The following is a 57,671-nucleotide window of genomic DNA, read 5'->3' as shown; positions in this document are numbered from 1 at the left end:
TGCGGTGGCCGAAGCTGTTCGTAATATTCGTGCCACGGGTGCTGAGATACGGACGCAGTCGCCTTTGCTGAATCATATTAATGCCACAGCAGATGTGTGGGCTACCATGTGGGATCGGCAGGTGAATATGGGCATGGTGCCTTATTACATGTTTATTGAGCGGGAAACGGGCCCTTATGGTTATTTTCAGGTGCCCCTAGCCAAGGCCTACCAGATTTATACCGATGCCATTCGCGTTACCTCGAGTCTGGCCAAAACGGTGACAGCGCCATCCATGTCGGCAGCCATGGGTAAGGCCCAGGTAATGGGTATAATGACGAATCCTGTTAATGGGGAGAAGTATTTTCAGATTCAGTATATCCGCCATCGTGACTATCGGCATACCTACAAACCTTTCTTAATGCATTACGATGAAAAGGCTACCTGGATTGATCAGCTTAAGCACCTTGAGCCATGCCCTGAACGAGATGGCGTGATTTACTAGGATCAGGCGATATGTTTTGAAGTAAGAAGCGTTAATATACTTCCTCTTGATATTGTTTGGCGGCTTTTAGGGTTTCGAAGTAAGCAATTGCAGCATTGTTATCAAGGTGCATAACCTGTGCAATGGCTTTAATCAAGGACTGGCGTACCGAAACGGCCATGTGATCTTTACTGCCACATACATAGACAATGGCACCATCCTGTATCCATTGTATGATCTCCAAAGCAGATTGCTCTATGAGGTGGCTCACATAAAATTTCTCTTTTTGATCGCGCGAGAAAGCGGTGTTAATTTTTTCAATATAACCAACCTGTTTAAAGGCAATTAATTCTTCTTCATACAGATAATCTGTATTGCGGTTTCTTTCTCCGAAAATTAGCCAGTTCTTACCGGGTGCTTTGCGGGCAGCTCGTTCCTGTAAAAAGGCACGATAGGGCGCGATGCCTGTGCCGGCAGCAATCATAATAATCGGCACATGATCGTCTTCGGGTAGTCTGAATTTAGCGATGGTTTCCAGTGTTACAGGCACGCGATCACTCACATCCAGGCGTTCCCACAGAAATGAGGAGCATACCCCATGGCGGGTTCGTCCGTCCTTTGTATTTTCAATGATCTTAACAGTAATATCGGCACGGTCGCCCACTGCATTTCGGCTTGACGCGATGGAGTAGAGACGCTGACTCAGCTTGCGAAGTACGCTCAGCAATTGCTCTACCGTAATTTTTCCCGGATAGTCCTTCACGAGGTCGATGATATCGCTCTCGCTGGTATAATTTTCCAGTGCTTTTTTATTACTGAGCAGGTGGTTGAGTTTTGGGTTATTAACAAGGGAGGCATAGTTACGGACGACGAGTGGTGTTATTAGCGTTAACTCATAGTCGTGAATAAGTAAATCTTTTAGCAAGCGTGTACTGTCCTTTTCCTTCACCGGGTAGGCCTTATCAAAATTTAATGTATCCAGTAATTCATCCACCATGCTGCGTGCATTGGTACCATATACACCCAGGGCATCACCCGGAAGGTATTCAATGCCTGAATTTTTCAGCGAGAGACTAACATGCAGTACTTTCTTAGAGCTGTGGGCAGTGGTTAGCATGTGCTTGTCTATCAGCTCTGCTTTATAAGCCGAGCTGATGTTATCATTTAGCTTAAGGTCAAATATAAAGCCTTTCTTGCGAGGTTTGTTGAGCCGGGGTAATTGTCCCTCCAGCGATTCAAATGCCTGTAGTATCCAGTTTTTGGCTGTTTCCTCAAAGTCAATGTCGCACTTCTTCAAAGGCATTAGTTGTCGCCCACCCAATGCAGCTAATCGCTTATCCAGGTCTTCCCCCGTTTGACAGAAATAGCGGTAGCTACTATCGCCCAGTCCCAGAACAGCATATTGGGTAGCAAGCTTTCCGGGGCTATCGCTGTGCAGATAGGAATAGAAATCCTCGGCCTGCACAGGAGGTTCTCCTTCGCCATGGGTGCTGACAATAAGCAAGAGATATTGAACCTGTTTGATGTCATCAAAATTCATATGTTGCATATCGCTTAAAACCGACGCATAGCCAAGACTTTGGGCATATTCGTGAGCCAGCGTGGCTACCGCTTTGGAGTTACCTGTTCGGCTACCGAATAAAACGTATAAGCAATTATCTAATGTTTCCATCATAATGAGGTTTAATTATGGAATGCATAATTCTGAAAATTGTTCAGCGGATCATAGACTTTAAATGTTTTCCGGGGCTTGTTTCTCTTTCTCTTTGATGATGTGTATGTCGCGTTGTGGGAAAGGTATCTGAATGCCTTCTTTGTTAAGTGCTTCGTAGATCATCTTTGTTACCTCACTTTTTATTTTTAGCCCTTCCTGAACTTTAGATATCCAGAACAAAACCCTGAAATCCAATGAGCTGTCTCCAAGTGATACAAATAGTACGCTGGGCTCCGGATCTTTTAGTATGTCTGTGTGCATACCCAGCTGTTCTTTTAAAATATCTTTTACTTTGGATACATCTGAACCGTAAGCAACACCCACAAACACCTCATGTCGTCTGATGGGATCCGAATGGGTCCAGTTAATCACCTCGTTGGATATCAGGTTGCCATTGGGCACAATTACTTCGGCACCATCGAAGGTGCGCACAACGCTTGATCGTATGCCAATGGATTTAACCTTGCCTAGCAACTGGCCGACTTCCACCACATCATCGATTTTGATGGGGCGTTCAAACAAGAGGATGAGACCCGATACAAGGTTGTTGAATATGTTTTGAAGGCCAAAACCAATACCCACGCCAAAGGCTCCCAGCAACACTGTTAGGCTGCTGGTGGGGATGCCCGCCATATTTACTGCCAGTACTATGCCAACCGTAATAAAGGCGTATTTTGCAAGGAGTGCAAAGGTGTGGGGCAGACCCTGTGACAGATTCGTTTTGCTTAAAACATCCTCTTCCAGTAGCACCTTTATAATGTTAGATAGTAGCACGGAGAGATAAAGGATAATAACGAGCAGGAAGGTGCCGCCAATGGAAAAGGAAACGTTTGAACTGAGTTTGAAATCACGCGTTATCAATTCCCGAAAAAAGGCAATCACTTCCTCATCGGCGTTAACACTCATAAACAGAATATAGAGTCCCGCCAGCTTACTTAAGAATGAAATGGCTGTCATTAGGTGTTTTTGCAGCGGACGTCCATAATGTTCAAATACCTTGTAGTTTCTTAGTCGTGGTTTGTTAAACAGGTGTTCCAGCAGGCCGTTGGCAATTAATACGGATACATAAAGGAGGGAAATACTGAGTGTATTGATCAGTATTACATTAACCATAAACTCATTGAGTGCCAAAAATCCGTACAGTCCCAATATGAGTGTAAAGGCAACTAACATAGCTGAAACAAGCAGAAGACGCTTAATCAATTTAGCCATTGTCAGGCTTTTAAAAGTATGGTTCTTTATTTGGGAATGTAGTTTAAGAAGCAGGATAGCAGCCGTTAATGATGCTACCGACAGGAAGAGGCGATAAAGAATATGACCGGGGGGTAACTGGTTGACGACAACCTGTACGGCAATTAGCACATAGATTACTATTAGGGGTCTAAACAGGCGCTTATCGATGAGTTGGTGGAGTAGGAAGGCTACAGGAAAGCAAAGGGTAAGGCGCATGATATCTTTAAAAAATAAGGGCTGATTGGGGAATACCAGTCCGGATAGCCAGATAATAATGAGCGCAAGTGCACTCTTGTTGGATTGTAACAGTTTGTTTAATTGTATTGCATAGACTGCTGTGTTGCCTTGATTCTCTTGTTTGCTCATGGCTTTTTTTAGCCTGTTAAATCCCAGAATACCAAGTATAATTAATAGGATAAAAAGAAAGATGTTAGATTGGTTATCCTTTAGATATTCGGCCAGCAAGCGGGCTTCGATTTTAATATTTTCGGCTAGCAAAGGAAGGGTTGTTGTGTAGGCATCGGGCTTAAGAAATTGTGCAGGGTGCAGTGGGCTGCGCTTGAAAATATTATCTTCTTCGGCTTGTATGCGCTGATCGATACGGTCGATAAGCGTTGAGATATTCGTTTGTTGAGTGATGGCTTTGTCCTGAATCTCAAGCAGGCGGTTTCCTTGTTTTTTAACGCGTCTCAATAGTGTGTCGTTTTTCGCAAGTACCCGATCAATATTAGCATTAACAAAAGTCTCGTTGTTCTCCGCGCTGATTACCTGAGAGATGTAATCCCACCTTTTCTTGTCGTGAAATATGCTTTGGCTGATGGTTTCAATTTTACTGAGCTCATCGGTGATGTTTTGTTCAACCAGGATGAGTTGTTCGCGTCGTTGTCTCCAAAATGTGCGTTTGTTCAATAGGTGACGTTTGTTGAATGACATTAGGTCAATGTCTTGTTCCGCCGCATATAAGCTGTCTATGCCTAGCATTTTAGCTTTGCTGCGTGTTAGAAGTTTCATCAGGTCATGCTCCGATAGAATAGATTTTTCAAGCTGATTTAGTTTATTGATGGAGATGGCACTCTCGCTGGGTATATCAATCAAGTCGATGGATTCTACCTTTAGTGTATCAGTGGTTTGTGTATTGATGGCCAGCGAGGGTAATAGTGTCAGGCAGTATTGCAACCAAACCAGAGTAATAAAACGAAGAACTCTCATTAGATTTATTTTTCAGGGTAATTACTGTTAAAAATACACAGAAGTATTGTAAATGACATGATTGGCGAAGTAAAAATTATTTTGAGTGCAATGCACAAGTAGTATTTTCTGAAGGCTTCAATTTAATTAAGCATTTACTGAATCGTTCCCTAAAACTTATTGAATGCTCTACTAGAGCGCGGTGACCTAGTAAGCGTCATTTTTAGATTTATACGTAGCTTATAGTATAGATAAGAGCTTTGGTAACCTTTCGCGGCCTGATTGGATGGGTTCGGCAGGCTTTTGTTCAAGTTCGTAAGAATGGCTGTTTGTGCGACATGCCAGGTAGCCTATTTTTGGATTGCATATATCCAACAAAGTAATGCTATGAGATGAGTTTGTGCTGCACTATGGAATATTTGGTACTTCGTTGTGGGAATACATAGATATATGGCAGGAGAAGAAATTATTTAATAAATATATATATGAGAAGTACAATTATTGTAATTTGTTTTTTATTGTCAATGGGCGCTTTGAATGCGCAGGATAAGCACACCGGTGTGCGTGTGGGTTATCAATCATCGGTAATGATGAAAGATTCACACAAATACGGATCCCATGGCGATGGCTTTTATGCCGCCTTTTATCGTGATACGAAGGTGTTGCCCTTCTTTTTTTTCAATGCCGGAATGGAATATTCACGCGTAACAACTGAGATCGAAAAGCAAGATTACAAACTGGATTATCTGGGTATACCATTGGCATTAAAGCTCAAGCTGGGGCCCATATTTGCACAGGGAGGTGCTGCCATTAACTTTAAGCTTAACGAAATTGGAAACCCCTTCGACGATAAAGCTGAATGGTTTGATACTAATGCTTTTGTAGGTGCCGGATTAAGTTTTTTCATGCTTAATGTTGAGGCAAAATACCTGTGGGGATTAACTGAAGTGCACAATGGTATTAAAAATAATGGATTGCAGTTGGGGATAGGTTTACGCTTCTAGTGTAAGTTTTGAAAGATAATTGTTAATCAAAGATCTAAGGAACGGTGCTTTATCACAGAGAGCCGTTCCTGAAACTTACTGAACGCTCTGCTAGTTATTGATATTGGCGGCCACGTTTGAAGTTTTTCAGGCGATGGCCGCTTTTATTTTAACTCAGACCTTTGTATCTTACTCTTCACTTGTTAATGTCAACAGGGTACGGCTCCTCATCATACCCTAAGTAACATACATAATTAAACAAATGAAGTTAAGCATATATCAAATAGACGCCTTCAGCGATAAAGTTTTTGCAGGCAATCCAGCCTGTGTCATTCCCCTTGAAGATTGGCTGCCCGATGAGTTGTTACTGAAGATCGCCGCTGAGAATGCGGTGGCTGAAACCGCTTATTTTGTGCAAAGTGAGACAGGTATTCACCTGCGCTGGTTTACCCCTGATATGGAGATGGACCTGTGTGGTCATGCAACACTCGCAGCGGCCTATGTGTTGAAGGTACACTTGAATTACGATTGTGACACCCTTATATTTAACACGCTAAGCGGCCGTGTTACTGTTCAATGCCAGCAGGATCGGCTCACTCTTGACTTTCCTTCTCGTCCGGCTGTTCCTGTTTCGCTGCCGAAGGTTATTCAACAAGCCTTTAGTATTGAGCCGGGTTCGGTGCTTAAGGCCCGCGATTATTTACTTATCTATCCAAAGGCCGATGATGTAATGAAGCTGCAGGTCAATCGTGCCCTTTTCGATACCCTTGATTTGGGTACGGGTGGAGTTATTGTTACCGCGCCCGGTGATTATTGTGACTTTGTTTCGCGCTTCTTTACGCCGCAAGCTACCATTCTGGAGGATCCCGTTACAGGGTCGGCTCACTGCACACTTGTGCCTTATTGGCGACAGCGTTTGAATAAAAGCAGTCTGTTGGCCATGCAACTCTCAAGTCGTGGAGGTACTTTGTATTGTAAGGACCAGGGCAGCCGGGTAATGATTGGGGGGAATGCACGCACCTATATGGTGGGGCATATTTGGATTGATTAGCATGGGCGTCTATGTTATGCTTATATAGCGTCTATATTTCTTGGATTATCCTGTTTTTGTGTGCTAAATTAGATTGTTAAATTCCTTTTTGTTAACTTGGTTTATGGTTGATGATAAAGTTGTTTTCATCACTTAACCTGGTTAAAATGAGATATTACCAGCTACTTCTAATTCTTACTGTGCTGAGATGCGTACCCCTTACAGCGCAGCATTCGCCCATGCGGTTTCAGAGCCTTACCATTGACGATGGTCTTTCATTAAGCTCGGTTTACTGCATTGCCCGGGATAGTAAGGGCTTCATGTGGTTGGGTACTGAGGATGGCTTAAATCGCTTTGATGGTTATCACTTCACCATTTACCGTACCGAGGTTAAAAATCCCAATAGCATTTGTTATAAGTGGATCGAACACATTGCAGAAGACCAGCAGGGGAATCTGTGGTTTGGTTCGCGCAGTGGTCTGTCTTGTTTCGATCCGGCCAGCGAGGTATTTATGAATTTTCGAACGGGGCAGGAGCATTCTCTTTGTAACGATACTGTCACCTGTCTGCAAGGTTTTGATGATGTCCTGTATGTCGGCACCAAAGGAGGCTTGAATAGAATTGAACTGGCCGATTGGCACACACATCACTATCCGGAGATGGGGGTAGTGCATCGTCTTTGTAAAGCTAATGAGGTATTGTATGTGGCAGCTTCTTCGGGGCTCTTTGAATTTGGTACAGCAGGTAATCCATTAAGGCTCTCCGAAATCAGCCTCGTAGATGTTTGTGTTCGTAGTGATACCCTATACTGTGCAAGTGCCCAATCAGTGTTTCTGTATGATCGGCACAACGGAAGTAAGCAGCAGCTTATTTTGCCTGATAATTTAAGGAATATTGAGGGTGTTGAGTTGGATAACAGGGGGCACTTATGGATCAATACCCAGGCCGGTTTGTGGTTGTACAAAATTTCGACGGGGCAAGCCCAAAAAATTGTATCTACCAATAATGTGAGCAATAGTCTGGCAGTTAATACCCGCAAAGCCTTGTGGATTGCAGAGGATAACAGCGTGTGGTATGCTACTCACGGGGACGGTCTGTTTGTTATCAATGAGCAGCTGCGGGTTAGTAAAAGTATACATAATCCTACCGATAAGGAGAGTGTTAATCAAAATGCCTTTAACTGTATTTTTGCCGATCCGCACAGTGGTAATATCTGGTTGGGAACCTTTGGTGCCGGTATAAATGTTTACCAGCCATCGGCCAATAAGTTTGACATGATTAAGCACAATCCATTAGATGATAATAGTTTGCCCAGTAACTTTATATGGTCGGTGTGGGAGGCTACCGATAGCTGCCTTTGGATTGGTACTAACGACGGAGGGCTCTGTTGTTACTGTCCTCACGAAGATCGTTTTGTTACCTATATACATGATGGCAGTGCGCAAAGTATCAGTCATAATTCGGTGCGCGAGGTGTATCAGGATAAGGAGGGGACAATATGGGTGGGAACCGATGGAGGAGGGCTTAATCGTTTTAATGCTGCCAATCATAGCTTTAGCATATATCGCAACCGGCCGGGCGATGACAGCTCCCTCTCCGATAACTCGGTTAGGGTTGTGTTTGAGGATAGTAAAAGAAGGTTGTGGGTAGGCACCCGCAAGGGACTCAATCTTTTCAATAGAGACACTGGTACTTTCAGACGATATATGCATCAGGAAGGTAATGTGCAGTCGCTGTCCAACGATTTTATCTATGCCAGCATTATTGAAGATGACAATGGGCATCTGTGGATCGGTACCTATGGAGGTGGTTTAAATCGTTTTGACCCGGATAAGGGTATCTTTCAGCATTACACAAGTAATATGCCCGATGGAAAACGCCTTAGTAACGACATTGTGTTTAGTCTGTATAAGGATGCACTGGGGCTGATATGGATTGGTACTAACGAGGGGCTGAATGTGTTAAATCCAAAGAATGGGCAAATACGGATGTATGGTATGGCCGATGGTTTGCCCAATGAAGTTATCTACAGTATTTTGCCCGATGAGCAAGGGCGTTTGTGGTTAAGTACCAATTATGGGATTAGTTGTGTGCAGCCAGATCGCATGGCCTTTCGTAATTATGATGTGAGCGATGGACTACAGAGTAATGAGTTTAACGGAGGTGCTTTTCATAAGGGTACATCGGGTCGTTTGTATTTTGGTGGTGTATATGGTCTTAATATATTATATCCCGGCACTGTGCAACCTAATACGCAGGCAAGTGCACCTGTATTTACACGCCTGGAGGTGCTGGGGCAGGCGGTACAGACACGACCGACCGGCCTGCCTGGAAATGCAGTAATGATGGTTGATAGTCAGTATATAATGCCGCAGTATATTGCTTATGCCCGGCATATTGTACTGGACTACTCACAGCGTTTTTTTGCCATTGAGTATTCAGGTCTCAATCATCTGTTTGCCGGAAAAACAGAATATGCCTTTCAACTGCTACCGCAGGATAAAGAGTGGCACAAGGCCGGAGCCCGTAATTACGTGTCTTTTGCCGATGTTAAACCGGGTAGTTATACTTTTCGCGTAATCAGTACAAATAGCGATGGGTATTGGTGCAAAACGCCCACTGAGCTGGGCATCACCATTCAACCGCCTTTCTGGAAAACTACATGGTTTATGATGCTTGAGTTAGTGGTACTAATTTTGGTGGCTGTGTTTACCTACCGAGTGTTAATAAAGATAAAAACCAACAAAGTACTGCTTCATCAAAATGAAGCTATTACGAAGGCCAATGAACAGTTAAAAGCCTCCGAAGAGAATTTGCGACAAATGAACGTGACGAAAGATAAATTTTTCTCCATCATCTCACACGACCTTAAAAATCCTTTTACCAGTCTCATGTCAATCAGTAGTTTGTTGGATGAAAGCTATGATGTAGCTGATGAAGAGGATAAGCGACTGGGTGTTAAGCGCATTAATAATACCGCGAAACAAATTTATCAACTTTTGGAAAATTTGCTTACCTGGTCCCGATCGCAAAGGGGTAAAATCAGTTTTCAGGATAAGTCCTTTGATCTGACAGCATTGATTATAGAGAACGCAAACCTATATCGTGATGCTGCGGAACGGAAAGGAGTGCAAATAATTAACGAAGTAAAACAAAGAGTGATGGCTCGTGGTGATCGCAATACTGTTAACACCGTTATTCGTAACCTGAGTGGTAATGCGGTGAAGTTTACACCGAAAGGGGGCACTGTAAAATATTTTGTTGAAGACGAAGATAATCATTGGAAAGTGAGTGTGTGTGATAGTGGTGTAGGCATTAGTGCCGATGATCAGCAGCATCTTTTTAGCATCGATAAAAAAATTAAGACAGAAGGTACCGAAGGAGAGAAAGGGACCGGCTTAGGACTCATCATTTGTAAGGAGTTTATCGAAAAAAATGGGGGACGGATTGGTGTAGAGAGTGAGGCGGGTAGGGGTTCAATATTTTGGTTTACGTTGCGCAAATGTACATGAAGTACTTGTAAAAAGAAGGTTTAGGCTTTTTGAGCAAGTTGTTGCAAAAAAGAAATAAACCTTTTGGGGAGTGTATGGTTTATGGTAAAAAGACTATTTTTGCAGCGCAAAACCAAAAACAAGATAGATGGCATTAGCAATTACAGCGTATGGCACCAAAGTGTTGAGAACGGTGTGTGATGAAATTAGCAAGGACTACGAAGGGCTACAGGATTTGATAGACAATATGTGGGAAACCATGTACGAAGCCGGTGGTGTTGGTCTTGCGGCACCGCAGGTGAACAAAGCCATCCGTTTGTTTACGGTGGATACCATTCAGGTGTATGAAGGCATGAAGGAGGAAGACCGTGCTGATCTGTTTGAGGACGAAGCACCAATTAAGGAAGTATTTATTAATGCGGAAATCGTTGGTGAATCGGAAGAGGTGTGGAGTGATGCTGAAGGTTGTTTGAGCCTGCCGGATATTGGCGGTGAGGTGGAGCGTCCCTGGGCGATAGAAATCGAATACTGTGATCGTAATTTTAAAAAGCACAGAAAAACTTTCACCGGCTATAATGCCCGCGTTATTCAGCATGAGTATGACCACACGGAAGGTATTTTATATGTCGATCATTTATCGGGCATTGCCAAGCGATTGATAAAAGGTAAACTCAATAAGATTGCAGAAGGAAAAGTAGCGCCGCGTTATCGTATGCGCTTTGCAAAATAACACATCGAAAGTAATATTAAGATGCAACCCTGATTTATCAAAATCAGGGTTTTTTGTGATCCAACACTTTCTTTCGTCCGGACTATTGCTATTTGGTGCTGTAAATCGGCTGCTTCATGCATTTAGCATCATTTTCGCCTTGCAGATATAATACTTTTGCAGATGGAAAAATGGTTTTTCAAAAACGAAAAAATACAAATAGGATTTTATCATGATTAAACAATTATTTAACAGCTTCATTGTTTTACTAGCAGTTAGCTTTGGACTGGTGAGCTGTGGCTCCGAGGAGGTGCAGGAGAAAGTAAGCAAGCGCTATGTTAAAGTAAAGCGTCTTGATACGACGCAAGCGGCCGAAGAACTGATTTTTAACGGTCAGTTGAAGGAGAAAAAAGAGGTAGATGTAGCTTTTAAAGTAGGAGGACAAGTGCTTGAGGTACTTGTTGATGAAGGTGATCGCGTGCATAAGGGACAGGTAATTGCCCGCATCGATCCGCGTGATTATAAAATCCGTTTGCAAGCGGCTAAGGCACAATATGAGCAATTGAAAAGCGAATTTACACGCTATCAGGAGCTTTATAAAAAGAATAAATTACCCATTAACACACTGGAGAAGCTGGAGGCAGGTTACTTAGCTGCTAAAAGTGCGTATGAAAATGCGCAGAATGCTTTGAACGATACGCAGTTGAAAGCGCCATTTGAAGGTTATGTATATCGTAAAAATACCAATAAATATGAAAATGTAGCACCCGGTCAGCCCATCTATGTTTTATTGGATGTGAGTCATCTGGAAGTGCTGTTTAGTCTGCCTGAGAGTAAGGTGAACAAAGCCAAAAACTTTAGCAGTGTTAAGGTGGATGTTCCTAACGCAAACAGGTTTGGCTTAGAGGCTGTGATGTTATCGGTTAACGAAAAGGCCAATGGAAATGATATGTTTGATGTGCGTTTGAAGGTGAATGCCGGTGAGGAGGCCTTGAAGCCGGGTATGTCGGCCAAGGTGCGTATTTCACTTGCAGCCGCACAAGAGCAGCTTATCACCGTTCCTGTGGAGGCCGTATTTAATAAGGATCAGGCCACTTATGTATGGGTTTACGATCAGAATAAGTCGGTAGTGTCAAGCCGCAAGGTTAGCATTAATAAAATCGATAACGCAGGTAAGCTTATAATTACTTCCGGGTTGACCGGTAACGAACTGGTGGTAACGGCAGGCGTTCACAGCTTGATCGAAAATCAGGCTGTACGAGTTCTTACAGATACTAATATTTAATAAGTCCACATTAGCATGTTAGAAAAGATTTTATCTCAAAAGGCCTTTTTGAGCTTTGTTTTTGTGGCCTTAATTCTCGGGGGACTAGTGTCCTTCGATAAGATGGGTAAGCTCGAAGACCCAGAAATACCCGTTAAAACAGCGGTTATTATAACCCAATATCCGGGTGCAACTGCCGAGGAGGTAGAGCAGGAAGTAAGCGATGTAATTGAGCAAGCTGCGCAGCGCCTTGAAAATGTTGATTACATAGAATCGACCTCTACAGCCGGTATGTCAGAGGTACAGGTGAATATAAAGAGCAGCGTTAAAACCGATCAGATGCCCCAGCTATGGGATCATCTGCGACGCAAGATACACGATGTACGTGGTAAACTACCTGCGGGAGCCGGTGCGCCCATCGTCAATGATGATTTTGGTGATGTATCGGGTATATTCTTTGCCATTTCCAACGATGGTTATCCCTATGATGAATTCCAGAATTATGTGGATTACGTGAAGGAGGAAATGATGTTGGTAGAAGGTGTAAAGCGTATCGAAGTATTTGGTAAGCGCACCGAAGTCGTTAATATCACCTTTGATAACGAGTATTTTGCATCGATGGGCATTAACCCCATGATGATCTTTCAGTCGTTTCAGGATCAGGGAATGATTGTTAATCCCGGTAGTTTTGTGTCGGGTAGCGAACGAATTCGCATCAGCATTGGTAACAAGTTTCAGAGTCTTGATGAGATTCGTAATTTTGAGGTGAAGTTACCCAATGGAGGACGCTATCGTTTGGGACAGATTGCTACGGTAGAGCGAGAGTTTTATACACCATCGGTTCAAAAATTAAAACATAATGGCAGGGAGGCCATCAGTTTGGCTATCTCCATGAACAAAGGCGGTAACATTATTCTACTGGGAGAGGCCGTTGAAAAACGTCTGGCCGAGCTGGAAGAAAGCCTGCCTGTTGGTATTGAGGTAAATAAGATTTTTTACCAGCATACTAATGTAAGCAAGTCGATTGATGACTTTATGGTGAATCTTGTCGAGTCAGTCGTGATTGTGATTGTGGTTCTGCTGCTGGCCATGGGTATGCGTGCCGGATTATTGATTGCCAGTGGTTTGGTGTTTACCATTTTAGCTACATTTATTGTCATGGCAGGCTTTGATATTGAGCTGCACCGTGTGTCGCTGGCCGCTATTATTATTGCCATGGGTATGTTGGTGGATAACGCCATTGTGGTTGCCGATGGTATCCTTATTGATTTGGAGCGCGGTCTCGATCGAAGCAAAGCATTTATTAACACGGCTAAAAAATCTGCCATGCCGTTGTTAGGCGCCACCCTGGTAGCTATTCTGGCTTTCATGCCACTGGCCTTTAACAGTACAGGTGCGGGAGAGTTTCTGCGTCCTCTGTTTTATGTGTTGGCCATTTCCTTATTTGTAAGTTGGGTGCTGGCCATGATACAGACACCTTTCCATGCGCAATATTTTTATAGTAAAGGGAAAAAGAAAAAGAAAGGCAATAAGCAGAATGATGAGACAGAAAACGACCCTTACGGGGGTAAATTTTATCAGTTATCGCGTCGCTTTATTCGTTTTGCCCTATGGCATAAGTCTATGTTTGTGATTGGTACCGTGGTGGTATTGGTGTTGTCTTTCTGGTCTTTCCGTTTCGTAAAGCAAAACTTCTTTCCAGGAGCCGATTACGATCAGTTTATTCTTGATTATCGTTTACCTGAAGGTCAGGATATAAGCCAGGTAGAGAGAGATTTGGATGCCATTCAGCAGGATATTGCACATTGGGATAACATCAGCTCGGTAGTAACTAGTTTAGGAAGCACACCGGTGCGTTATACGCTCATGCGCCCTATGAATGGTTTGAGCCTTAATTATGGTGAGCTCATTATCACCATTAAGGACAAGGAGATTATCAACGAAACCATTGCTGAACTGCAAGGCTACGTGGATAAAAACTACCCTAATGCCTTTGCAAGGGTGAGAACCTATGCGGCCGTGGGAGGTGATTTCAAGATAGAAGCAAAGTTTACCGGTAAGGATGAGAAGGTACTGCGCGATTTGGCACGTCAGGCTAATGAAATAATGTACGCCGAGCCTAAGGCTACATTTATCACGCATAACTGGAAGAACCGTGTGAAAGTGTTGGCGCCCGTTTATTCACAGGACCGAGCTCGTCAGCTAATGGTGAATCGCTCCGACGTAGCCAATGCTTTAGCCATTGCGTCCACGGGTATGCCGGTTGGTGTTTTCCAGGATGATGATTACCGTTTGCCCGTTATATTAAAACTTAATAAAACCATTGAAGACGATGTGAATCAACTGGCATCCGTACCCGTGTGGGCGGGCTTACCGCAGAGTGTGGCGCTGAGTCAGGTAGTCGATTCCATTGATGTACGTTGGGAAAGTAATATGATCTGTCGCTATAACGGGCAGCGTTCCATCATTGCACAGTGCGATCCGGTATTTGGGGTAGCACCGCCTGAGCTATTTAAAGAAATACGCGGCAAGATAGAGGCTATTCCACTGCCCGACGGCTATAAGCTGGAGTGGTTGGGTGAATACAAGAGCAGTAACGAGGCCAATGCCGGACTGGGTGAGAAGTTACCGCTGGCTGCCCTGCTGATGATTATCATTGTTATTGGCTTGTTTAATAACTTCCGTCAGCCGGTTATCATCTTCTCAATTATGCCATTGGCCTTTATTGGGGTTATCTTTGGCTTCGTTGTCACAGGCATCTATTTTACCTTCTTCTCTATCATCGGTACCCTGGGACTAATGGGTATGATGATTAAGAACGCGGTGGTGCTGCTCGATGAAATCAACCTGCAGATTAGTGAAGGAAAAGATAAGCTGAATGCCATTATCGATGCTACCTTATCAAGGGTGCGTCCGGTGATGATGGCTTCACTCACTACAATACTGGGTATGTTGCCTTTAGCATTCGATCCAATGTTTAATACCATGGCCATTGCCATAATGTTTGGCTTGCTCATAGGTTCTATTATTACATTAATTGTAATACCGGTATTGTATGCTGTAATGTATCGTGTAAACACGAAACAATTGCATTAGACAAACGATTAATTTTTTTCATGTATAGGTTAGTAGAAGGAGCCGGAGTTTTTAAACGGTTAAAACAGAAGGCTCCTTTTCTACAAAGCGTAAGTGAAAAGTTTCAAGATTGTAAATCGTCTTATTTAAGAGAAATGAAGTACTCGATTATATTAATTAGCTTTCTGATAGGGTTGAGCGCTACAGCCCAACAGAAGGTATCGCTGGCTGAAAGCCGGCAAATGGCTTTGGACTTTAATAAGTCGCTTAAGTCAGCAAAGCTGAAGCACTATGAGGCAGAGGCACAGCAGAAGGAAGCGCGCACGGCCTATCTGCCAAAAATTGGTGCCAGTGCATCGGGCATGTTTCTGCCCAGCATGGACGATATTGTGATCCCACAAATGGGTCTGCCGGTGGTGGATGCTGGCGGTAACCAAACCGGTGATATGATTGGTTTTCCGGGCATGACCATTGGTACAGAGAAATTAAAATTTTACAATGGCCAGGTGTCGGCACAGGTGCCCATCTACTTGGGTGGTAAAATACGCTATGCCAATAAGATGGCCGATAAAGGCGTTGAAATCGCTGGTCAGGCCTATCAGTTGAAAACTGATGAGGTGATTTTCAATACCGATAATGCCTACTGGCGACTGGTTGCTTTCAAGGAGCAACTCAAGGTGGCCTATAAGTATTATGAGATGCTGGACTCCCTGGAGCAGCAAATGAAGGACATGTATGAGCTGGGGCTAACACCTAAGAGTGAGCAGCTGATTGTAACCGTGCAGAAAAATGAAGCTCAGCTAAACCTAATGAAGGCAGAAAATGCCCTAAAGATTATGAAAATGAACCTGTGTCAGATTACAGGGCTGGATATTAATACGGACATTGAAGTGAGCGATTCATTATCTATGAATCCCGAGCTGATTGCCATGAGTAACGGTGCCGGCCTGGCTATGGCCAATCGTAACGACCTCAAGATCTTAGATGGTCAGGTGGCCATTAGCGAATTTCAGAAAAAATCAGCCATGAGTGCTTATAAGCCTCAGATTGGTGGCCAGATGAGTTATGGCTATATGGAAGCGCCCGATGTGTTCGACGGACAAACAAGTACTCAGATTGCCGCTTCTGTTTCTATACCCATTATTCACTGGCGCGAAAAGAAACATAAAAAAGATGCTGCGAAGTTGCGTATACAGCAGGCCCGTCTTGAATTAGACGAAACAAAAGAGTTTGTACAGTTAGAAGTACAGCAGTACATCATTCAGGTGCGTGAAGCCTATGAATCAATTATTTTAGCCAAGAAAAATAAGGAAGAGGCCATTGAGTCGCTCGAAGAGGTGACTGCCAGTTTCGAGGCAGGCCTTAATACTACAACCGATTTGTTAAATGCTCAGGCCTCCTGGCTAAGTGCCAATGCCGAACTGCTAAATGCCCTTGCCGGCTACGAAGTGGCTAAAACGGCCTATATGAAAGGTACCGGGCAACTGGGATCCGAACTTACCTTAACCAATGAATAGTGTTTCCTTTTGGTAGTGATTTGTTTTATTTTATAAAATGAGTCACTACCTTTAACTAATCAATGGGGTTAACTAAACATATTATGAAAAATTTTGAAACCTGTTATAACGATAAGTTTCTAAAAGGTCAACCCATCCTGTTTGTGAACTACAAAGCCCGCCTGCTATTTGAAATAATGTTGGGAACGGGTTTTTATTTTCTCGTCTCTGTTGCCTTATTTAATAATGAACCATTTAGCTGGAAAGGATTTCTCTTTTCCATATGGCTCTTCACTTTTATTAGCGAAGGCATTTTTGCCTTTAATAAGCTCATCGACCGTTGGCGGCCATGGCACACCCATACGCGTGGTCGTATTATTATGCTTATTTCGTTCTCGGGTGCCTGGTTTGTAATAGTAACCACTTTGGCTCAGCTCTTAAAGCCTTGGCTGGAAGGAGATAAGGTGCGCGATGAACTGGTGTATAGTGTTAGTATTGTAATTGCTATATTACTGGTAATGATATACATTGTATTGCTTTTTGCTTATAATTACCATCATAGCCTAAGTATGGTAATGCTGGAGAATGAAAAGCTTCAAAAAGATAAACTGAAACAGGACTATCGTGCCTTACAGGATCAGGTCAATCCACATTTCTTGTTCAATAACTTAAGCACTCTGATTGCCATCATCAGGCATGACCGTGATGCTGCAATCCGTTTTGCTATTAATTTCTCAGATGTATATCGTTATGTGTTGCAGAGTAATAAGCATATTTCCATCAAACTGGTAGATGAGTTAAATTTCCTCAAAGCTTATGGTGCACTGCATCAGGAGCGTTTGAGGGAAGGGCTCGCCGTGGAGCATGACTTTGACGAAAAGTACTATGATTGGCACCTGCCACCTTTAAGCATGCAGGTCTTACTGGAAAATGCTGTTAAGCATAATGTCGCCACCAAAGCATCGCCTCTCAAAATGAAAATGTACACCGAAAACGATAAGGTGATTGTGACAAATAATATCAATCCTAAATCAACAACTTATTCAACAAACACAGGATTGAGTAACTTGCGCGAGCGCTATAAACTTCTAACCGACCGTAAGGTGGTTATTTCTAAAGATGAATACGAATTTAGGGTGGAATTACCATTGATAAATAAGAAAGTGAAATGATGGATGTGAATATCATAATTGTTGAGGACGAGATTCATAGCGGTGAGATGCTCCGTGATATGATTGCTGAGTTACGTCCGGCATGGAAGGTGCAGGCAATGTTACAAGGGGTTGACGAAACAGTTGATTACCTGAAAAATAATGAACATCCTCAAATTATTTTTCTCGATATTGAACTGGCTGATGGTAATTGCTTTTCCATTTTTGATAGCGTAAAAGTAGAACGTAGCGGTATTATTTTTACAACGGCTTATAATGAATTTGCACTCAAGGCTTTTCATCTCAATAGCATTGATTATCTGCTGAAGCCCATTAAAGAAACAGACCTGGAGCGAGCCATTGCTAAGTATGAAAATACCATTGAGGTTTTGAGTGAGGCACGTGATCAAAAGGAGACAGGAGGTGTCGTTGATAAGATTGATTATCAGGAGTTGGCACGTTCCATTGCCAGAACGCAAGGGGGGTATCGTAAGCGTTTTCTTATCTCTAAGCGCGAGGCCTTTTTTAAGTTAGGCGTTGATGATATCGCCTATTTCTACTTCGATGCACGTGTAACTTTTGCCGTTACTTTTCAGGGCCAGCAACATGTACTTAGTCAGTCGCTCGATAAGTTGGAGGAAGAGCTCGATCCGGAAATGTTTTTCAGAACTAACCGGCAGTCCATTGTTAATGTCGAGGCTGTGGATAAATTTGAAACCTATTTCAGCGGTAAGCTGGTGGTAAAGCTGGTCAATAATCTGAATGATAAAATCATGATAAGTCGCGCCAAGGCAGGGGCTTTTAAAGAGTGGATGAACCATTAATAAGACTAGTAGGAAGTACCTTTTTAATGAAAGTATCATTAATAACCGATTAAATATATATTCAACCTCGCTGAGGTTGATTGGTTATTTACATTTCACTTATCTACAAATATTTATCTCCGCTGGAGATAATAAAACAACTTCGGAGAAGTTGAATATTTATAGAAATAATAAACCTACCCTATTAATAACAATCCCAGCGGGATTGCATATTATATAGACGCTTCATTGTTTTTTACATTTTTAATCGGCCTGTAATGTAAAAGTATATACGGAACGGTTCTATATAAGCACCTTACGATAGAGAACCGTTCCAATCAATAATTGCGATGTCTACTGTATAGCAATTGAAATTCGTCGCTTTATGGTAGAATCTGTTGGTAAGTCATTAACAGGCTGGATACGTTGTACGCTTGGGCCTTGTTCAGATTAGGGTTCAATCACTCACGATCATCCTTTGCTTTTGATTTTCCTCTGCTGGGAAGGTGTATTTTTACATCGGCTTTTTTTATTAGAAAATAGGTGATACCCAGGCCAACAATCATGGCGGCAAGACTTAATAGCTCCTCATAGCGATACTTGGCAAAATCCCATACGATTACTTTACGGGCAATGGCAATAATGGCCACAAGAATGATGAACTCAACGTGTACAATATCTTCTTTGAGGTAGGCTTTGATGGTTTCCAGCAGCTCAAGGCCAATTAACAGCACCAGCAGCAAGCTAAAGAGATCCATGAGTCCGCCGGCATCAATTATGAACATGGGCGGGGTCAATATCTTCTGTTTGATCTGGTATACAATGTCGATAAAGGCCAGAATTAGTGTAGCTGATACAACAATCAGAATACCATAAATAAGTGAAGTCTCAATAAGTTTAATGGTTTTTCTCATAGGGTTTGTGTTTAGAGTCAGGAGTGGCGCGACATCATTTATAATAATGGGGCCGCGCCTGTGATGTTAATCAATACCGTCCTGATCGGGGTTTAAGTTTTTATAATAATTGATGCGGGGGGTCCAGGGTTTACTCTCAAGGGGTAATACCTTGTTATTTTGTGCCCAGGTCATCCATTTTACTTGTAATTCTTGTACTTTCTCCGGATAGTCAGCGGCCACATCGTGCTGCTCAAACGGGTCGTGCTCCAGCTGATAGAGCTGCCATTGTTCCTCACGGGCAAGCTTAACCATACGCCATTTACCCGAAAGAATAGCGCAGTTACCACGATGCTCAAAGAACTGATCCTGCGCTTTCCGTTGGCCACCTTCCAGCAGGCCGGCCAGTGAGCGTCCATGAGGGGGTGATAGGGGCTGACCATTGAACGTATTAGGGTAGGAAATATTGGCCATGTCGATGCAGGTAGGGAGCAGATCGGTAATATGCGCCACATCGTTGAGTATGCTGCCGTTTAAGGCCTTGTACTTTTTAGGGTAGTGTATTATTAAGGGAGAGCTAACACCCCCCAGGTGGGTAAAGCCTTTGTAGCTGCGGTAGGGTGTGTTACTGAGATCAGCAGCCAGCTGCGAAACAAAACCGCCTTCGTTAGTAGCACCGTTATCACTCAAGAACAGGATAATAGTATTGTCATACATTCCTTTTTCTTTCAGTGTATTTATCACCTGGCCAATGCCCTCATCCATTATTTCAATCATGGCTGAGAAAGTGGCCATTTCAGTCACCCATCTTTCCTTTGTAGCGTCATCCAACTCATCCCATGCCGGTCTTTTACCCCCGTATTCAGTGTGGTGCAGGGGTAGGTCATAGCCCTCAGGTACCAAGCCTTCGCGTATCAGTCCAATGTAGCGTGCTTCTTTAAGCTTATCGTAGCCTACACGGTATTTCTCGCGGTGTGCCTCCACCATGGCAGCGGGTGCCTGCAATGGGCGGTGTGGGGCATAGTGCGCTAGGTACATAAACATGGACTTATCGCTTGGATGCTCCTCAATAAATTGAACGGCATTCTTAGTGATGGCCGTTGTGTAATAATAATCTTCGGGTACTGTTGTGATGCGCTTATCCTGCAGCATTAGTCCTTTGGGTGTGTAGTAGCTACCACCTCCGGCCAGGCTGCCGTAATAACGCTCAAAACCACGTTCTGTTGGCCACGATCCATTGGGCTCGGATTCAGGATCTTCCCAGCTGCCATCGAGGCTCACATGCCATTTACCCGACATATAGGTGTGGTAGTCATTTTCCCTGAATAGCTCAGCAATGGTGGGTACTGTGCTGCTTAGCTGTCCGCGGTATCCCGGGCGATGCTCGTCCACAGCCGTCATCCATCCCATCTCAACGCTGTGCTGATGTCTTCCGGTAAGCAGGGCAGCACGGCTGGGACAACAGCGCGAGGTATTCTTAAACTGGCTGAAGCGAACCCCCTGGTCAGCCAAAGCATCCAGGTTGGGCGTGGGTATTTCACTACCGTAGCAACCTAAGTCAGAGAAACCCATATCATCGGCCATAATCAGCAGAATGTGGGGTGATTGATCCTTAGGAGTTTCTGTGCACGCCATCATTGATAAGGCAGCAACTCCCAGAATAACAAAACGTTTTAATAACATGTTTGTGTGTTTAATTATGTTGATATTATAGCTGTAAAATTAGTCAATTTTTATCGACAATGTGCCGATCTTCAGTATCCGATCTCCCACATGAGTTTTCGCAATACGGGTCTGGGGAGGATAAGATGACAATATAATGCTTACCTTTGTGGTATTTAAATTACCATATTCCTTATGAGACCTGCCATCTGATGCGGCTTCGCAGAAGAGAAGATGATTGTGTGCTCTGCACTGCCTGCTGCCTAGCAGCATCTACTTTGTGCTCATCACTTCTCAGTGTGGGGTGTACCCATGGTTTGTGTCATATGTTATAAAATTAATCATATAGAAATGAAAAGTATTTTTAAACCAAAGTTTTTTAGTATTCTCAAAAGTGGAATCACCAAAAAACAAGTAAGTAGTGATGTGTTATCGGGTATTGTAGTGGGCATTGTTGCTTTGCCTTTGGCCATAGCCTTCGCGGTTGCTTCGGGTGTGTCGCCCGAAAAGGGACTGATAACGGCCATTGTTGCCGGTTTTATCATTTCCCTGTTGGGCGGAAGTAGGGTTCAGATTGGAGGGCCCACTGGCGCCTTCATCGTCATTGTTTATGGCATTGTGGCTGAGTATGGCATCGACGGACTGATTATCTCCACCATGCTGGCCGGTGTATTTCTAATTATTTTTGGTTTGTTAAAACTGGGTAGCCTGCTTAAATATTTTCCGCACTCATTAATTGTGGGTTTTACAAGTGGTATTGCCCTTGTGATTTTTTCAACGCAGATAAAGGATGCGTTGGGACTGTCCATCGAAAGCGTGCCCTCGGAGTTTCATGCCAAATGGATGATGTATTTTACCTCACTGCACACAACTAATCTAACGGCTCTTGCCATTACAGTGGTGACCATCCTCATCACCGTGTTTTCAAAACACCTGACCTCCAAAATACCGGGCTCCTTCCTGTCCATCATCATTATTACTCCTTTGGTGTATTTCCTAAAGCTTGATGTACCCACCATCGAAACTTTCTTTGGAGCCATTCCCAATAGTTTTAGCATCACCATCCCTTCCTTCGAGTTGGGTGATTTGCAGAATTATATTGCGCCCGCCATCACCATCGCCCTGTTAGGGGGTATCGAGTCTTTGCTGTCGGCTGTAGTATCGGATGGTATGATCAGTGGCAAGCATCGTTCCAACACCGAACTGATTGCCCAGGGAGTAGCCAATATTGTAACACCATTCTTTGGTGGCATACCGGCAACAGGTGCCATTGCCCGTACGGCTACCAATGTTAAAAATGGGGGTCGCACACCTATTGCGGGCTTGGTACATGCCATCACCCTTCTCCTGATTATGCTGTTTCTGGGTAACTGGGCCAAGCTGATCCCCATGTCGTGCCTGGCAGGTATTTTAATTGTGGTGGCCTATAACATGAGTGAGTGGCGTTCTTTTGTTTCCATACTGAAGGGCTCTTACTTCGATATTCTTATTCTGCTCACCACATTTTTTATCACTGTGTTTTTCGATCTTACCCTCGCCATCCAAATCGGTGTGCTGTTATCGGCTGTATTGTTTATGAAACGCATGGCAGATATCAGCGATAAACGCATTGAAAATGTGGTGGATAATGATCTGCTGGAAAACTATGGTGATCTGCCTGACAGTGTCAAAATCTACGAGATCAGTGGACCCTTGTTTTTCGCCTCGGCAAGGCGCTATTCCGAAGCTATTGAAGAGATAGGATTAAAGTGTAGTGTGTTAATTATTCGCATGCGTCATGTAGCTTTTATCGATCAAACGGGCGTGCACAACCTGAAGGATACCTTGAGGATATTAAATGATAAACACATCCACGTGATCTTATCGGGCGTAAATGAAGAAGTTAAAGAGAAGATAAAAAAGTATGCACTGACTGATTATATCGGAGAGGAATGTATCTTTGACAATTTCAGGGATGCAAGCCAGAAAGCCTTGGACACTGTGGCGGCTAAGGCATAAACAATGCGTCCCGAAAATGGTTTTAATGGGTAGTTAATCAATACTATATGAAGATAAAACAAGTATTTGAAAACAATAAAGCATGGGTTAAGAATAAGTTGCGGCACGATGCCAACTACTTTAAAAACCTTTCTTTGGGGCAAAATCCGGATGTGCTGTATATTGGCTGTTCGGACAGTCGTGTAACTGCCGAGGAGCTGATGGGCTTTTCTCCGGGTGAGGTTTTTGTACACCGCAATATTGCCAATATGGTGCCCAATACCGATTTAAGTATTATGTCCATTATCGATTATGCGGTGCTGCACCTCAAGGTTAATTACATAGTAGTGTGTGGTCATTACTACTGTGGTGGTGTAAAAGCGGCCATGCAATCCGAGGATTTGGGCATACTGAATCCCTGGCTTCGTAATATTCGCGATGTGTATCGTATGCACAAAGATGAACTTAATGCCATCGACGATGAAGATAAGCGTTATAAGCGACTGGTGGAGCTGAATGTGCAGGAGCAGTGCATCAATGTAATTAAAACTGCCGAGGTGCAACGCGCTTATCGCGATCGGGGTTTAAAAGTTCACGGATGGGTGTTTGACATTCATTCGGGTGAGTTGATCGATTTAAAGATTAATTTCTCCAAAATTCTGGAGGACATCATGCAAATTTATCGTCTTAAGTAATTATGGATTCAAATAACGATCTTCATTCTATCGAGAACATAGAACTGGTACACTTAACAGAAAATGATTATCCGGCTATTAAAGCAGCCATGCAAGAGGCTTATGCTAAAATGCCGGATGCCTACTGGAAAGAGCATCATATTAAGGCCCTTATTAAAAAGTTCCCGGAAGGACAGGTGGGGATTAAGGTGGATGATGAACTGGCGGGCTGTGCCTTGTCCATCATCGTGGATTATGCCAAGTTTGAAGATCGTCATACCTATGCTGAAATTACCGGAGGCTCTACCTTTCGTACTCACACCGATGATGGTGATAAGCTTTATGGGATTGATGTTTTTATCCGTCCTAAATTCAGAGGGATGCGGCTGGGGCGTCGTTTGTATGACTACCGTAAGGAGCTGTGCGAGAAGCTCAACCTCAAGGGAATAGTATTTGGTGGGCGCATCCCCAAATATCATCAGTATGCATCGGAGATAACACCGCGCGAATACATTAATAAGGTACGCATGAAGGAGATCCATGATCCGGTGTTGGATTTTCAGATGTCCAATGATTTTCATCCGGTGCGTGTTTTGAAGGGCTACCTCGAAGGCGATAAGGAGTCGCAGGAGTATGCTGTGCTGCTGGAGTGGGATAATGTGTATTACGAAAAGGCCACTGATCGGGTAAGTCTGAATAAGTCTACAGTGCGTTTGGGTCTTGTGCAATGGCAAATGCGTTTGTACAAGGATTTTGAAGAACTGATGCAGCAGGCTGAGTATTTTATTGATGCCGTATCGGGTTATCGTTGCGATTTTGCCTTGTTTCCCGAGTTCTTTAATGCCCCGCTCATGTCGAAATATAACCATCTTTCAGAGCCTGAAGCCATTCGCGAGCTGGCTGGCTTCACCGAGGCGATCACACGCCGCTTTGCTGAATTGGCTATCACCTACAATATTAACATAATAACAGGTAGTATGCCTGAGTTGGTGGATAATACGCTTTATAATGTGGGTTACCTGTGTAAGCGCGACGGTGGCATGGAGCGTTTTGAAAAGTTGCATGTTACCCCTGATGAGGTGAAAGTGTGGGGCTTAAAAGGGGGAAATACCTTGAAGGCTTTTGATACCGATTGTGGTCGGGTGGGTGTTCTAATCTGTTACGACATTGAGTTTCCCGAATTGAGCCGCTTGTTGGCGAAGGAAGGAATCGACATTCTTTTTGTACCTTTTTTAACCGATACACAAAATGGTTATGCCAGGGTGCGCCATTGTGCGCAGGCGCGTGCCATCGAAAATGAATGTTATGTGGCCATTGCCGGCAGTGTAGGCAACCTGCCCAAGGTACATAATATGGATATTCAGTATGCCCAGTCGGTTGTGTTTACGCCCTGTGACTTTTCTTTTCCGACCAATGGTGTAAAGGCAGAGGCTACACCCAATACAGAGATGATATTGATTGCCGATGTGGATATTGACATGCTGCGCGAACTGAGTCAGTTTGGTAGTGTGCGTAACCTTAAGGATCGGCGGAATGATTTATATACCGTTACGCATCACAATCAGAACAATGACTGAATTGATCCTGAATGATATTAATAAAAAAACCGTTGGCTTCTCAGTCAACGGTTTTTTGCTATTTGGGCAATGTTATTTTAAGTAGGTATCCAGCCAGCGGAAGAATTCGCGCTGCCATAGTATACCGTTGTGGCACGACAGCACCCAGTGATTTTCTTCGGGGAAGTACAGAAAGCGTGCTGGTACACCACGCATCTTGGCTACATTAAAGGCACCCATGCCCTGCGTGTAAGGTATGCGGAAGTCTTTGGCACCATGTATCACCAACATTGGCGTATCCCAGTTCTGAACAAATTTATGGGGGGAGCTGGCATAGCTGCGCATGGCTGTTTTATTGCTTTTGTCCCAGTAGTTACCTTTATAATCCCAGTCTACAAAAAACATTTCCTCAGTTGTGCTGTACATCTGCTCAAAGTTAAAGATACCACAGTGGGATATAAAGGCTTTGAAGCGCTTATTGTGGTTACCGGCCAGCCAGTACACCGAATAGCCACCATAGCTTGCACCTACTGCTCCCAGGCGGTTTTCATCAATAAAGGATTCTTTAGACAGGGCATCGATGGCCGAGAAGTAATCCTTCATATTTTGTCCGCCATAATCACCGCTTATCTGTTCATTCCATTCCTGGCCAAAGCCCGGGAGGCCGCGACGGTTAGGCGCTACAATAATATAATCGTTGGCTGCCATCATCTGAAAGTTCCAGCGAAGACTCCAGAACTGACTTACCATACTTTGAGGGCCGCCACCGCAGTACAATAGTGCCGGGTATTTCTTGTTTTTATCAAAGTTGGGCGGATAGATAACCCACACCAGCATATCCTTGTTATCGGTGGTTTTGATCCATCGTTTTTCAACATCGCCCATGGTCAGTTGCGACAAGAGTGGTTCGTTCACCTTCGAGATGTTTTTGCCGGCTCCCGTTTGGGGGTTCACACTGATGATTTCTGTGGGGTGCTTCATGGATGTTTGCGTAGCGATAAGTTCCTTGCCGGCAATCGCCACCGAGTTGTAGTTATGAATGCCCTCTGTTACTTGTGTAATGCTGTTATCCGCCATATTGAAACGGAAAATCTCATTGGATCCTTTGTCCTCACTTGTAAAGTAGATGTGCTTGCTATCGGGGGTCCAGCTTAGGCCATGCACATTTTGATCGAAATCCGCCGTATAGTCTTTCTTGTTACTGCTGGCCAGATCCATAATGAAAAGGCGGTTCTGATCAGCTTCATAACCATCGCGTGCCATGCTTTCCCATGCCATGTACTTGCCATCGGGTGAGAAAGTAGGGGCAATGTCATAGCCCATCATGCCTTCCGTCAGGTTATTGGTGGTTTTAGCAGAAATATCATACAGGTAAATATCACTGTTGGTAGAGAAGGCCGATTCCATGCCGGTCTTTTTCTTGCAGGTATAGGCAATTTGCTTTCCATCAGGAGTAAAGCTTACCTGTTCCATGCCACCAAAGGGTTTCAGAGGAGAGTGGTAACGCTCGCCTTCCATAATATCGGTGGCTTTACCTACGGTGGCACCGTTGGCATATTGGATATGGAAAATATGCGAATAGGTAGGATCTACCCAGTGATCCCAGTGGCGATACATAAGGTCGTCTTCGATGCGGGCATTGGCATGCTTCAGATCGGGATAAAGATCCTGAACCGTCTGATCCAGCTTCACCGACTTGGCGAATGCGATGCGATCCATGGTTGGCGCGTATTGATAGCCTTCAATACCTCCTTTTACCTTTGTTACCTGCTGCTTCTGTGTACCATCAGGATTCATCTCCCATAACTGCACATCGCCCGATGCCGTTGATAAATAGGTGATCTTGGCTCCGTCGGGGCGCCAGCGGACATCAAATTCGCCTTCTTTCGTAAAAGTAATTTGTGTGAGTTCTCCACCGGTAGTAGGCAAGGTGTAGATGTCGGTATAGGTTTTGTTCTCCTCAATTTTGGTGTAAGCAATGGTAAAGGCCACTGTCTTTCCGTCGGGCGATACGGCAACGTTGCCCACTCGGCCAAAGGACCAGAGCACTTCGGGCGTCATAATATCGCTTTCTACCTTTAAATTGCGGTTGGTAAAGGTGTTTGCAGCATCATTTTTTTGCGGCTCTGAGCAGGCCCCAAATACCATGATTGCCAATGCTAAAAAAGCAAGTTGTTTCATAATAAGCATGATTTTACACGATGTTTTATATTGATGATTTTTTTTTGTTCGCACTAAGGTAATAAAAATGCCGCTTACGAAGATTCATAAGCGGCATTGGTAATTTTATGGGAGTGTAGCCTATCGGCGTTTATTTTTACGCTTCGAAGGCTTAGGCGACGCTACTTCTAAGCTTACCTTTTTACCCTTCAGTTTTGTTTTATTCAGCCTTTTAACCAGCTCTTGCTCATATTCTTTATCTACTTCTACAAATGAGAAGTTGCGCAGTAACTCAATTTTACCAATCTTTACCGTAATACCCTTCATGTTATTGTTAATCAAGCCAATTACTTCACCTGAAGTCAACTTATCGGTCTTACCCAGGTTAAGGAATAGACGGCTGAAATTAACATTTCCGCGCTCGCGACGTCCCTTTTTGCCACCCTCTTCCTTGTAGATATTTAAGTCGGGTGCATCCTTATAATACTCCATGAAACGGTTGAATTCAGCCGCCACAAACTGTTTAATCAACTGCTCCTTATCCATCTCTGCCAGCTTTTCATACACGGCGGGCAACAGGGCATTCACAGGTGATGATTCCTCGAGTTCGGTTTGTCCAACGCGTTCCAGAAAGTGGAAAAGCTGCTTTTCGCAGATCTCATCGGCTTTTGGAACCATTTTGCGCTCAAATGATTTCTTGGCAATTCTTTCGATTGCTTTGATGCGGTGCATCTCGCGCGAATGTATAATGGCTACCGAAATACCTTCTTTACCTGCGCGTCCGGTGCGTCCACTGCGGTGGATGTACACTTCAATATCATCGGGCAAATTGTAGTTGATTACGTGGGTAAGATCATTCACATCAATACCACGTGCTGCCACGTCGGTGGCCACCAGCAGCTGCAAGTGCTTCTTGCGGAAGCGGTGCATCACCAGGTCACGCTGTGCTTGCGACAGGTCTCCATGTAGCGCATCGGCATTATAGCCATCAGCCATCAGCTTGTCGGCAATATCTTTGGTTTCCTGGCGGGTACGACAAAAGATGATGCCATACACATCGGGTGTTACATCCACCACGCGCTTAAGGGCACGGTAGCGATCGTGCGCCTGTACCATGTAATAGTGGTGTTCTACCTTTTCAGCTCCCTGGTTTTTTGTGCCTACGCTGATCTCAACCGGATCATGCATATAGTTCTTCGACATACGGGCGATTTCCGGTGGCATGGTGGCCGAGAATAGCAGGGTTTGGCGCCATTCCGGTGTCTGCGCCATAATGCTTTCCAGGTCGTCTTTAAAGCCCATGTTAAGCATTTCATCAGCTTCATCCAGAATTAACCAGCGTACATCACCCAGCTGAATGGCCTTGCGGTTAATCAGGTCATTCATACGACCGGGCGTACCCACTACAATATGTGTACCTCGCTTCAGTGATTTAATCTGCGTACGAATTTCAGTACCGCCATACACCGGTGTGATGTATAAATCGCGGTAGTTTCTGGCGTAGTCTTTCAGGTCTTTGGTAATCTGGAGACAAAGCTCGCGTGTAGGGCAGAGGATAAGGGCCTGTACTTTTTTCTCTTCCCGCTCAATTTGCGGTATCACCGGTAGGCCAAAGGCACCTGTTTTACCCGTTCCGGTTTGTGCCAGCGCAATCAGGTCGTTTCCATAGTTTAAAATCTCAGGAATAGTTTTGCTCTGTATAGGCGTAGGTGTTTCGTAACCCATCTCACCAATGGCACTCAGGATTTCCTCAGGAAGTCCCGTTTCTTTAAATGTCTGCATAATTTGCTTTTTATCCACCCGCTTCCACGTCCAAGCAGCTGTTACCCGGATTAAGCTATTACGCTACGACTGTGCTACCGAAAGTGACCGGAGTGGTCCTTATTTTTAATGAGGCGCAAAGATAAAGCGATTTTTTAACATTTTGACGCTGTAGTGCGCTTCACAGGCTATATTTTGTGATTAATTAACGTTCGGAGGCTCGATTCTCATCATTTTACTTGTAGATTCTCTTGTCAGGTCTCAAATTTAATGCAGAATGTTTTTAGAGTGCCACCCGCAGTGAGATGGTGTAGTTACGTCCTGGAGCCGTAATGCCGGATGAATAGCCGCGGTAGCGTTGGTCAGTGATATTATCAATACCTGCTGTGATAATGGTTTTACCCAAAGCATACTGTGCCTTAAAATTGAGGGTGGTCCATGCAGGAGAGTAAGGGCGCCCCATGGCATCGATTGCGTACAGGTTCTCCTTGCCCGCCTCGGAAGGCGGCATATCATCGGCCGTCACCTCACCATTATAGTGCGCGTAAACATCCATTTTTAGCTTTTTGTTTTGGTAGCTCAGGCGTGTTGAACCAAACCAGGGAGCGGCATGGCGCAGGGGTGAATAAGTGCCGTTTTCTAACTCTTCCTTACCCTTTTGGTAGTTAAAACGCGAGGTCACGCTTAGGCCCTTTATCCACTTATATTCCAAACCGGCCTGAACACCGTAAACGTAGGCGTGTGATGCATTTTGTATGGCTTGTACCTGGCTCATCTCACCATCATAAAGGATGCTGTCCTGTCCGTTGAACCAATAATCGCGCCGCACCATGGCATTACTGAGGTGGGTGTAGTAGGCGGCCATATCAATTTTTAGCTTTTCAAGTGCAATTACTGCGGCGCCTATTTCACCATTAATAGCGTACTCGGGCTTTAAATTTGGGTTGGGTACGACCACAGCGCCCGGTTCTGAGTCGAATATCTTTCCCACATCATCAATATTAGGCGCCCTGAACCCGGTGGATAGCGATGTGCTGAGCTGCCACTTGTTGGTAGGATTATGAATCAAACCCAGGCTGCCGGTGTGGGCACCTGTGTTAATTTGTGCTTTGTTAAAGGGAAAGTTGTAGTGTTCGTTATCGAAGGTAGCGTGTAGGTAAATATAATTATAGCGCAGACCTGCCTGCAGGTTAGTCGTGGCACTTAAGTGTCGTAAATAGCTGCCATACAAAGCGGCGGAAAGCCACTTGGATCCATCGGGGTAGCGCGAAGGGGCATCATATAATGTGCCATCACTTAGGTTCTCTTTAAGCGCAAGGGAACCTACCTTATTTCCAATGAATTCAACCCCATAGAAAAGTTTATGTCCTTCTTTCCACAGCTTCTCAAAATCTATGTTAATGTTAAAGGCATTCACGCGTTCTGTTCTTCGGGTAATATTGGGCTGATGAAGTTTGCGGCTGTGACGGCTCTCTTCAAAAAACTGATGGGCAACAACGATTTGCAGATGATTAAAATAGGGATGGTTGGCGGTGTGCTGCACGCTTAAGTTGTTCATTATCCACTGTTGCGGTCCGTAATACCAGTCACCATATTTAAGGCTATCATTATTATTTAGCATTATTAGTCGATCGTAACGAGGAACATCTGATAGTTTAGAGTAATGAAAACCATAGTTCATTTGCCAGCGCTCATTGGGCGAATATTTGAATTTTTGCATCAGGTTGAGCTGATGATAGGCGCTGGGCGTTTGCACGCGTGGGTTAGCATTGCTGACAATGATGTCTTTGTGATCGATGCGTTGCACATACTCCGGTCGCAGGTACTCGTCAGGGCCGTGGCTGCCCATCTTCAGGTCACCAAAGTCTGAGTAGGTGATGGAGGTGAAGCTTGCCCATTTATCAAAACCCAGGTTGAAATCAGCATGACCTGTTTTTTCTTTGTTGGCCGATGAATAGCGCACCACGGCATTGGTGTTGAGCGCTTGTGGGTTGTTGTTTCCCAGTTGAGGATCGAAAGAGTAAAAGCCCATTACCCCACCAATTGCATCGCTGCCATAGATGACCGAGCCGGGGCCGAATATTACTTCTGCGCGATGGGTTGAAAAAGGGTCGAGCGAAATGATATTTTGGATGTTGCCACTTCTGAAGATGGCATTGTTCATGCGCACCCCATCCACAGCTATAAGAACACGGTTAGTGGCAAAGCCTCGAATCATAGGACTCCCTCCGCCCATCTGACTCTTCTGAACATACACATCACCCGTCATTTCTATCATATCAGCTGCTGTTTGTGGGTTAAGAAAGTTCACATCCCGCGGTTTGAGGACTGAGATTTTGGCTGGTGTTTCCCGTCGCCCTTGTTTCCATCGGGTGGCCGATATGATGACTTCATCCAGTGAGAGGGCATCCGGTGTTAGGTATATCACGAACTTGTGCCGTTTCAGTGTTTGATAGTTAAGGGTAATGGTTTGATATCCCATAAGGCGAAAGGTGATTTTCTCCAGACCCTGAAAAGCATATATATTACAAGCTCCCTCTGTATTGGTAATGGTGTTAATGAGTTGATCGTCCGAGAAAATGGTTACGAGTTCCAGTGGTTCATGGGTCTCACTGTCGAGTACTCTCAGGTTTTGTCCGTGAGCAGTCAAAAATACGAAAGGTAAAAGCAGGATAAAGAATATTTTAATCATGATATGTGTAGGTCTGTTTTTATGGTCGCGTCATAACAAAAATCATGCGAAAATATCCTTTTTAACTTAAGAAACAGACATCATTTATCATGTGCGTCGCCAATTGTATGCTGATTAGGCTTAATAATTAAGTTGGGTGGCGCCATTGGGTTATGGTTAGATAATAACTAAAGGCAGAAGCATCACTGCCTCTGCCGTGTGTCATTTGCCTTTTGCCTCCTTTGAAATATTAATTCCTACTATTGAAAGTTCACGATGATCTCCAGGATCTCGGGGCGATTACCGGTTCGTACCGGAGGACCCCAGGTGCCAAAGCCTGTGCTGACGATAAAGTGACTATTGCCTTTTTGCTTGTAACCCCGGCTTACTTCAAACAGGTAATTGGTAATATACCCGAAGGGCCATAACTGCCCGTGGTGGGTGTGACCTGAAATCTGCAAATCAACCCCGGCTTCCTGAACCCGATTAAGATGGTAGGGCTGATGGTCAAGCATGAGCATGGGTTTGTTTTTGTCCAGCGGCGCCATTAGCTCGTCAAGGCTAAGTCGTGGCTTTCCTCTGTGGTTTGCATGCAGGTCTTCGCGACCGATGATATAAAAATCATCTTTGATCAGGGTTGTTGTATCTCTCAGTACCCGTATCCCGTGTTCTTCCAGGTATTTGACTGAACGATCGGCGCCACCAATATATTCGTGGTTACCGGTGGCAGCAAAAACACCTAAGGGAGCCTTCAGTTGACGCAGGCTCTCGCCTAGATTTTGTCGAATAACAGGACCTACATCTTCATCTACCACATCGCCTGCCAGCAGGATGATATCGGGCTGAAGCCCGTTGATAGAGGCCACCAATTTGCGTGTTTTACGGGGCCCGATGATAGAACCCAGGTGAATGTCAGAGGCTGCCACTACCCGCACTTGCTTTGCGCCTTTAACGGTTTTGTTAATGTTTAGCTCCAGTTGATGTACCCGTGGGTGCCAGGCATTTATAAAGCCGCCGCTCACAATGAGGGTTCCCAGGGCAACAATAATAAGTCCTGCGTATTGTTTCATTTTAAAATAGGTAGACGAATCGGTGCGGGGCAGAAAGTGAAAAAGCATGTTACTAAGCCGTATAATATCTGTGGCAAAAATAAGCAGGGTGAAATATAACATGCCGGCAAACCAAAATGCCCCTATCCAATGCAGCGTATTGGCTGCAGGGCCATACCAGATGCGCTCCAGGAAGCGGCCAGCCGGATAGGCTATGACCAGAATCAGCATTGTAATGCGGAAGGCTGTTTTTAAGGATGGCATGGTTTCAAGCCATTGAATGCCCCGGTAGTAAATGTAAAAATTGACAAGGAAATGAATGGTCAATACGGTGATGAGAAATATCATAAGAGTAGAATTTTTCATTGCTTGCATTTGTAAAAAATGTTCTGCTTAGTATAAAGTATTTGCCGGACACTTTGTTCGGGTATCATGGCAAAAATACCTCGTGTGAAGCCCGCGAAAGGTACTTATTTCTGTTCAGGAAGCTATTTTATTGCTGAACCATTTATATTGCAGGCTGTTTGTTTGATAAAGATACAAGTACTATGGATAAGATTAAATATTTAATTATGCTCGGCGGCTCATTAATTCTTCTGGGCATCATTTTTAAAATAATAGGTTTAGGCGGGCCATGGGCGGCCATTAGCTTTAGTGTTGGAGGTACGCTTAAGTTGCTTTATTTGGTATTGGGTACGCGAAGCGGATTAATTAAGCCCGGTGCTGAGATGGGGCTCCTTGCACTTGGCTTAGTGCTTATTTTTGCCGCTGTATATTTGCGCAAAACCGAGCAGGTGCTTTATTTGTATGGATGGTTGCTGTCTGCCGGTATTCTAGTAAAAATCCTCTTTGTAATTTTGTTTATTCGTAAGCAAAAGCGTTATCGCAAGGAATTAGCTGTGGAATAATTTCCTCTTTAAATTCGAAAATGATATGTTTACAGGTATTTTTTTAAAAAAGATAACACACTTACATGATCAGAAAAATCCTTGTGCTGATGGTTATTGGTATTGTAGGGGCAAATCTTACGGCTCAAATACCGATTGTTTATAAAGAGTTAGCCCTTGATCCGAAGCTTTGCTGGCAGATCAAAAATTTTGAGGTGGTGCACTCTTTGAGTGAATTAAAAGATATTCCTTTAAAGTATAAAGCGCCTTGTGAAACGCTAAATTATGGTAAGATAAACTTTGACACTCAAAGTGTAATTATTTGTAGTCAGTATGTGCGTAATGGTGCCGAGGGGATCAAATCAACGCGCGTGGAAGTGTTACGCAATGACAAACGTAAACGTATTGACGTTTTTTTTGCAGCCTTCGGTAGTGCTATTGTGCAGCGCCCCGGTAAGGTGTTCGAGAATAGAAAAGTATTATTGCTACCCAAGTTTCCCGCCGATTATAAGGTAGAAGTTCATTATTCTCTTAAGGTACTTGAATTGTAAGGAGGATAAAAAATAGTATTGCCTCATTTGACTGGGCTGTCATAAGTAATGATGCATTTAAAAAGAAAGAGGCGAGTTATAAACCCGCCTCTCTTTATAAAATTATTTGCCTGCTGCGGCTCCTTCTTTAATGGCAGCCATAATCTTTTGTTCCAGCTCCTCAGCCAGTTCCGGATTGTCTTTGATGACTTCCTTCACGGCTTCGCGTCCTTGTCCTAGTTTGGTTTCGCCGTAGCTAAACCAAGATCCACTTTTCTTAACGATGTTGAGTTCAACACCCATGTCGAGTATCTCACCTACACGCGAGATGCCTTCGCCATAGCGAATTTCAAATTCTGCTTTTTTAAACGGAGGCGCCACTTTGTTTTTCACCACTTTAACGCGGGTGTGGCTGCCCACTACATTTTCACCGTCTTTAATTTGTGTCACCCGACGAATATCGAGACGCACCGATGCGTAGAATTTGAGGGCGTTACCACCTGTTGTAGTTTCCGGATTACCAAACATCACACCAATCTTCTCGCGCAGCTGGTTGATGAAAATACAGGTTGTGTTGGTTTTGTTAATGGTGGAGGTGAGCTTTCGAAGTGCCTGTGACATCAGGCGTGCCTGCAGACCCATGCGTGAATCCCCCATGTCGCCTTCAATTTCGGCCTTGGGTGTAAGGGCAGCAACCGAGTCAATTACAATGATGTCGATGGCAGAAGAGCGGATGAGCTGATCAGCAATTTCCAGGGCTTGCTCGCCATTGTCAGGTTGTGAAATCAAAAGGTTTTCCAGGTCAACCCCCAGCTTTTCGGCGTAAAAACGATCAAAAGCATGCTCGGCATCAATAAATGCAGCGATGCCTCCTGCTTTCTGCGCTTCAGCAATGGCATGTATGGCCAAAGTGGTTTTACCGGACGATTCAGGGCCATAAATTTCAATTACCCTTCCGCGGGGAAATCCGCCAACGCCCAAGGCCATGTTTAAGGCGATAGAACCGGTGGGTATCACAGGTACTGCCTCAATGGAAGTGTCGTCCATTTTCATGATGGTACCCTTGCCGTAGGTCTTATCGATTTTATCCATGGTTAGCTGAAGTGCTTTCAGCTTCTCCTGATTCACATTATTATCTTTTTTTTCTGCCATTATATTTATTTTAACTGTTTCGCGGTCTGTAATGAGGCTTAAAGGTTTAGCTCCTTCATAATTTGGTTGCTGTGATCCTTTGTTTTAACCTTGTCGAATATCTTCATGATAGTGCCTTCCTCGTCTATAACAAATGTTTTACGAAGCACACCCATATATTCTCTTCCATACATTTTTTTTAGTCCCCAGGCATCATATTGCTGTAGGATTTCTTTTTCGCTGTCGGCAATAAGGTTAAATCGCAGATTGTGTTTGGCAATGAAACGTTGGTGCGACGCAATGCTATCCGGGCTCACACCGATTACTTCAAAGCCTTTGGCGCTCAGGTCATCGTAATTATCACTAAGGTTACATGATTCAGCTGTACATCCCGGAGTATTATCCTTGGGGTAGAAATAAAGGATTACTTTTTTACCTTTAAAGTCCATTAGGCTGATCTCTTTCTCATCTTGATTAATCCCTTTGAAAACGGGAGCTTTATCTCCTTCTTTAAGCATTACTTAATTGTTTTAAAGCGCAATAGGGTGTGTTGTTGCCCCTATTCCTAATTACAAATATATTATAAATAAGAACGAACAAGAATGCGCTTAGTTCAAAAGTTATTAACAGAAGCAAAAGCGTTCAGATCGAGGGGATGTGTGAGTGCCGTAACGATGTTTTTTTTACCTTAAAAAAGAGTCTGTACTTGCTGTGTTATTAATATTTTCAAGAGTACACTTAGCTTTTTAGTTGGTATTGTTTAATTTTGGGTCAATCAAAAACCACTAGAAACATTCTGCCTTATGTATTATTTGAGGTCAATTATATTTGTAATGATCATCGTTATGACTGCTTTCTCCATTCCGATGAATGGCCAGGAGAAAGCATATACTGCCAAAGAGGCACTTGCTCTTTTTAAAGAGGGAGATTACCGGCAGGCGGAAGAAGCCTATGCCTACCTTATTAAGTTGTACGATCGTAATAGTAAATACAATTATTACTATGGTATATGTCTTTTGCAGAATAATAAGGACATACCGCAGGCTGTAAAGCGACTGAAGTATGCTAGTCTTAAAGGGGTGAGTCGCGATGCTTATTATTATCTTGGAAGGGCTTATCAATTGAGTTATCAGTTTAATGAAGCTAAATATCAATATAATCGTTTTCTGAAATATGCAACAGCCTCTGATATTCGTAATGAAAAGGCTGAGCAGTATATTCGTGAGTGCGAGTTTGGGCTTCAACAATCGGCAAAGATTTATAAGCTCGATGTTTATGCGCGCGACACCGTTGCAAAAGAGGATTTTTTAAGTGCCTACAAGCCTGCTCCCGATGTTGGGAAAGTGGCACATAATAGTGAATTCTTCGAGTCAGGTCTGGATCCTGAAGGCGTCTTGTACCTCACTGAGCGTGGAGATGAGGTGTACTTCTCTATGCCTGATGAAGAGCAGGGGGAAGGTATTTATAAAATGGAAAAGCTATTGGATGGATGGAGCGATAGCCAGTTAATAGCCGGAATTGAGTCGCCTCGTGATGAGCTTCACCCATTTCTGCTGATTGATGGCTCTACTATTTTCTTTTCATCGAACCGAGCAGGTGGAATGGGTGGTTATGATCTATACAAGGCTAATTATGATGCCGAGAGTAAATCATTTATGCAGCCTGTTAATTTGGGAATTCCTTTTAACTCACCCAAGGATGACTACCTTTTTGTTGCTGATCAGTTCAATGCTTTGGCCTGGTTTGCTTCCAATCGCGAAACAAATGATTCTACACTGTTGGTTTATACGGTTAAGTGGGACGATTCTGTGGTTAAGAATTTCGTGGAAGATGAGAATGAGGTAGCTGCAGCAGCGGCCCTGCCACTCACAAATAAGGGTGCTTGGAGCCATAAACCCAGCAGGCAGGATGATGAAGATGAAAAAAGAAAAGATTTGTTTCAATTTGTAGTGGCCGACACCCTCGTATATAGTCAGTTTGAGCATTTTAAAAGTGAGGAGGCGCGCGCAATTTTTATGCGTGGCTTTAAGCTGGCAACCCAGAAGGATAGTCTTTCGAATCTGATGAAGGAGAAGAGAGCTGCCTATGCGCGTAGTTATTCCGAAACGGAGTTAACCCGACTTGTAAATGATATTATTGCCCTTGAAAAGGAGGTGTATGGTCTCGATGATAAAATACAGCGAAGCTTTTACCATGCAAGGGTAATTGAGGTGAAGCGCATCAAAGAGATGGTGGAAGCCGGTGTGTATACATCATCAAAAAAAGTGCAGGTAGAGCAATCAAAGATTGATAACCTTGATGATATTTTGATCCCGGATGAATATGCTTTTTATACTGATGATGAGTTTGCACGTCATTTGGATGAGTTGGAGGGTATGTACAAAACATTGTTCACACCTGCTGAGCAAGCACAGCTACATCGAGCGGATTCGTTTTATATATGGGGTAATATATTGAGTTTGGAGGCTTCTAAGTTGTTGGCAACTGCCAGCGATGCACCGGCTCAGAAAGAAGATCTACTTTCTATTATTCGTCAGAAGGATAGTGTGGAAGAAGAGACTGTTGTGCAGTCACAGGCAGAAAAGGCAGGTGACTTAAAGATTACTTCCTTAAGGCTGTATCACGAGTCGTTGGATAGCAAATATCGTATGTATAAAAAGAAGATGACCGAGATTCAAATGACCAATTCCGTTGATGATTTAAGTGATATTAAGGAGGCTCAAGTGGTTGGTCAGGACTATTTCAAAGAGGCAAGAGCTTTAAGCGACCCCATTAATGGTTTCGATATATTACGTTACGAAAAGGCTGGAACGATTAAGCGAAAAGGGGTGAGCATCCAGGAAGCTGCATTGATGCGTTATGCCGCACGCACAATTGATAAGGGTTCACAGCCGGCTAAAGTACAGCCGAGTGTGCCTAAAACCTATCAGGAGCTGCAAGGGTTTAGTGCCGACGATTACAAGGAAGAGGCGAAGGTTGAGAAGCAGGTTGTAACGGAAAAGGCGCCTGCCAAAGTTGTGCAAGAGGCCTTTAAATCTGCGCCAAAGTCTACTTTGGTTTACAAGATTCAGATTGGTGTGTTCAGGAACGAGCCCAATGCTTCGGCAGTAGCCCAAATACCGCCGATTTCAAAAGTAGACATACCGGGGAAGGAACTCACCAAGTACTTTGCCGGGGAGTACAAAAGCTATGCAGCGGCACAGCAAGATATTGATAGAGTTCGGGGTGCCGGTTTCAGTGGGGCTTTTATTGTTGTTTTTAAAGCAGGTAAGCAGGTTAAACTTACCGAAGAACTGAAGCATTAGAAATTAGTTTTTCACGAAAAAATATAGTTTATTTATAGAAACTTTTAAGATATGGTTTCATTTAGTAAACGAAGCGAAGAATTCAACAATGAGGGCAATGGTAACGAAGTGCGTACATTGACTTTGCATAATGACGATGAGAATTCATTTGATCATGTGATTGACGTGCTGTGTTCTGCTTGCGACCATGACGCTATACAGGCCGAGCAGTGTGCTCTTCTTACGCATTACACAGGCTCTTGCCAAATCAAATCGGGCAGTATTGATGATTTGATGCCCATTAAAGAGCAGTTGATAGATGCATGTTTATTGGTAACAATTGATTAAGCCTATGTCTGCACTGGTTATTGTACTGATTATCCTGCTTGGATTATTTCTTTTGATTCTGGAGTTTTTTGTTTTTCCGGGTGTCACATTCGCTGGTATTGGTGGTTTTATCTTTACTGCCGGGGGTATATTTCTGACCTATCAGGTCTATGGAGCCTCCTATGGTCATATAGCCCTTGTGGCCACGCTTTTTGTCGGTTTGCTTATATTGTTCTTTTCTTTTCGCTCAACAACCTGGAATCGTATAATGTTACATTCTCAGGTGCAAGGAAGAGTGGAAACCGTTGAGGCATTGCGTATTCAGGAGGGAGATGAAGGTATGTCCCTAACGCGATTGAATCCCATTGGTAAGGTCATGGTAAATGGCGAAGTGATAGAGGGAAAGTGTCCGGGGCATTTTATTGATGAGAATAGCCCCGTTATTGTCAAGGAAGTATTTAAAACGTATATTATTGTCAAACCCAAAAATTAATTAAATGGCAGGTTTAGCTCCCATATTTTTGATTGCGGCGGTCATCGTCGTTGTCTTTTTGTTTTTGTATTACGTGCCCATCTTATTGTGGTTCTCGGCCTTGGTTTCGGGGGTTCGTATTTCGTTGATTCAGCTTGTGCTGATGCGCATCCGTAAAGTGCCTCCCGGAGTAATTGTAAGGGCATTGATAGAGGCTTCTAAGGCTGGGTTAGATGAAGTAAAGCGCGATGAACTGGAGGCCCACTACCTGGCCGGCGGTCATGTAGAGAATGTGGTTCACGCCCTGGTGTCGGCAGCCAAAGCCAATATTGACCTAAATTTTCAGATGGCCACTGCCATTGATTTAGCGGGTCGTGATGTATTTGAGGCCGTGCAGATGTCAGTAAATCCAAAGGTGATTGATACTCCACCCGTAACGGCGGTTGCCAAAGATGGTATTCAGTTAATTGCCAAAGCAAGGGTTACCGTGCGTGCAAATATTAAACAACTGGTTGGTGGTGCCGGAGAAGAGACTGTACTAGCCAGGGTAGGTGAAGGAATAGTATCCTCAATAGGATCTTCCAGTTCACACAAGGCAGTGCTCGAAAATCCGGATTCTATTTCAAAGCTTGTGCTTGGTAAAGGATTGGATGCTGGTACAGCATTTGAGATACTATCTATTGACATAGCTGATATTGATATAGGTAAGAACATAGGAGCCGGTTTGCAGATTGATCAGGCAGATGCTGATAAAAATATTGCCCAGGCCAAGGCTGAAGAGCGTAGAGCCATGGCAGTGGCGCTGGAGCAAGAAATGAAAGCTAAAGCCCAGGAAGCACGTGCCAAGGTAATCGAGGCCGAGGCAGACGTACCCAAAGCCCTTGCTGAAGCATTTCGCAGTGGTAATTTAGGCGTTATGGACTATTTAAAGTATAAAAATATTGAAGCCGATACGGCCATGCGGGATTCAATTGCCAAGCCAGGCAGTAAGCCGCCAAAAAATGATTAATCTTTTTAAGCTACCTTCGGGTAGCTTTTTTTTTGATCGATAATCATTTAGCCCTGCCTGGTGAAAAAAGCCGGAAAAATAGTGCTTCTTTTTTACGTTTTAATTTTGGAGGTTTAATTCTATTTGCTACTTTTGCAATCGCAATCGCAAAGGGGACGAGGGTTAGAGAAGATGAAGCGGTTGTCTCTCTTTAATGAAAGAGATTAAATCTGGAGAGATGGGTGAGTGGCTGAAACCACCAGTTTGCTAAACTGGCGTACGGGTAACCGTACCGGGGGTTCGAATCCCCCTCCCTCCGCACAGTATTATTTCGGGGTGTAGCGCAGTCCGGTTAGCGCACCTGGTTTGGGACCAGGGGGTCCCAGGTTCGAATCCTGGTACCCCGACAAGAATAAGAGCTAGGAAGATGTTTTTAGCTCTTTTATTTTGAATTTATTGAAGATAGGGGGTAGGTTATTTTAATTCCTACTAAAACTTATCACATGTTATTAATGTTGTTTCGGGGTGTAGCGCAGTCCGGTTAGCGCACCTGGTTTGGGACCAGGGGGTCCCAGGTTCGAATCCTGGTACCCCGACAGAGTAATAATCAATTACAATCAAAAGCTCGTGAATCGTACGGTTTACGGGCTTTTTTCGTTTTATTTATATTGTTTAGTATCAAATAAAACCATAATTCTCGGGACCTATTCGGTGACCTTTTTTTCTTCTTATATTTATTTAGTCATTTTGTAACTGTCAGATCATCAGGATTTAATATGGTGTCGTTTGACGTATTTTAACATTTTTTAAGTGACCCATGTGGGTGACCTCACTTTCTATTTAACCGGTTGGTCACCCAGATTCTGTAAGTTACAGATATATAGACTATAATAAAATGGCTAAAATATTATTAAAATGTTAAATGAGTTGTAAATATATATTATGATGCAGATCTAAATGGGTTAATTGAATTCAAATTAAATCATTTAATAATACATTCGTATGAGAGATAAAGGGAATACTTTAGGCGTTGGTTTTATTGTTAAAAAGCATAAAGCAAAAAATGGAGAAGCTCCACTTTACTTAAGAATTACAGTGAATGGCAAACGAGCAGAGCTATCTATGAAGACAATGGTTGATATTGAAAAGTGGGATGTTGGTAAAGGAATGTATGCAGGCTATTCTAATGACGTTAAACGATTAAATACCCAATTAGAACAAATTAGGGGACACGTTACTGACTGTTATCACCAATTGGAAGCCAGGCGGGAGCTTATAACAATAGATGCGGTAAAAAATCTTTACCTGGGGGTTGAAAAGTCTGAATATACATTGATGAAGCTTTTTGACTATCACAATGAGGAGATGAAGGAAACGCTTCGTTGGGGAACTTTGAAAAACTATTATACCACACAGAAGTATTTCAAAAGGTATGTGGTTAAAAAACTTTTTGTTCGTGATATTCCACTTTCACAATTGAAGTACGGGTTTTTAACTGGCTTTGAAAAGTTTATGAAAGAATCCAATTCCATCAATCCTGATAAGCCATGTAACCACAACACGATTATGAAGCATATTGAACGCCTGAAGAAAGTCATTAACCTGGCGGTGCAAAATGAGTGGTTGGAAAAAGATCCTTTTTCACAATTTAAGCCTTCGTTCCTTAAAAAGGAAATAGCTTACCTAAATGAGTATGAACTTGAGCGTATTGAAAATAAGTTATTCAGCATCCCACGTTTGGCTTATGTTCGGGATTTATTTGTGTTTAGCTGTTATACTGGGTTATCGTATTCTGATGTGTATGCGCTAATCCAGGATAACATTCAGCTTGGTATTGATGGCGAAAAGTGGATTGTAACGAATCGTATTAAAAACAATCAACAGGTAAGAGTGCCTTTACTGCCGAAAGCTGAATACATCATTGATAAGTATGAGGAAAATGAAAGAAATAAAGTTACCGGTAAGCTACTCCCTGTATTCAGCAATCAGCGGATGAACTCTTACTTAAAGGAGATTGCTGATTTATGTGAAATTGAGAAGCATCTGACTTTTCATGTAGCACGACATACTTTTGCGACGACTGTAACTTTAAACAATGGAGTGCCTATTGAAACAGTTTCAAAATTACTCGGGCATAGAAGTGTTTCAACAACACAAATATATGCCCGAGTCATTGATTCCAAACTTAGTCACGACATGAAGAAGTTGAGGGAAGTATTGCCAAAGAAGAAGTTAAGAAATGGATAATTGCTGAATAAGTAGGTTAATTTATATCCTCTTCTATCTTAATGTTTAGTCGTTTTTTCAGCTTATCTAAATAAATAGTTTGGTTATCGCGGAGGCGGATATCCAGATAAATACGATAAAAGTCCAAGTCATCAATATTAAATAAGAGGCAAAAATATTTAGCCAACTCTTTAATTTCAACATTGCCATTATTGATACTGCCAGAATAAGTAATTGCATAGATGATTTCTGTTATTGCAGCTTTCGAATCAGTCCAATGGAAAGGTGATTTTGTCAACCATTCTTCTAATGATTTAAAGCGTTTCTTCTTGAGGGCCTTTAGTTTGAATAACTCACTTTCCAGAAAATGAATTATCTTTTCATGAGCTTTGAACTCTGCAAATAGATAATCTTTGCTGGTTGCAAAATCACTATCAACAATCGAATATGGGTGATAGCTGTATTCTTCGATTTTAAGATTGCAACGAACAAAATAGTATTCATCTATTCTTTGAGTACCTTCAGAATTATAGTAGGCGTAACATTTGTAGTTTTTTTTCAGAAAATGGTTGAATTTTTCCAGTTTCTTAGTCAGGAACTCTTCTTGCACATAAATGGTACAGATAGGCCTGTGTTCATTGGTGTTTTTTAGGTAACAATAAAATAATAAATCACCAAGAACTGTAGGCTTGATATACTTAAAGAAATAGATTTCATCTTCTTCAGATTTGATACATCCATCCATAACCTTTTGTCGAAGTCTTTGCAAGTAGGTTTTACAGATACGTATGCCATTATCAACAAGTGTTTTTAAATCATCTTTCTCAATGTTTAAGTTACTGATTTCTTTTGAGTACTCATCCAGAATAGCTTTACAGTCTTCGTTTAACTGATTTTTCATAAGGTTTGGTTTAAATATTTGGTACTGTTATCAAGCCGTAAAAATAAGTGACTAAGAATAGGTAGAGTTGAACAAATGTTGCGTTTGGATGAATGGATAAATAATTCAGATTAAAATGGAACAAAAATTGGATGAATGATACTTATCTACTGATAAGTAGTGCGCAAGCAATTGAACTATTGTATCATTTTGAATAAAAATTTTATCCCAAGTTGGGAACAGGTTGGTAATTTTATTCAAAACTCCTTCTGAACTTAGCTGCATTCATTTTCAACCAAATTAAATTGCTATGACACTAAAATCAGAACAAGAAATGAGTTATGAACATGCGCGGATGTATCGTAATCAGATTGTGACCATCGGTGACCTGAAAGATTTCAAAGAAGATTTATTGCAACAACTGAGCAAGGTGGTGGCCGAAAATCTAAAACCCACTAAAAAATGGATGAAAAGTGCCGAAGTCAGGAAGCTATTGAGTGTTTCACCAGGCACGCTTCAAGGTATGCGTGATAGGGGTGAGCTATCCTATACCAAGGTAGGTGGTATTATCTTTTATGAGGTCAAAGACATCCAAAAAATGATTAGCAAAAACAAAGTATCTGCCATCACACGCTTTGCCCAATGAACTACATCCGGCACCTGAACCATGTATTGGAAAGCTTTATAGAGGATGAGCGCATTATACCCCGTCATGTCAGGATGTATATGGCGCTGTTTTTCCTGTGGAATAAACTGAAGTTCCCGGAAATCATTCATATTGTGCGGAGTGAATTGATGCTCTTATCCAAACTTGGCTCCATGAAATTCTACCATTTAACCTTGCGGGAACTGCATGAATGGGGCTATATCGATTACCGGCCATCCAAGAGTTGTTACAGATGTTCAGGTGTTAAAATGCACACATGTTTCAATAGTGATACAAGTAGTGATACAAGTACTGACACATCCGGTGAAACAACAACTGCATGTTCCACTGCTACAAGCACTGAAACAAGCAGTGCACCATCTAGTGCTACGAGCAGTAGTACAAGCAGTGGAACAACTAGTGAAGCCATTAATATAAACAGTAATAAAACAATTATAAACCATACAAACAGTAAAGAAACAATAGAAAACAAGAGTGAGCACGCACGCGATGCTCACCCCACCCACATTCAAAATGAAGAGAGCTCTTTGGATAAAAAAGACGAAGCTAGGCCCAAGGGTTTTCAAAAGCCCACATTGCACGAGTTACAAGATTATTTTGAAGACAGGGAAGCCCCGACTGCAGAAGCTCAGCGCTTTTTGAACCATTTTGAATCCAACGGCTGGAAAGTCGGCGGTAAGAGCCCCATGAAAGACTGGAAAGCAGCAGTGCGTAACTGGATACTCAACATGCAAAAATATCAGAGAGGAAAAGCAGAACACGAGCAAAACCCCTTATCGACCTTAAATGACAAAGACTATGGCGAGCCCCTCTAATAGCATTCGATGGCAAAAAGATGGCTGGATACACTACAGCTTTAATGCCTCACTGGCCTGGATAGAAGCCGCTGGCAAGAAACGTTATGGCGAGCATTTTAAGTTGCAGAAAAAAGACCATGCCATCATTTACAAGCTACTGGTCTATGCCATTGGCGACAAGGAAAACATGCAAAAGCAAGGCTTGCATCCTGATAAGGGAATCTTGGTGTCAGGGCCTGTGGGCTGCGGAAAAACAAGTTTGATGCACTTAGTGAATTACTTTTTCCCGCTTGAGAAACGCTTTACCATCCTATCAGCGCGGCAGCTGACCTTTAGCTTTGTGCGTCAAGGTTACCAGGTCTTGCACAAATACAGCAGTGGTTCCTACCAGTTTCGATGCAGTGGCTACCATCCCAAAACCTACTGCTTTGATGATATCGGCATCGAACGTCCGGTGCACTACTTTGGCAATGAATGCAATGTAATGGCTGAAATACTATTGAGTCGTTACGACCATTTTATCCATAAAAAGATGATGACTCACCTGACCACCAATCTCTCGGCCTCTGAGTTGGAAGGTTTATACGGCAACCGCCTAAGAAGCCGCATGCGTGAGATGTTTAACCTGGTGAGTTTCGACCGTGCATCGGGTGATAAACGGCAGTAGAAAAACTCAATAATACTTACTATTTTTGCCCCATGAATGAAGCGAGCGATGATATTAGTGGGATAGTCAAACAGCATATACAGGCCATAGACCTGAAGGCTGAGGTCATCCTTTTATTTCCTCAGGGCAAGAGTCACAAAGAAGAGATACAAATTTATGTACTGACACCTCAAAAGGTGGATTTTGAAACCGAGCAAAAGTATCTTAAAGCCTGCTATCAGGTAGAGTTAGCCTCAAAACTGAACCTATCCATTTACATCTACTTCAAAGAAAAGTGGCACCAACAACTATCGGGAACACCCATTTACCGAAAGGTCAGTAGTGAGGGCATCCTTTTATAAGGGCACTTCCCCGGGCCCATTGGGAAAGACAGAATGAAAGTAGGTAAGTAAATAGTGAGAGCCTTTTAGCCACCATTCCCCAAAGCGCCCTGACGCAAAGGCCTCCCCATTATAGGCCTAATCGTTTCATCGGCTCGCTTAGCCTGCCTTAAACCCGCAATATTTATTATAAACTTGATTACGCATTGCGGGTTTAACCCATCCTAACCAGGCTATGCTCGCCTTTTCAACAACCAGGCCTGTTTCGTAAGCTATTTATCAGTGATGCCCTTTTTTAAGCCATTGCATTAGATATCGCGCCCGCAAAGGTGTGACGGGAGGTGTGATGTGCAAAAGCGATTTTTATGCAGAAAAATTGATGCGCATGCTTTGTATCAAGCGGGTGAAACACAGGTGTATTTCCATAGGTTTTCAAGTCAAATATCAATGGTTTTCTTTAATTGCAGAAATACACCTAAGTTTCCCACCTCAAGCGGTTATGCCCATCAATTTTTGCTTTCTGCAAAGAATTTCCTTTTGCAAATGACACCAATCCCTATTCATAAAGTGGCTTACGCGATATCAAAATGCCCCATACCATATCATTTGAAAAGAATTTATACCAAGTTGGGAACAGGTTGTGTATTTTATTCAAAGAGGGGTTGGAACTTTGTCATGTTCATTTTCTGAAAGCAGAATAGAGCCGTTAACACATTGTTTCATTAACACAAAACCCATGTTCGGATTAGAAACGATTAGCCATTGGCAATTTATCAAAGCCATCGCCTTGTGTCTGGCCGGTTACTACATCATTTTACTGCTGTACCTGACTTTGAAAAAAGTGAATGAGTCACAGACCAGCAGTTTTGAAGCCGAAGCACTACAAGCCAATAAGGCGGGTTTCGATAGAACAGAAGAACCAAGTACCAAATCAATCAGAGCCAGCGATTATCCCTCTGTAGCCACCAGCTATGTGGAGCAGGATGAGCAAGACCTGAGAGTCACCATGAACCAGGAGCCGGACTACAGCGGTTATGCTCTGGATGCCATCCAAAATACCCAGATGGCCGATAAAGACGCCTTCTTGAATAACATCGAATACGAACTGCAGCACAGCTGATTTCTAAACACACAAATACTCATTAAATACCATTGCACCATGAAACGACAAAACATTCTTAGAAGAAGCTTACTAATTTTATTTTTGCTAGCACTGCCCATCAGCACCTTATTGGCGCAATCGGCACAAGGCATCGATCAGGCCACCTCCGAAGTGCAATCCTACGTAGACCCCATTGCCAATCTGATTATAGCCATTGGCGCCGTGGTGGGACTCATCGGTGGTATTCGCGTCTACATCAAATGGCAGAGTGGCGATCAGGATACCCAGAAAGCCTTGATGGGTTGGTTTGGAGCCTGTCTCTTTCTCATTTTGGTAGGAGTTGTAATCCGGGCATTTTTCGGTTAAAAATATGAAGGGCCAACAAATGTATCGCATCAGCAAGGTAGATACCCGCATCTATGTCAAAGGCTTTAGTGGCGTACTTGTGTACAAAGCCATGTATGCCATCTTAATGGCGCTTGGTGTCTTTGTAGGGCTCTACCTGCTGACCAGCCCTTTTGTCGCCCTTTTAGTAGTGATGCCAGTACTAATGATGGTACTGTATCGACTCAGTAAAATACAACAAACCCTTGGGCCGGAAGGCTTCCAAAAGCAACAAAGTGCAAAGAAGCTGCCCCATTTTATCAGCATCAAACAAGAGCTCAGTCAATTTATCAATCTTAAAAGCTAAGCACCATGAAAGTCAAAAGTATCACAGACACCTTGCCTGTACTCGGTTTCGATGGCGATATCCTCTTATCCAATAATCTGGATATGACCATTGGCTTGCAGCTTCAGTTGCCTGAGCTGCTGGCTTGCAGTGAAGAGGCGCTGGAACGAATGCACGATACCTTTCGACGACTTATTGCCATGCTGCCGGCCGGTACGCTCTTACACCGTCAGGATTATTTTATTGAAAAGACCTTCCAAAATCAGGAAGCGCAAGCTTCTTTTTTAAGCCAATCCTACCTGAAGCATTTTACAGGCAGAAGTTACCTGCAACATGAGGCCTATTTGTTTATCTCCCTTATGAACACCGGACTCTTGAAAAGCTACCTGTGTTCCAGCCTGATTCAGCCGACTAATACCAAGAAAAAGTCCCATCATCAAGCAGACAAGCTGGAAGAAGTGCGGGACAATGTGATAGCACAACTCAAACAAGCGGGTATTCCAAGTCGGGTGCTCAAGGCAGAGCAACTGACCAACTTGATGCAAAACTACCTGAGCATGGAGTTTCAGAACGAGCCATCGATGCTGGGTAATCTGGATTTTCGTGATCATCTGAAAGTGATGAATCATTTTGTGGAGTGCTACAGTTTGAGCGACTACAATCATGTACCCTCAGAAGTTAGTTTTTCATCGACTCATGCCGGTACTAAGCTACCTGTTTCCATGATATACCCCATTGCTTTTGGACTGCCATTTTCGCACATCACCAACTGCTTTATCTACAAAGGCCATCAGAATATCTTAAAAACCCAGTTGGAGCAGGCACACAAGAAAATCTACTCCCTGAGTAAATTTTCAACTGAGAACAAGCTTAATGCAGAACTCATCAGCCGATTTTTGGAAGACGTGCAGCAAGGAGGTGAACCCATCGTGCAGCTACATGCCAACCTGATGCTCTTTGATGAGTCACTGCAAGGCTTAAAGCGCAAACGCAGTGAAGCCAGCACTGCCTTTTCACAGATGAACTGTTTGCCTTACCGTCATAGCTTTGACCTGCCCCTGATGTATTGGGCAGCCATGCCGGGTAGTACGCAACTACCCGAAACGGAGTTGATGTTGATGCAAAGCGCAGAAGCCTGCTGCTTTCTGAACTTTGAAGGCGCCATCCAAAGCAGTGATTCACCTTTTTATATGCATTTTTCTGACCGGCAAAGTGGCTGTCCGGTCCGGGTTGATATCTCGGATGAGCCCATGGCGAAACACCAGATTCATAACCGCAATAAATTGATTATTGGTGGTTCCGGCTCGGGCAAATCCTTTTTGACCAATCACCTGATGCGCCATTATGCCGAGAGTGACAACTGCCATGTGGTATTGCTGGATGTGGGCCGTAGCTATGAACTGTTGGTGCACTATCTGAATGACCACCTCAAGGATAAAGGTGGAGCCATGCATGTGGAGTTTACCGAAGAGACCCCCATCTCTTTTAATCCTTTTGTGCTGACCGATGGCTTGAGCACCGAACGCAAGCAAACCATCTTATCTGTTTTGTACACCATCTACAAACCCAACTTGTCGGAGATTGATAAGGACGTGATTGCCCAATCACTGACCGCTTATTATAAAAAGCATAGCAACAAGCATAGTTTTAACAGCTATTATGAGTTTGTACAAAGGTGGATACCCCAGTTGGTGAAGGACAAAGGTCTGATGTTTAACTGTGGTGAGTTCTTTTTTATCCTGAGTAAATACTACCGGGGAGGCGAATACGATTACCTTTTGAATAAACAGATGCAGACCGATGAATTTTTCCGCTGTCCTTTTATTGTGTTTGAGCTGGATAACATCAAAGACCATCCCGTGATTTTCCCGGTGGCCACCCTGATTATCATCGATATCTTTATGCAGAAGATGCGCCGGCTGAAAGGCACCCGTAAAGTTATCTGCATTGAAGAAGCCTGGAAAGCCATTGCCACACCCCAGATGGCCGATTACATCAAGTACTTTTTCAAGACCATCCGTAAGTTTTTTGGTGAAGCCCTGGTGGTGACTCAGGAGATAGAAGATGTGTTATCCAGTCCTATCATCAAAGACGCCATTATCAACAATGCCGATACCAAAATCTTGTTGGACATGCGTAAGTTTGCCAATAAGTTTGAGACCATCAGCCAGGTGCTGGGATTAAGCCCCTTTCAGAAAGAGCAAATATTGTCGGTCAATAATAACCTGCCGACCAAACGCAAACTCAAAGAATGCTTTATTGGGCTAGGTACCTATTCCCGGGTATTTGCTGTGGAAGTGAGCCGGGAGGAATACTATTGCTATACCTCTGAAGAAAAGGAGAAAGAGCACATCAAGGAACAACTGCAATACTACGACAGCTTTATAGAGTTTCTGCAAAGCTATTCAAGCCCCTAAGACAATGGGGCTTCAGGAAAACTCTGCGCCTCTCAGTCTCTGTGTTTAATCTATTTATCAACGAAATAAATCATTCACCATGAAAATCATCCACACCTTTATTCTATCAACCACCTTATTGTTATTAGCCAATCAACACCTAAGTGCTCAGGCACCTGTTACGGATGTAGGGGCAGGTATTCAACGCGAAGCCCTCTGGACACAGGAAAAGGGTATCCTGAGCAAGATGAATTGGTATAACCTGCTAATCAAAGCTCTGAATGGCGATATAAAAGGATTGACCGGGGAGCTATTGGGCATCGACCAACAACTGCTGGATGCAGTGGAGAACGTCTCCGGCCTTATAAAAGACTACAAGCGTATACAGGAAACGCGGCAGATGCTCAGCAAGATATTGGATATCTACACCGATAAAGTGCCCATGTTGATAAGGGACAACAACTTTACACCCCAGCAAGCGGCAGCCATCCTGCAGGCTTTCGATATCATTCTGACCGACAGCCGTGACCTGGTCACCGAAGTGCTGAATACCATCACCATCGACAAAGCCTTTATAATGGATGATAAAGCGCGCTATGATGTGATAAACGGCATCTACCGACAGGTACATCGTCACTATGGTACCATCTGCTACCTCTACAATAAAATCCTCTATGCCTCTTATATGAAGAGCTACCAACTAGGGGACCTCAAGACCTTCGCCTTTTACTACAGCCTGTATGAAACCAATTAAATTATCAGTTATGAGAATAAGGAATATAATCACGCTATTAATACTTCTATTAGTCATATGCGCAAGCCTCACTGAAGCTCAAAGTGCTTTTGCCATAAAGAAGTGGAAAGGCCGTTATCCACGTATGAACAACGACTACCCTGTGTCCTTTGTTTGTTGGAAAGGCTGGCTACCACCCGTACCACACTTTTTTGTACGTATCTACCCAACGCACTATTACTACTATCTGAATTCATTACCGGTTTATGATGCCAAGAGCTATTTAAATATGGGGCTTTATGATGGGCTTAAACTGGTGCTAAAAAACATTGATAAAGAAGCTCTTCAAAAATCCATGGAAGAGGTGAGTGGCATCCAAGTAAATCAGCTCATTCATCAAGGCATAGAGGATGTCTTGCGACAAAGTCGACTAACTGCCTTACCCGATATCTATCAAACAAGTGCTGTTTTCTACGAGGCCATTCAAGCATTGGATGGACTTAAACAAGCTAATGTTTCGGAAGACATCACTGAAGGCTTTGAACGAGATATTCAGAATTATCTGGAAGAATTGCTGTTAATTAATCAGCTGGATGCTGAACAAGGGGGTAAAGTACAAGCCATGGCAGACATTAATCAGTCCCTTCGACAACTCACGGGCACCATTCATTATACAGCACATAAAATCGCGAGTTATCAACAGCAGAGTCAGCCATGGACTTCTAGTCTAAGTTTCTTAGGCAGTTTATAATATCCTAAATGCTGCTGAAAAAGGCCATCTCAATAGCAAGTAAACTAAAAACACCAGCACCATGAATATTGAAAACTTCTTTGAATTCACCGATAGTCTGATACAAATAGGCATTGACCATGCGCGCTTGTTGGTGGATATGGCCAGAGCCATAGGCGGCATAGCGGCCTTTTTGTATATCGCCAAGCGCATCTTTGAGCAGCTGATAGCTGACAACCCCATTATGATACTACCGCTCTTAAGGCCTTTTGCCCTTGTACTGGTCATCACCTTCTGGGGTGCTTTTATTCAGGTTCTGTTAGTGCCTACGCAAGGGCTGACGAACCTTTCGGAAGAAATATACAGCGGGCAGCAGCCACTGGTGAGTGAAAAACTGCAGGAGAAGCAAAGGGCCATCCTGATGACCGACCTGCCACTTTTTATGGAAAACGAAGAGAAAGAAGCCGACCTCTGGGATAAAGGCATCAACGTGCTGCTCACCACCTATAACATTGTGAGTGGACGTGCCCTGAGAAACCAAATCAGTTATTACATCATGGAAGGGTTGCGGCAGGTCACCGAAGTTGCCTTTGAAGTGGTGGTCTACCTCATTGCCTTTTTGCGCACCATCTTCTGTGTGCTCTTGGTCATTTTTGGCCCTTTGGTGTTTGCAGTATCCATCTTTGATGGTTTTCAGGATAGCTACCTGCAGTGGATAGCCCGTTTTATCAATGTGAACCTTTATCTGCCCATTGCCTTAATCATCCTGTCCTTGACACAGCACCTGCTTATCTACGTGCTGGACTTTGAAATTAACCTGATTAATTCCATGGGCATGTACCAGTCTTCCCTCTTTTTTGTGTCTGGCCTCATTGTGCCGGTATGTGGTATCTGTGGGCTGGTGATGGTACCTAAAATTGCTACCTGGGTGGTTAATGCTTCAGGCACCAACACAGGAGGTGGACGAATGCTTCGCACCGCCGCCATGATGGCCGTCTCCAAAGGTGCGCTAAAGTAGGGGCGAGGCGCCCCGGCCAATCATTGATTTACATGATGGGAAAAGGGAGTGTAAAACCTGGAGAAATGCTCATAAGGAATAAAAACCTCTGCGTCTCAGTGTCTCTGCGTTCAAACTTCTAAATGTCTAATATCTAAGAATCTATTAATCTAAAAGATGAAACAACTCATCCATATCCAACGCCAGTTTCGTTACACTGTTTATGTACTGCTGGTGACCACCATCCTGTCCATCGGGGCAGGTATTTATACTTATGTGACATCACTGCAATTGGTGAAGCAGTCGCGCCAGAAAATCTATGTATTGGATAACGGGCAATCCCTCTTACTGGCATTGAGAGCAGATATCTCAGAGAACCGCTCGGCAGAAGCCCGTCATCATGTCAAGCGCTTTCATGAGCTGTTCTTTACCCTGGAGCCGGACAAGGCCTATATCGAAAGCAACATTCGGGAAGCTCTTTATCTGGCAGATAAAAGTGCCATGAAGCAGTATCGCACCTTCAAGGAGAATAACCTGTATAACCGGGTGATAGCCTCAGATATCAGCATGACCCTGCAGAGCGACTCTGTGACAGTGGATTTCTCCACCTATCCCTATCGCTTTAAGTATTACGGCAAGCAGAAGATCGTGCGTAAATCCAATACCACCATCCGTCAATTGATATGCAGGGGACAGCTTCGAAACATCTCCAGGACCGATAACAATACCCATGGCTTTTTAATCGAAGGCTGGGTGATTGAAGATAACAGTGACTTGCAAACCACCAGACGAGCTAATTTTTAAGAATAACCATAAAGAAAATACCATGAAGACTGATATTAAGCATAAGGTAAAACGCCTGATTCAAAAAGTAGACCAGCAGGATAAAGGCCTCAGTCAGCATAGGCGGAAAGTCAAATGGATAGCCATTCTGGGCACACTCTTTACGCTCTACCTGCTGTCGTTTATGAAATCCCACTTACGGATGGCGCATCAAGTAATGAAGATAACTGGGAAAAGCATAGTAAGTGATTCGCTAGAAGTCGATAGCACACAATTATCTAACAGCCCTTATTCCATGCCTGTCGATTCCTTTGAACAACTATTAAACCAACACATCCATGAAAACGCAGATTAAAACAAACAAAGCACTCTTTATCCTGCCGCTGGGACTCTTGCCCTTTGTCGTGCTGATATTCTATATTCTGGGCGGTGCGAGTGGACAGAACAAGCAAACAACTCCTAATGATAATGGCGGTGCCAACTATCAGCTGCCTGATGCCAATCGTAACATTGCCATAATGGATAAGCAGGAAGCGTATGAGCAGATATCAGCTGAAGAACCACAAAAGCCTGTCAAGCTAAATATTGACACCACACAGGTATTAACGCCATTGGAAGTAACGGAAAAGGTGCCAGCAGTGAATGTGAATGAAGTCTTGCTGGCTCATGTGAAAAGACAAGAACAATTATCCAGACAAGCTCTGCAAAATCAAACGCAAGGCATCCATCAAAAGAGGGAAGAATCATTAAGTGAGGCAACTAAAACGCATTCTCAAATATCAGGCAACTCAGTAAGACGTCAAGTAAGAAAACAAACCATTAAGAGAACATCACCCTCAAAAGTGAGCATGGGTGATGGTTCAAGCATTGAGTTGGAAGAATTAACTGAGCTGGTAGATGCACATGAACGACTGATGCAGCAAAACGATTCCTTAAGTCGGCAACTGCATCAGGCCCAAATCATCGTGAATCAGCAATCTCAAAAACAAACTTTTTTTGAAGTCCAAATCTTATCCAGCGGTGGTTTTGAACCAAGAGAATTGCTAAGCTCCAGTATCAAAGCACAAGTGGTAGAAGACAGCAAAGTGCTAAGCGGAAACCGGGTGATGCTGCGCCTCTTAAACGATACATACATCAATGGGAAAATCATCCCTACAGGCACTTTGATTTATGGCCTTTGCAAAACAGATAATGAACGACTGCAGCTATTGGTTTGCAGTGTGCCTTATCAGGATGAATTTTTGCCAGTCAGTTTAAGTGCCTATGACCTGGATGGTATTCGTGGCCTTTATGTCCCGGATAATGTCAATCTCAGAGTTTACAAAGACGTCGCTGGAGATGTCAATCCATCCATTTTGATGACGCCATCGGATAATCCCTTGTCTTATATGGGTGTCAGTGCTGCGGCGGACCTGAGTAAGACCATGATTAAACGCGTCAAACTAAAGCGTGTCTACCTCCGGAAAAATACTGTGCTGATTCTAAAAAATGATTAATCCTATTAAAAACTACAACAATGAAAACGCCGATTATTACAATACTGCTACTGTCCCTATTTATCAGCCTAAAGGCCCAAAATCACATTCAGGTAGCTGAACACTCAACGGTTCATCTACTATGTCCGGTAGCGGTGAGTTATGTGCAAGTAGGCAGTCATGCCAAACTAATGGCTGAGCCAGTTCCTGACTATCCACATGTGCTGCGCATTAAAGCCGTTGAAACATTTGCAGATAGTACTTCACTAACGCTTGTGTGCGGCAATCAATTGTATGCTTTTCAAGTCAGTTACAACAGTCAGTGCCCTTTGCAGCTTAAACTCTATGACTTTAAAGGGGAGGGACTAAAAGAACAGCCCAATACCAACATGCCCTTGCATCAACTGTTGGCCTGCATGCACCAGCTACAGATTCAACAAGCAAGTAATAGGCCAATTCAAAGCCTTAAAAAGCACCGTATTGAACTATCCTTGGATGATATACGCGTTCGACAGGGTTTGCTCTTTGTCAGGCTCACCATTTTTAACCACTCCAATCTGATTTATAATACAGAGGTCCCAAGCCTATTGATGCGTGATAAAAAGCCTAAGAAGGCGGCCAATGTGCAGGAATATGGCATCGAGCCTATCCGTACATCATCATCCGAACTAAGCATTCAACCGCAGAAAACACAAACGCTGGTATTGGTATTTAAAAGCTTCTCCATTCCCAAACACAAAGAGGTGGAAATAAGCCTGCGGGAGCAAGTGTCTGGGTTTACCGGCCGTGACCTTAGTCTTAGGTTTGGACGAAAAGCCATTGATAAAGCCAAGGCACTTTGATGAGTCAGGCATGACAGCCATAAATACCCAAATTAAACAGTAATCTAAAAACAGAACAAACACCATGTCACAAACAGAAGGAAACCAACTGATTCGCCTGCATGAAGCCTTTCGCTTTATCAGCTACTTCTTGCTCTTGCTGTCTTTTTACCTGACCTGCATGGACTTTTTTGTGGCACAGGACTTCTATTTAGTGGGTTTGGAGTTTGTATTCACAAGGTTGATGCAACTGACCTTTCTCTCAGAAATTATTCCATCCAAACTATTAACCCTGGGCATGTTGCTAATTACCTGCATGGGCACCAAAGCACAGAAAGAACCGGAGCTCAAAGTAGCGACCATTGTTTTACAGATTCTATCCGGCTTAAGCATTTATTGGGGGAGTCTGTACTTTTTACCGGACTACGTATTGGCTTACCTATTGACTTCCCTCATCGCTTTTGTGATGGTGAATGTGGGCTTTGATAATGTGAGCAAGCTTATTAGTGTCAACCTGATGAAAGACCGCTTTAATACTGGCAACGAAAGCTTTTGGCAGGATGAAGCGCTTAGAAGTAACGACTACTCCGTAAACCTACAAAGTGAGTATATCTACAACGACAAACGTCGTCAGGGCTGGATCAATGTGGTCAATCCCTTTCGTGCCAGCATGGTGATTGGGACGCCCGGCTCCGGTAAATCATTTGGCGTGGTACAGCCTTTTATCTCGCAACACCTTCGAAAAGGTTTTTCCATGTGCGTCTATGACTTTAAATACCCTGATTTATCAGCCTTGGCCTATACGCAATACCAACGAGGCAGAGTCAATGGTCTATTGCCGGTACACACGCAGTTTTGTGTGATCAACCTGGATGATATCACCAAGAGTCTGCGTTGCAACCCACTGGCGCCAGAACTGATGGATAGCCCCATTGATGCCTTCGAAGCTTCAAGAACTGTTCTGTATAACCTGAACCGAGAGTGGATACGCAAACAAGGGGAGTTCTTTTCCGAGTCAGCAGTGACCTTCTTTGCCGCTGTTATCTGGTTTTTAAAACGCTATGAAGAAGGGAAGTTCTGCACCTTGCCCCATGCCATTGAACTTTTGCAACTGGATTATGATGACCTCTTTGAAATCATGGCCACCGAGCAGGATGTGGTGAATATCATCAACCCTTTTATCAATGCTCATCAACGAGGAGCCAGTGAACAGTTGGAAGGCCAGTTGGGCAGTCTGAAGATCGCCATCTCAAAAATCATCACCCCAGAAATTTACTGGATATGTTCAGGTAATGATTTTACTCTGGATATTAATAATCCCGATTCACCCAAGGTGCTCTGCCTGGCCAATAACCCTTTGCGCATTGAAATCTATGGAGCCGTGCTGTCCCTGTTTATCACGCGCATGCTGAAAATCATCAATAAGAAAGGGCAACGGCCTTCTTCTCTTATTTTTGATGAGCTACCTACCATTTACTTTAGAGGTTTGGATACCTTGATAGCCACCGCACGGAGCAATAAGATATCAACTCTTCTGGGTATCCAAACCATTGACCAATTGGTGCGGGATTACGGCAAAGAAGCGGCCAATGCCATCCTGACCAATATAGGCAATGTGTTTTCCGGTCAGGCCACAGGTGATACAGCCCGATACATCCAAAGCCGTATGGGGAAAGTGTTGCAAGAACGCCAATCGGTGAGTATCAACCGGGCTACTCAGTCATCCACCATCTCCACCCAAATGGACTACCTGGTGCCGGAAGGCAAGATAGCTACACTGCCACA

Annotated in this window: 47 protein-coding genes and 3 tRNA genes (2 of these 50 cut by a window edge); 39 read left to right on the top strand and 11 right to left on the bottom strand. The window is 43.5% G+C overall.

The window, feature by feature from the left end:
• On the top strand, nucleotides 1-484 hold the 3' portion of the coding sequence (locus ACRD7A_RS10640) for a KamA family radical SAM protein (protein ID WP_430811025.1). The gene continues 809 nt to the left of window position 1, outside the view; the window shows 484 of its 1,293 coding nt (coding positions 810-1,293); the start codon falls outside the window, past its left edge; it ends in the stop codon at nucleotides 482-484.
• Between the two features lie 31 nt (nucleotides 485-515).
• On the opposite strand, the gene ACRD7A_RS10635 is transcribed toward ACRD7A_RS10640, so the two are convergent.
• Together ACRD7A_RS10635 and ACRD7A_RS10630 are read right to left on the bottom strand one after the other, a co-directional pair.
• Entirely contained in the window at nucleotides 516-2,138 is a 1,623-nt protein-coding gene (locus tag ACRD7A_RS10635; RefSeq protein ID WP_430811026.1) for a diflavin oxidoreductase, read from the bottom strand.
• Nucleotides 2,139-2,195: 57 nt separating this feature from the next.
• Nucleotides 2,196-4,619 (bottom strand): mechanosensitive ion channel family protein, encoded by a 2,424-nt coding sequence (locus ACRD7A_RS10630; RefSeq protein ID WP_430811027.1) that lies wholly within the window; start codon nucleotides 4,617-4,619, stop codon nucleotides 2,196-2,198.
• A gap of 464 nt (nucleotides 4,620-5,083) precedes the next feature.
• Here ACRD7A_RS10630 and ACRD7A_RS10625 point away from each other — a divergent pair, with 464 nt between their 5' ends.
• The 9 genes from ACRD7A_RS10625 to ACRD7A_RS10585 all read left to right on the top strand — a co-directional run bounded on the left by ACRD7A_RS10625 (nucleotide 5,084) and on the right by ACRD7A_RS10585 (nucleotide 18,621).
• Nucleotides 5,084-5,602, top strand: a complete 519-nt coding sequence (locus tag ACRD7A_RS10625; RefSeq protein WP_430811028.1) for an outer membrane beta-barrel protein — start codon at nucleotides 5,084-5,086, stop codon at nucleotides 5,600-5,602.
• A 241-nt stretch (nucleotides 5,603-5,843) separates the two neighbouring features.
• On the top strand, nucleotides 5,844-6,632 hold the full coding sequence (locus ACRD7A_RS10620) for a PhzF family phenazine biosynthesis protein (protein WP_430811029.1): 789 nt from the start codon (nucleotides 5,844-5,846) through the stop codon (nucleotides 6,630-6,632).
• Nucleotides 6,633-6,778: 146 nt separating this feature from the next.
• Entirely contained in the window at nucleotides 6,779-10,123 is a 3,345-nt protein-coding gene (locus ACRD7A_RS10615; RefSeq protein ID WP_430811030.1) for a ligand-binding sensor domain-containing protein, read from the top strand.
• Between the two features lie 127 nt (nucleotides 10,124-10,250).
• The gene (gene def, locus ACRD7A_RS10610; RefSeq protein WP_430811031.1) at nucleotides 10,251-10,832 is read left to right on the top strand and encodes a peptide deformylase; all 582 of its coding nucleotides are present in this window, start codon (nucleotides 10,251-10,253) and stop codon (nucleotides 10,830-10,832) included.
• 211 nt (nucleotides 10,833-11,043) lie between these two features.
• Nucleotides 11,044-12,096 (top strand): efflux RND transporter periplasmic adaptor subunit, encoded by a 1,053-nt coding sequence (locus ACRD7A_RS10605; RefSeq protein ID WP_430811032.1) that lies wholly within the window; start codon nucleotides 11,044-11,046, stop codon nucleotides 12,094-12,096.
• 15 nt (nucleotides 12,097-12,111) lie between these two features.
• The gene (locus tag ACRD7A_RS10600; RefSeq protein WP_430811033.1) at nucleotides 12,112-15,171 is read left to right on the top strand and encodes an efflux RND transporter permease subunit; all 3,060 of its coding nucleotides are present in this window, start codon (nucleotides 12,112-12,114) and stop codon (nucleotides 15,169-15,171) included.
• A gap of 134 nt (nucleotides 15,172-15,305) precedes the next feature.
• Nucleotides 15,306-16,667, top strand: a complete 1,362-nt coding sequence (locus ACRD7A_RS10595) for a TolC family protein (RefSeq protein WP_430811034.1) — start codon at nucleotides 15,306-15,308, stop codon at nucleotides 16,665-16,667.
• A gap of 83 nt (nucleotides 16,668-16,750) precedes the next feature.
• Nucleotides 16,751-17,818, top strand: coding sequence for a sensor histidine kinase (locus tag ACRD7A_RS10590; RefSeq protein ID WP_430811035.1), 1,068 nt, complete (start codon nucleotides 16,751-16,753; stop codon nucleotides 17,816-17,818).
• On the top strand, nucleotides 17,815-18,621 hold the full coding sequence (locus ACRD7A_RS10585) for a LytR/AlgR family response regulator transcription factor (RefSeq protein WP_430811036.1): 807 nt from the start codon (nucleotides 17,815-17,817) through the stop codon (nucleotides 18,619-18,621). The genes ACRD7A_RS10590 and ACRD7A_RS10585 overlap by 4 nt, the downstream gene beginning before the upstream one ends.
• A 440-nt stretch (nucleotides 18,622-19,061) precedes the next feature.
• Here the strand turns inward: ACRD7A_RS10585 and ACRD7A_RS10580 are convergent, their stop codons facing one another.
• Nucleotides 19,062-19,514 carry a phosphate-starvation-inducible PsiE family protein gene (locus ACRD7A_RS10580; RefSeq protein WP_430811037.1) on the bottom strand — a complete coding sequence of 151 codons (453 nt, stop codon included), beginning with the start codon at nucleotides 19,512-19,514 and terminating at the stop codon, nucleotides 19,062-19,064.
• A gap of 66 nt (nucleotides 19,515-19,580) precedes the next feature.
• On the bottom strand, nucleotides 19,581-21,176 hold the full coding sequence (locus ACRD7A_RS10575; protein ID WP_430811038.1) for an arylsulfatase: 1,596 nt from the start codon (nucleotides 21,174-21,176) through the stop codon (nucleotides 19,581-19,583).
• Between the two features lie 330 nt (nucleotides 21,177-21,506).
• Between ACRD7A_RS10575 and ACRD7A_RS10570 the strand changes: the two genes are divergently transcribed.
• Genes ACRD7A_RS10570 through ACRD7A_RS10560 form a run of 3 tightly spaced genes read left to right on the top strand, consistent with a single transcriptional unit; the run spans nucleotide 21,507 to nucleotide 25,383 of the window.
• Nucleotides 21,507-23,153 (top strand): SulP family inorganic anion transporter, encoded by a 1,647-nt coding sequence (locus tag ACRD7A_RS10570; RefSeq protein ID WP_430811039.1) that lies wholly within the window; start codon nucleotides 21,507-21,509, stop codon nucleotides 23,151-23,153.
• A gap of 47 nt (nucleotides 23,154-23,200) precedes the next feature.
• Complete coding sequence (locus tag ACRD7A_RS10565) at nucleotides 23,201-23,827, top strand: carbonic anhydrase (RefSeq protein ID WP_430811040.1); 627 nt, start codon at nucleotides 23,201-23,203, stop codon at nucleotides 23,825-23,827.
• Nucleotides 23,828-23,829: 2 nt separating this feature from the next.
• Nucleotides 23,830-25,383 carry a carbon-nitrogen hydrolase family protein gene (locus ACRD7A_RS10560; protein WP_430811041.1) on the top strand — a complete coding sequence of 518 codons (1,554 nt, stop codon included), beginning with the start codon at nucleotides 23,830-23,832 and terminating at the stop codon, nucleotides 25,381-25,383.
• Nucleotides 25,384-25,455: 72 nt separating this feature from the next.
• On the opposite strand, the gene dpp5 is transcribed toward ACRD7A_RS10560, so the two are convergent.
• From dpp5 to ACRD7A_RS10540, 4 genes are all read right to left on the bottom strand, one after another.
• A complete protein-coding gene (gene dpp5 / locus ACRD7A_RS10555) occupies nucleotides 25,456-27,543 on the bottom strand; it encodes a dipeptidyl-peptidase Dpp5 (protein WP_430811042.1) in 2,088 nt (695 codons plus the stop codon).
• Between the two features lie 120 nt (nucleotides 27,544-27,663).
• Nucleotides 27,664-29,304 (bottom strand): DEAD/DEAH box helicase, encoded by a 1,641-nt coding sequence (locus ACRD7A_RS10550; RefSeq protein WP_430811043.1) that lies wholly within the window; start codon nucleotides 29,302-29,304, stop codon nucleotides 27,664-27,666.
• A 262-nt stretch (nucleotides 29,305-29,566) separates the two neighbouring features.
• Nucleotides 29,567-31,975 (bottom strand): TonB-dependent receptor, encoded by a 2,409-nt coding sequence (locus ACRD7A_RS10545; RefSeq protein ID WP_430811044.1) that lies wholly within the window; start codon nucleotides 31,973-31,975, stop codon nucleotides 29,567-29,569.
• Nucleotides 31,976-32,214: 239 nt separating this feature from the next.
• Nucleotides 32,215-33,351, bottom strand: coding sequence for a metallophosphoesterase (locus ACRD7A_RS10540; RefSeq protein WP_430811045.1), 1,137 nt, complete (start codon nucleotides 33,349-33,351; stop codon nucleotides 32,215-32,217).
• Nucleotides 33,352-33,551: 200 nt separating this feature from the next.
• On the opposite strand from ACRD7A_RS10540, the gene ACRD7A_RS10535 reads away from it, so the two are divergent.
• Both ACRD7A_RS10535 and ACRD7A_RS10530 read left to right on the top strand, forming a co-directional pair.
• Nucleotides 33,552-33,911 (top strand): hypothetical protein, encoded by a 360-nt coding sequence (locus ACRD7A_RS10535; RefSeq protein WP_430811046.1) that lies wholly within the window; start codon nucleotides 33,552-33,554, stop codon nucleotides 33,909-33,911.
• Nucleotides 33,912-33,976: 65 nt separating this feature from the next.
• Entirely contained in the window at nucleotides 33,977-34,441 is a 465-nt protein-coding gene (locus ACRD7A_RS10530) for a hypothetical protein (RefSeq protein ID WP_430811047.1), read from the top strand.
• Between the two features lie 102 nt (nucleotides 34,442-34,543).
• On the opposite strand, the gene recA is transcribed toward ACRD7A_RS10530, so the two are convergent.
• Nucleotides 34,544-35,572 (bottom strand): recombinase RecA, encoded by a 1,029-nt coding sequence (gene recA, locus ACRD7A_RS10525; protein WP_430811048.1) that lies wholly within the window; start codon nucleotides 35,570-35,572, stop codon nucleotides 34,544-34,546.
• Nucleotides 35,573-35,610: 38 nt separating this feature from the next.
• Complete coding sequence (gene bcp, locus ACRD7A_RS10520) at nucleotides 35,611-36,069, bottom strand: thioredoxin-dependent thiol peroxidase (protein WP_430811049.1); 459 nt, start codon at nucleotides 36,067-36,069, stop codon at nucleotides 35,611-35,613.
• Between the two features lie 315 nt (nucleotides 36,070-36,384).
• Here bcp and ACRD7A_RS10515 point away from each other — a divergent pair, with 315 nt between their 5' ends.
• The 8 genes from ACRD7A_RS10515 (at nucleotide 36,385) to ACRD7A_RS10480 (ending at nucleotide 42,869) form a co-directional block, all read left to right on the top strand.
• Entirely contained in the window at nucleotides 36,385-38,856 is a 2,472-nt protein-coding gene (locus ACRD7A_RS10515; protein WP_430811050.1) for an SPOR domain-containing protein, read from the top strand.
• A 51-nt stretch (nucleotides 38,857-38,907) separates the two neighbouring features.
• Nucleotides 38,908-39,183 carry an ATP-dependent Clp protease adaptor ClpS gene (locus ACRD7A_RS10510; protein ID WP_430811051.1) on the top strand — a complete coding sequence of 92 codons (276 nt, stop codon included), beginning with the start codon at nucleotides 38,908-38,910 and terminating at the stop codon, nucleotides 39,181-39,183.
• 4 nt (nucleotides 39,184-39,187) lie between these two features.
• Complete coding sequence (locus ACRD7A_RS10505; RefSeq protein WP_430811052.1) at nucleotides 39,188-39,655, top strand: NfeD family protein; 468 nt, start codon at nucleotides 39,188-39,190, stop codon at nucleotides 39,653-39,655.
• 4 nt (nucleotides 39,656-39,659) lie between these two features.
• The gene (floA, locus tag ACRD7A_RS10500) at nucleotides 39,660-40,643 is read left to right on the top strand and encodes a flotillin-like protein FloA (RefSeq protein ID WP_430811053.1); all 984 of its coding nucleotides are present in this window, start codon (nucleotides 39,660-39,662) and stop codon (nucleotides 40,641-40,643) included.
• Nucleotides 40,644-40,854: 211 nt separating this feature from the next.
• Nucleotides 40,855-40,941, top strand: a tRNA-Ser gene (locus tag ACRD7A_RS10495).
• 13 nt (nucleotides 40,942-40,954) lie between these two features.
• Nucleotides 40,955-41,029: transfer RNA gene (locus ACRD7A_RS10490), tRNA-Pro, on the top strand.
• A gap of 114 nt (nucleotides 41,030-41,143) precedes the next feature.
• Nucleotides 41,144-41,218 (top strand) — tRNA-Pro (locus ACRD7A_RS10485).
• Between the two features lie 406 nt (nucleotides 41,219-41,624).
• Nucleotides 41,625-42,869: a site-specific integrase gene (locus tag ACRD7A_RS10480; protein WP_430811054.1), complete on the top strand. Its 1,245-nt coding sequence runs from the start codon at nucleotides 41,625-41,627 to the stop codon at nucleotides 42,867-42,869.
• 16 nt (nucleotides 42,870-42,885) lie between these two features.
• Here ACRD7A_RS10480 and ACRD7A_RS10475 read toward each other — a convergent pair whose 3' ends face one another.
• Entirely contained in the window at nucleotides 42,886-43,749 is an 864-nt protein-coding gene (locus tag ACRD7A_RS10475; protein WP_430811055.1) for an RteC domain-containing protein, read from the bottom strand.
• 289 nt (nucleotides 43,750-44,038) lie between these two features.
• Between ACRD7A_RS10475 and ACRD7A_RS10470 the strand changes: the two genes are divergently transcribed.
• The 16 genes from ACRD7A_RS10470 to ACRD7A_RS10395 form a co-directional block, all read left to right on the top strand.
• Complete coding sequence (locus tag ACRD7A_RS10470) at nucleotides 44,039-44,374, top strand: helix-turn-helix domain-containing protein (protein WP_430811056.1); 336 nt, start codon at nucleotides 44,039-44,041, stop codon at nucleotides 44,372-44,374.
• Complete coding sequence (locus ACRD7A_RS10465) at nucleotides 44,371-45,210, top strand: hypothetical protein (RefSeq protein WP_430811057.1); 840 nt, start codon at nucleotides 44,371-44,373, stop codon at nucleotides 45,208-45,210. The genes ACRD7A_RS10470 and ACRD7A_RS10465 overlap by 4 nt, the downstream gene beginning before the upstream one ends.
• Nucleotides 45,194-45,859, top strand: a complete 666-nt coding sequence (locus ACRD7A_RS10460; protein WP_430811058.1) for a P-loop NTPase family protein — start codon at nucleotides 45,194-45,196, stop codon at nucleotides 45,857-45,859. The genes ACRD7A_RS10465 and ACRD7A_RS10460 overlap by 17 nt, the downstream gene beginning before the upstream one ends.
• Before the next feature lie 32 nt (nucleotides 45,860-45,891).
• Nucleotides 45,892-46,200, top strand: a complete 309-nt coding sequence (locus ACRD7A_RS10455; protein ID WP_430811059.1) for a hypothetical protein — start codon at nucleotides 45,892-45,894, stop codon at nucleotides 46,198-46,200.
• 715 nt (nucleotides 46,201-46,915) lie between these two features.
• Complete coding sequence (locus tag ACRD7A_RS10450) at nucleotides 46,916-47,299, top strand: hypothetical protein (RefSeq protein WP_430811060.1); 384 nt, start codon at nucleotides 46,916-46,918, stop codon at nucleotides 47,297-47,299.
• Nucleotides 47,300-47,338: 39 nt separating this feature from the next.
• Complete coding sequence (locus tag ACRD7A_RS10445; RefSeq protein ID WP_430811061.1) at nucleotides 47,339-47,647, top strand: DUF4134 domain-containing protein; 309 nt, start codon at nucleotides 47,339-47,341, stop codon at nucleotides 47,645-47,647.
• 4 nt (nucleotides 47,648-47,651) lie between these two features.
• On the top strand, nucleotides 47,652-47,972 hold the full coding sequence (locus tag ACRD7A_RS10440; protein ID WP_430811062.1) for a hypothetical protein: 321 nt from the start codon (nucleotides 47,652-47,654) through the stop codon (nucleotides 47,970-47,972).
• A gap of 5 nt (nucleotides 47,973-47,977) precedes the next feature.
• Entirely contained in the window at nucleotides 47,978-50,368 is a 2,391-nt protein-coding gene (locus ACRD7A_RS10435; protein ID WP_430811063.1) for a TraG family conjugative transposon ATPase, read from the top strand.
• A gap of 79 nt (nucleotides 50,369-50,447) precedes the next feature.
• Nucleotides 50,448-51,101 carry a hypothetical protein gene (locus ACRD7A_RS10430; RefSeq protein WP_430811064.1) on the top strand — a complete coding sequence of 218 codons (654 nt, stop codon included), beginning with the start codon at nucleotides 50,448-50,450 and terminating at the stop codon, nucleotides 51,099-51,101.
• Nucleotides 51,102-51,111: 10 nt separating this feature from the next.
• Nucleotides 51,112-51,831, top strand: a complete 720-nt coding sequence (locus ACRD7A_RS10425; protein WP_430811065.1) for a hypothetical protein — start codon at nucleotides 51,112-51,114, stop codon at nucleotides 51,829-51,831.
• A gap of 61 nt (nucleotides 51,832-51,892) precedes the next feature.
• Nucleotides 51,893-52,828 (top strand): TraJ family protein, encoded by a 936-nt coding sequence (locus tag ACRD7A_RS10420; protein ID WP_430811066.1) that lies wholly within the window; start codon nucleotides 51,893-51,895, stop codon nucleotides 52,826-52,828.
• Nucleotides 52,829-52,984: 156 nt separating this feature from the next.
• Complete coding sequence (traK, locus tag ACRD7A_RS10415) at nucleotides 52,985-53,611, top strand: conjugative transposon protein TraK (RefSeq protein WP_430811067.1); 627 nt, start codon at nucleotides 52,985-52,987, stop codon at nucleotides 53,609-53,611.
• A gap of 22 nt (nucleotides 53,612-53,633) precedes the next feature.
• Entirely contained in the window at nucleotides 53,634-53,945 is a 312-nt protein-coding gene (locus ACRD7A_RS10410; protein WP_430811068.1) for a hypothetical protein, read from the top strand.
• Nucleotides 53,929-55,086 (top strand): conjugative transposon protein TraM, encoded by a 1,158-nt coding sequence (gene traM, locus ACRD7A_RS10405; protein ID WP_430811069.1) that lies wholly within the window; start codon nucleotides 53,929-53,931, stop codon nucleotides 55,084-55,086. The genes ACRD7A_RS10410 and traM overlap by 17 nt, the downstream gene beginning before the upstream one ends.
• A 20-nt stretch (nucleotides 55,087-55,106) precedes the next feature.
• On the top strand, nucleotides 55,107-55,907 hold the full coding sequence (locus ACRD7A_RS10400; RefSeq protein ID WP_430811070.1) for a DUF4138 domain-containing protein: 801 nt from the start codon (nucleotides 55,107-55,109) through the stop codon (nucleotides 55,905-55,907).
• A 64-nt stretch (nucleotides 55,908-55,971) separates the two neighbouring features.
• Nucleotides 55,972-57,671: the 5' portion of a type IV secretory system conjugative DNA transfer family protein gene (locus ACRD7A_RS10395; RefSeq protein WP_430811071.1), read on the top strand. The gene runs 220 nt beyond the window's last position; the window shows 1,700 of its 1,920 coding nt (coding positions 1-1,700); it begins with the start codon at nucleotides 55,972-55,974; its stop codon lies beyond the right edge, outside the window.

The sequence above is a fragment of the Carboxylicivirga longa genome (assembly GCF_050589825.1).
GTDB lineage: Bacteria > Bacteroidota > Bacteroidia > Bacteroidales > Marinilabiliaceae > Carboxylicivirga > Carboxylicivirga longa.
The sequence above is the reverse complement of the archived record's forward strand: the minus strand, read 5'-3'. Positions and strand labels throughout refer to the sequence as shown.

Bases quoted from the DNA above. Each gene is read 5' to 3' on its own strand.
- ACRD7A_RS10410 (WP_430811068.1), top strand. From the start codon at position 53,634: ATGAAGACTGATATTAAGCATAAGGTAAAACGCCTGATTCAAAAAGTA.
- ACRD7A_RS10560 (WP_430811041.1), top strand. From the start codon at position 23,830: ATGGATTCAAATAACGATCTTCATTCTATCGAGAACATAGAACTGGTA.
- def (WP_430811031.1), top strand. From the start codon at position 10,251: ATGGCATTAGCAATTACAGCGTATGGCACCAAAGTGTTGAGAACGGTG.
- ACRD7A_RS10420 (WP_430811066.1), top strand. From the start codon at position 51,893: ATGAATATTGAAAACTTCTTTGAATTCACCGATAGTCTGATACAAATA.
- ACRD7A_RS10475 (WP_430811055.1), bottom strand. From the start codon at position 43,749: ATGAAAAATCAGTTAAACGAAGACTGTAAAGCTATTCTGGATGAGTAC.
- ACRD7A_RS10530 (WP_430811047.1), top strand. From the start codon at position 33,977: ATGATCAGAAAAATCCTTGTGCTGATGGTTATTGGTATTGTAGGGGCA.
- dpp5 (WP_430811042.1), bottom strand. From the start codon at position 27,543: ATGAAACAACTTGCTTTTTTAGCATTGGCAATCATGGTATTTGGGGCC.
- ACRD7A_RS10425 (WP_430811065.1), top strand. From the start codon at position 51,112: ATGAGAATAAGGAATATAATCACGCTATTAATACTTCTATTAGTCATA.
- ACRD7A_RS10480 (WP_430811054.1), top strand. From the start codon at position 41,625: ATGAGAGATAAAGGGAATACTTTAGGCGTTGGTTTTATTGTTAAAAAG.
- ACRD7A_RS10635 (WP_430811026.1), bottom strand. From the start codon at position 2,138: ATGATGGAAACATTAGATAATTGCTTATACGTTTTATTCGGTAGCCGA.
- ACRD7A_RS10435 (WP_430811063.1), top strand. From the start codon at position 47,978: ATGAAAGTCAAAAGTATCACAGACACCTTGCCTGTACTCGGTTTCGAT.
- ACRD7A_RS10510 (WP_430811051.1), top strand. From the start codon at position 38,908: ATGGTTTCATTTAGTAAACGAAGCGAAGAATTCAACAATGAGGGCAAT.
- ACRD7A_RS10600 (WP_430811033.1), top strand. From the start codon at position 12,112: ATGTTAGAAAAGATTTTATCTCAAAAGGCCTTTTTGAGCTTTGTTTTT.
- ACRD7A_RS10590 (WP_430811035.1), top strand. From the start codon at position 16,751: ATGAAAAATTTTGAAACCTGTTATAACGATAAGTTTCTAAAAGGTCAA.
- ACRD7A_RS10400 (WP_430811070.1), top strand. From the start codon at position 55,107: ATGAAAACGCCGATTATTACAATACTGCTACTGTCCCTATTTATCAGC.
- ACRD7A_RS10505 (WP_430811052.1), top strand. From the start codon at position 39,188: ATGTCTGCACTGGTTATTGTACTGATTATCCTGCTTGGATTATTTCTT.
- ACRD7A_RS10630 (WP_430811027.1), bottom strand. From the start codon at position 4,619: ATGAGAGTTCTTCGTTTTATTACTCTGGTTTGGTTGCAATACTGCCTG.
- ACRD7A_RS10460 (WP_430811058.1), top strand. From the start codon at position 45,194: ATGGCGAGCCCCTCTAATAGCATTCGATGGCAAAAAGATGGCTGGATA.
- ACRD7A_RS10580 (WP_430811037.1), bottom strand. From the start codon at position 19,514: ATGAGAAAAACCATTAAACTTATTGAGACTTCACTTATTTATGGTATT.
- ACRD7A_RS10550 (WP_430811043.1), bottom strand. From the start codon at position 29,304: ATGCAGACATTTAAAGAAACGGGACTTCCTGAGGAAATCCTGAGTGCC.
- ACRD7A_RS10605 (WP_430811032.1), top strand. From the start codon at position 11,044: ATGATTAAACAATTATTTAACAGCTTCATTGTTTTACTAGCAGTTAGC.
- ACRD7A_RS10455 (WP_430811059.1), top strand. From the start codon at position 45,892: ATGAATGAAGCGAGCGATGATATTAGTGGGATAGTCAAACAGCATATA.
- bcp (WP_430811049.1), bottom strand. From the start codon at position 36,069: ATGCTTAAAGAAGGAGATAAAGCTCCCGTTTTCAAAGGGATTAATCAA.
- ACRD7A_RS10430 (WP_430811064.1), top strand. From the start codon at position 50,448: ATGAAAATCATCCACACCTTTATTCTATCAACCACCTTATTGTTATTA.
- ACRD7A_RS10450 (WP_430811060.1), top strand. From the start codon at position 46,916: ATGTTCGGATTAGAAACGATTAGCCATTGGCAATTTATCAAAGCCATC.
- ACRD7A_RS10540 (WP_430811045.1), bottom strand. From the start codon at position 33,351: ATGATATTTCTCATCACCGTATTGACCATTCATTTCCTTGTCAATTTT.
- ACRD7A_RS10575 (WP_430811038.1), bottom strand. From the start codon at position 21,176: ATGTTATTAAAACGTTTTGTTATTCTGGGAGTTGCTGCCTTATCAATG.
- ACRD7A_RS10595 (WP_430811034.1), top strand. From the start codon at position 15,306: ATGAAGTACTCGATTATATTAATTAGCTTTCTGATAGGGTTGAGCGCT.
- traM (WP_430811069.1), top strand. From the start codon at position 53,929: ATGAAAACGCAGATTAAAACAAACAAAGCACTCTTTATCCTGCCGCTG.
- ACRD7A_RS10470 (WP_430811056.1), top strand. From the start codon at position 44,039: ATGACACTAAAATCAGAACAAGAAATGAGTTATGAACATGCGCGGATG.
- ACRD7A_RS10615 (WP_430811030.1), top strand. From the start codon at position 6,779: ATGAGATATTACCAGCTACTTCTAATTCTTACTGTGCTGAGATGCGTA.
- ACRD7A_RS10565 (WP_430811040.1), top strand. From the start codon at position 23,201: ATGAAGATAAAACAAGTATTTGAAAACAATAAAGCATGGGTTAAGAAT.
- ACRD7A_RS10545 (WP_430811044.1), bottom strand. From the start codon at position 31,975: ATGATTAAAATATTCTTTATCCTGCTTTTACCTTTCGTATTTTTGACT.
- ACRD7A_RS10625 (WP_430811028.1), top strand. From the start codon at position 5,084: ATGAGAAGTACAATTATTGTAATTTGTTTTTTATTGTCAATGGGCGCT.
- traK (WP_430811067.1), top strand. From the start codon at position 52,985: ATGAAACAACTCATCCATATCCAACGCCAGTTTCGTTACACTGTTTAT.
- ACRD7A_RS10570 (WP_430811039.1), top strand. From the start codon at position 21,507: ATGAAAAGTATTTTTAAACCAAAGTTTTTTAGTATTCTCAAAAGTGGA.
- ACRD7A_RS10515 (WP_430811050.1), top strand. From the start codon at position 36,385: ATGATCATCGTTATGACTGCTTTCTCCATTCCGATGAATGGCCAGGAG.
- ACRD7A_RS10440 (WP_430811062.1), top strand. From the start codon at position 47,652: ATGAAGGGCCAACAAATGTATCGCATCAGCAAGGTAGATACCCGCATC.
- ACRD7A_RS10445 (WP_430811061.1), top strand. From the start codon at position 47,339: ATGAAACGACAAAACATTCTTAGAAGAAGCTTACTAATTTTATTTTTG.
- ACRD7A_RS10585 (WP_430811036.1), top strand. From the start codon at position 17,815: ATGATGGATGTGAATATCATAATTGTTGAGGACGAGATTCATAGCGGT.
- ACRD7A_RS10620 (WP_430811029.1), top strand. From the start codon at position 5,844: ATGAAGTTAAGCATATATCAAATAGACGCCTTCAGCGATAAAGTTTTT.
- floA (WP_430811053.1), top strand. From the start codon at position 39,660: ATGGCAGGTTTAGCTCCCATATTTTTGATTGCGGCGGTCATCGTCGTT.
- ACRD7A_RS10535 (WP_430811046.1), top strand. From the start codon at position 33,552: ATGGATAAGATTAAATATTTAATTATGCTCGGCGGCTCATTAATTCTT.
- recA (WP_430811048.1), bottom strand. From the start codon at position 35,572: ATGGCAGAAAAAAAAGATAATAATGTGAATCAGGAGAAGCTGAAAGCA.
- ACRD7A_RS10465 (WP_430811057.1), top strand. From the start codon at position 44,371: ATGAACTACATCCGGCACCTGAACCATGTATTGGAAAGCTTTATAGAG.